52 protein-coding genes and 1 pseudogene (1 of these 53 running past the window's edge) are annotated in these 57,671 nt (G+C 50.3%); 38 read left to right on the forward strand and 15 right to left on the reverse strand.

Going from position 1 to position 57,671, the window contains the following annotated elements; all coding sequences use genetic code 11:
* From E1H14_RS02695 to E1H14_RS02720, 6 genes and pseudogenes are all read left to right on the forward strand, one after another.
* A pseudogene (locus E1H14_RS02695) lies at positions 1 to 377 on the forward strand (4-hydroxy-2-oxovalerate aldolase); the annotation flags it as partial.
* Between the two features lie 2 nt (positions 378 to 379).
* Positions 380 to 1,363, forward strand: coding sequence for an FAD-binding oxidoreductase (locus tag E1H14_RS02700; protein WP_149389928.1), 984 nt, complete (start codon positions 380 to 382; stop codon positions 1,361 to 1,363).
* A gap of 234 nt (positions 1,364 to 1,597) precedes the next feature.
* Positions 1,598 to 2,638, forward strand: coding sequence for a TRAP transporter substrate-binding protein (locus E1H14_RS02705; RefSeq protein ID WP_149389929.1), 1,041 nt, complete (start codon positions 1,598 to 1,600; stop codon positions 2,636 to 2,638).
* Between the two features lie 57 nt (positions 2,639 to 2,695).
* Positions 2,696 to 3,178, forward strand: coding sequence for a TRAP transporter small permease (locus E1H14_RS02710; protein ID WP_149389930.1), 483 nt, complete (start codon positions 2,696 to 2,698; stop codon positions 3,176 to 3,178).
* Between the two features lie 26 nt (positions 3,179 to 3,204).
* Positions 3,205 to 4,491, forward strand: coding sequence for a TRAP transporter large permease (locus tag E1H14_RS02715; RefSeq protein ID WP_149389931.1), 1,287 nt, complete (start codon positions 3,205 to 3,207; stop codon positions 4,489 to 4,491).
* Between the two features lie 188 nt (positions 4,492 to 4,679).
* Positions 4,680 to 5,858: a PQQ-dependent sugar dehydrogenase gene (locus tag E1H14_RS02720; protein WP_149389932.1), complete on the forward strand. Its 1,179-nt coding sequence runs from the start codon at positions 4,680 to 4,682 to the stop codon at positions 5,856 to 5,858.
* A gap of 8 nt (positions 5,859 to 5,866) precedes the next feature.
* On the opposite strand, the gene E1H14_RS02725 is transcribed toward E1H14_RS02720, so the two are convergent.
* Entirely contained in the window at positions 5,867 to 6,421 is a 555-nt protein-coding gene (locus E1H14_RS02725) for a TetR/AcrR family transcriptional regulator (protein WP_200834013.1), read from the reverse strand.
* Between the two features lie 442 nt (positions 6,422 to 6,863).
* Between E1H14_RS02725 and E1H14_RS02730 the strand changes: the two genes are divergently transcribed.
* The 6 genes from E1H14_RS02730 to E1H14_RS02755 all read left to right on the forward strand — a co-directional run bounded on the left by E1H14_RS02730 (position 6,864) and on the right by E1H14_RS02755 (position 13,566).
* Positions 6,864 to 7,913: a porin gene (locus tag E1H14_RS02730; protein WP_160142005.1), complete on the forward strand. Its 1,050-nt coding sequence runs from the start codon at positions 6,864 to 6,866 to the stop codon at positions 7,911 to 7,913.
* Positions 7,914 to 8,327: 414 nt separating this feature from the next.
* Positions 8,328 to 9,449, forward strand: coding sequence for a C4-dicarboxylate TRAP transporter substrate-binding protein (locus tag E1H14_RS02735; RefSeq protein WP_149389935.1), 1,122 nt, complete (start codon positions 8,328 to 8,330; stop codon positions 9,447 to 9,449).
* A 76-nt stretch (positions 9,450 to 9,525) separates the two neighbouring features.
* On the forward strand, positions 9,526 to 10,017 hold the full coding sequence (locus tag E1H14_RS02740; RefSeq protein WP_149389936.1) for a TRAP transporter small permease: 492 nt from the start codon (positions 9,526 to 9,528) through the stop codon (positions 10,015 to 10,017).
* Between the two features lie 25 nt (positions 10,018 to 10,042).
* Complete coding sequence (locus E1H14_RS02745; protein WP_149389937.1) at positions 10,043 to 11,335, forward strand: TRAP transporter large permease; 1,293 nt, start codon at positions 10,043 to 10,045, stop codon at positions 11,333 to 11,335.
* Positions 11,336 to 11,426: 91 nt separating this feature from the next.
* Positions 11,427 to 12,293 (forward strand): alpha/beta fold hydrolase, encoded by an 867-nt coding sequence (locus tag E1H14_RS02750; RefSeq protein ID WP_149389938.1) that lies wholly within the window; start codon positions 11,427 to 11,429, stop codon positions 12,291 to 12,293.
* Positions 12,294 to 12,513: 220 nt separating this feature from the next.
* Positions 12,514 to 13,566: a porin gene (locus E1H14_RS02755; RefSeq protein WP_149389939.1), complete on the forward strand. Its 1,053-nt coding sequence runs from the start codon at positions 12,514 to 12,516 to the stop codon at positions 13,564 to 13,566.
* 133 nt (positions 13,567 to 13,699) lie between these two features.
* Here E1H14_RS02755 and E1H14_RS02760 read toward each other — a convergent pair whose 3' ends face one another.
* Positions 13,700 to 14,518 (reverse strand): DNA-binding transcriptional regulator, encoded by an 819-nt coding sequence (locus E1H14_RS02760; protein WP_149389940.1) that lies wholly within the window; start codon positions 14,516 to 14,518, stop codon positions 13,700 to 13,702.
* A gap of 319 nt (positions 14,519 to 14,837) precedes the next feature.
* Between E1H14_RS02760 and E1H14_RS02765 the strand changes: the two genes are divergently transcribed.
* The 8 genes from E1H14_RS02765 (at position 14,838) to E1H14_RS02800 (ending at position 24,260) form a co-directional block, all read left to right on the forward strand.
* Positions 14,838 to 16,505, forward strand: coding sequence for a bifunctional 3-(3-hydroxy-phenyl)propionate/3-hydroxycinnamic acid hydroxylase (locus E1H14_RS02765; protein ID WP_149389941.1), 1,668 nt, complete (start codon positions 14,838 to 14,840; stop codon positions 16,503 to 16,505).
* Positions 16,506 to 16,508: 3 nt separating this feature from the next.
* Positions 16,509 to 17,456 carry a 3-carboxyethylcatechol 2,3-dioxygenase gene (locus E1H14_RS02770; RefSeq protein ID WP_149389942.1) on the forward strand — a complete coding sequence of 316 codons (948 nt, stop codon included), beginning with the start codon at positions 16,509 to 16,511 and terminating at the stop codon, positions 17,454 to 17,456.
* Positions 17,456 to 18,238 (forward strand): 2-keto-4-pentenoate hydratase, encoded by a 783-nt coding sequence (gene mhpD / locus E1H14_RS02775; RefSeq protein ID WP_149389943.1) that lies wholly within the window; start codon positions 17,456 to 17,458, stop codon positions 18,236 to 18,238. The genes E1H14_RS02770 and mhpD overlap by 1 nt, the downstream gene beginning before the upstream one ends.
* Positions 18,239 to 18,310: 72 nt before the next feature.
* Positions 18,311 to 19,255, forward strand: coding sequence for an acetaldehyde dehydrogenase (acetylating) (locus E1H14_RS02780; RefSeq protein ID WP_149389944.1), 945 nt, complete (start codon positions 18,311 to 18,313; stop codon positions 19,253 to 19,255).
* 2 nt (positions 19,256 to 19,257) lie between these two features.
* On the forward strand, positions 19,258 to 20,277 hold the full coding sequence (gene dmpG, locus E1H14_RS02785; RefSeq protein WP_149389945.1) for a 4-hydroxy-2-oxovalerate aldolase: 1,020 nt from the start codon (positions 19,258 to 19,260) through the stop codon (positions 20,275 to 20,277).
* 201 nt (positions 20,278 to 20,478) lie between these two features.
* The gene (locus E1H14_RS02790; RefSeq protein ID WP_149389946.1) at positions 20,479 to 21,327 is read left to right on the forward strand and encodes an SH3 domain-containing protein; all 849 of its coding nucleotides are present in this window, start codon (positions 20,479 to 20,481) and stop codon (positions 21,325 to 21,327) included.
* Positions 21,328 to 21,341: 14 nt separating this feature from the next.
* Complete coding sequence (locus E1H14_RS02795; protein WP_149389947.1) at positions 21,342 to 23,264, forward strand: hypothetical protein; 1,923 nt, start codon at positions 21,342 to 21,344, stop codon at positions 23,262 to 23,264.
* A gap of 12 nt (positions 23,265 to 23,276) precedes the next feature.
* Positions 23,277 to 24,260: a hypothetical protein gene (locus tag E1H14_RS02800; RefSeq protein WP_149389948.1), complete on the forward strand. Its 984-nt coding sequence runs from the start codon at positions 23,277 to 23,279 to the stop codon at positions 24,258 to 24,260.
* Positions 24,261 to 24,326: 66 nt separating this feature from the next.
* Here the strand turns inward: E1H14_RS02800 and E1H14_RS02805 are convergent, their stop codons facing one another.
* Both E1H14_RS02805 and E1H14_RS02810 read right to left on the reverse strand, forming a co-directional pair.
* Entirely contained in the window at positions 24,327 to 26,915 is a 2,589-nt protein-coding gene (locus tag E1H14_RS02805; RefSeq protein WP_235017370.1) for a putative bifunctional diguanylate cyclase/phosphodiesterase, read from the reverse strand.
* A gap of 206 nt (positions 26,916 to 27,121) precedes the next feature.
* Positions 27,122 to 27,991, reverse strand: coding sequence for an NAD-dependent protein deacetylase (locus E1H14_RS02810; protein ID WP_149389949.1), 870 nt, complete (start codon positions 27,989 to 27,991; stop codon positions 27,122 to 27,124).
* Positions 27,992 to 28,047: 56 nt separating this feature from the next.
* Here E1H14_RS02810 and E1H14_RS02815 point away from each other — a divergent pair, with 56 nt between their 5' ends.
* Positions 28,048 to 28,416 (forward strand): thiol-disulfide oxidoreductase DCC family protein, encoded by a 369-nt coding sequence (locus E1H14_RS02815; RefSeq protein WP_200834014.1) that lies wholly within the window; start codon positions 28,048 to 28,050, stop codon positions 28,414 to 28,416.
* On the opposite strand, the gene E1H14_RS02820 is transcribed toward E1H14_RS02815, so the two are convergent.
* Positions 28,409 to 29,719 (reverse strand): DASH family cryptochrome, encoded by a 1,311-nt coding sequence (locus E1H14_RS02820; protein WP_149389951.1) that lies wholly within the window; start codon positions 29,717 to 29,719, stop codon positions 28,409 to 28,411. The genes E1H14_RS02815 and E1H14_RS02820 overlap by 8 nt on opposite strands.
* A 43-nt stretch (positions 29,720 to 29,762) precedes the next feature.
* On the opposite strand from E1H14_RS02820, the gene E1H14_RS02825 reads away from it, so the two are divergent.
* Together E1H14_RS02825 and E1H14_RS13135 are read left to right on the forward strand one after the other, a co-directional pair.
* A complete protein-coding gene (locus E1H14_RS02825; protein ID WP_160142006.1) occupies positions 29,763 to 31,604 on the forward strand; it encodes a sensor histidine kinase in 1,842 nt (613 codons plus the stop codon).
* On the forward strand, positions 31,605 to 32,231 hold the full coding sequence (locus E1H14_RS13135; protein WP_149389953.1) for a response regulator transcription factor: 627 nt from the start codon (positions 31,605 to 31,607) through the stop codon (positions 32,229 to 32,231).
* A 45-nt stretch (positions 32,232 to 32,276) separates the two neighbouring features.
* On the opposite strand, the gene E1H14_RS02835 is transcribed toward E1H14_RS13135, so the two are convergent.
* Positions 32,277 to 32,903 (reverse strand): peroxiredoxin, encoded by a 627-nt coding sequence (locus E1H14_RS02835; RefSeq protein ID WP_149389954.1) that lies wholly within the window; start codon positions 32,901 to 32,903, stop codon positions 32,277 to 32,279.
* A 298-nt stretch (positions 32,904 to 33,201) separates the two neighbouring features.
* On the opposite strand from E1H14_RS02835, the gene E1H14_RS02840 reads away from it, so the two are divergent.
* Together E1H14_RS02840 and E1H14_RS02845 are read left to right on the forward strand one after the other, a co-directional pair.
* Positions 33,202 to 33,852, forward strand: a complete 651-nt coding sequence (locus E1H14_RS02840) for a c-type cytochrome (RefSeq protein WP_149389955.1) — start codon at positions 33,202 to 33,204, stop codon at positions 33,850 to 33,852.
* A 12-nt stretch (positions 33,853 to 33,864) separates the two neighbouring features.
* On the forward strand, positions 33,865 to 34,848 hold the full coding sequence (locus tag E1H14_RS02845; protein ID WP_149389956.1) for a c-type cytochrome: 984 nt from the start codon (positions 33,865 to 33,867) through the stop codon (positions 34,846 to 34,848).
* Between the two features lie 155 nt (positions 34,849 to 35,003).
* On the opposite strand, the gene E1H14_RS02850 is transcribed toward E1H14_RS02845, so the two are convergent.
* From E1H14_RS02850 to E1H14_RS02860, 3 genes are all read right to left on the reverse strand, one after another.
* The gene (locus tag E1H14_RS02850; RefSeq protein WP_149389957.1) at positions 35,004 to 35,207 is read right to left on the reverse strand and encodes a YgaP family membrane protein; all 204 of its coding nucleotides are present in this window, start codon (positions 35,205 to 35,207) and stop codon (positions 35,004 to 35,006) included.
* Between the two features lie 85 nt (positions 35,208 to 35,292).
* On the reverse strand, positions 35,293 to 35,634 hold the full coding sequence (locus E1H14_RS02855) for a HopJ type III effector protein (RefSeq protein WP_149389958.1): 342 nt from the start codon (positions 35,632 to 35,634) through the stop codon (positions 35,293 to 35,295).
* 23 nt (positions 35,635 to 35,657) lie between these two features.
* Entirely contained in the window at positions 35,658 to 37,055 is a 1,398-nt protein-coding gene (locus E1H14_RS02860) for a PhoH family protein (RefSeq protein ID WP_149389959.1), read from the reverse strand.
* A 184-nt stretch (positions 37,056 to 37,239) separates the two neighbouring features.
* Here E1H14_RS02860 and ppnN point away from each other — a divergent pair, with 184 nt between their 5' ends.
* Positions 37,240 to 38,613: a nucleotide 5'-monophosphate nucleosidase PpnN gene (gene ppnN / locus E1H14_RS02865; RefSeq protein WP_149389960.1), complete on the forward strand. Its 1,374-nt coding sequence runs from the start codon at positions 37,240 to 37,242 to the stop codon at positions 38,611 to 38,613.
* Positions 38,614 to 38,659: 46 nt separating this feature from the next.
* Here the strand turns inward: ppnN and E1H14_RS02870 are convergent, their stop codons facing one another.
* The 6 genes from E1H14_RS02870 to E1H14_RS02895 all read right to left on the reverse strand — a co-directional run bounded on the left by E1H14_RS02870 (position 38,660) and on the right by E1H14_RS02895 (position 45,114).
* Positions 38,660 to 40,345, reverse strand: coding sequence for an AMP-binding protein (locus E1H14_RS02870; RefSeq protein WP_149389961.1), 1,686 nt, complete (start codon positions 40,343 to 40,345; stop codon positions 38,660 to 38,662).
* 17 nt (positions 40,346 to 40,362) lie between these two features.
* The gene (locus tag E1H14_RS02875) at positions 40,363 to 41,157 is read right to left on the reverse strand and encodes a class II glutamine amidotransferase (RefSeq protein ID WP_149389962.1); all 795 of its coding nucleotides are present in this window, start codon (positions 41,155 to 41,157) and stop codon (positions 40,363 to 40,365) included.
* Between the two features lie 34 nt (positions 41,158 to 41,191).
* A complete protein-coding gene (locus E1H14_RS02880) occupies positions 41,192 to 41,659 on the reverse strand; it encodes a bactofilin family protein (RefSeq protein WP_149389963.1) in 468 nt (155 codons plus the stop codon).
* On the reverse strand, positions 41,608 to 42,543 hold the full coding sequence (locus E1H14_RS02885; RefSeq protein WP_149389964.1) for a M23 family metallopeptidase: 936 nt from the start codon (positions 42,541 to 42,543) through the stop codon (positions 41,608 to 41,610). The genes E1H14_RS02880 and E1H14_RS02885 overlap by 52 nt, the downstream gene beginning before the upstream one ends.
* Positions 42,544 to 42,648: 105 nt before the next feature.
* The gene (locus E1H14_RS02890) at positions 42,649 to 44,427 is read right to left on the reverse strand and encodes a DEAD/DEAH box helicase (protein WP_149389965.1); all 1,779 of its coding nucleotides are present in this window, start codon (positions 44,425 to 44,427) and stop codon (positions 42,649 to 42,651) included.
* 225 nt (positions 44,428 to 44,652) lie between these two features.
* Complete coding sequence (locus E1H14_RS02895) at positions 44,653 to 45,114, reverse strand: 3'-5' exonuclease (protein WP_160142007.1); 462 nt, start codon at positions 45,112 to 45,114, stop codon at positions 44,653 to 44,655.
* Between the two features lie 104 nt (positions 45,115 to 45,218).
* On the opposite strand from E1H14_RS02895, the gene E1H14_RS02900 reads away from it, so the two are divergent.
* The 12 genes from E1H14_RS02900 to E1H14_RS02955 all read left to right on the forward strand — a co-directional run.
* Positions 45,219 to 46,262 (forward strand): GGDEF domain-containing protein, encoded by a 1,044-nt coding sequence (locus E1H14_RS02900; protein WP_149389967.1) that lies wholly within the window; start codon positions 45,219 to 45,221, stop codon positions 46,260 to 46,262.
* Positions 46,263 to 46,331: 69 nt separating this feature from the next.
* Positions 46,332 to 46,829 carry an FKBP-type peptidyl-prolyl cis-trans isomerase gene (locus E1H14_RS02905; protein ID WP_149389968.1) on the forward strand — a complete coding sequence of 166 codons (498 nt, stop codon included), beginning with the start codon at positions 46,332 to 46,334 and terminating at the stop codon, positions 46,827 to 46,829.
* A gap of 268 nt (positions 46,830 to 47,097) precedes the next feature.
* On the forward strand, positions 47,098 to 47,463 hold the full coding sequence (locus E1H14_RS02910; RefSeq protein ID WP_149389969.1) for a response regulator: 366 nt from the start codon (positions 47,098 to 47,100) through the stop codon (positions 47,461 to 47,463).
* A 37-nt stretch (positions 47,464 to 47,500) separates the two neighbouring features.
* Positions 47,501 to 49,864, forward strand: a complete 2,364-nt coding sequence (locus E1H14_RS02915; RefSeq protein ID WP_149389970.1) for a chemotaxis protein CheW — start codon at positions 47,501 to 47,503, stop codon at positions 49,862 to 49,864.
* A 10-nt stretch (positions 49,865 to 49,874) separates the two neighbouring features.
* The gene (locus tag E1H14_RS02920; protein ID WP_149389971.1) at positions 49,875 to 50,369 is read left to right on the forward strand and encodes a chemotaxis protein CheW; all 495 of its coding nucleotides are present in this window, start codon (positions 49,875 to 49,877) and stop codon (positions 50,367 to 50,369) included.
* 19 nt (positions 50,370 to 50,388) lie between these two features.
* Positions 50,389 to 52,806 carry a methyl-accepting chemotaxis protein gene (locus tag E1H14_RS13395; protein ID WP_200834015.1) on the forward strand — a complete coding sequence of 806 codons (2,418 nt, stop codon included), beginning with the start codon at positions 50,389 to 50,391 and terminating at the stop codon, positions 52,804 to 52,806.
* A gap of 12 nt (positions 52,807 to 52,818) precedes the next feature.
* The gene (locus E1H14_RS02930) at positions 52,819 to 53,664 is read left to right on the forward strand and encodes a CheR family methyltransferase (RefSeq protein WP_149389972.1); all 846 of its coding nucleotides are present in this window, start codon (positions 52,819 to 52,821) and stop codon (positions 53,662 to 53,664) included.
* A gap of 3 nt (positions 53,665 to 53,667) precedes the next feature.
* Entirely contained in the window at positions 53,668 to 54,282 is a 615-nt protein-coding gene (cheD, locus tag E1H14_RS02935) for a chemoreceptor glutamine deamidase CheD (RefSeq protein WP_149389973.1), read from the forward strand.
* Entirely contained in the window at positions 54,282 to 55,358 is a 1,077-nt protein-coding gene (locus E1H14_RS02940) for a protein-glutamate methylesterase/protein-glutamine glutaminase (RefSeq protein ID WP_149389974.1), read from the forward strand. Before cheD ends, E1H14_RS02940 begins: the two co-directional genes overlap by 1 nt.
* A 16-nt stretch (positions 55,359 to 55,374) precedes the next feature.
* Positions 55,375 to 56,535, forward strand: coding sequence for a methyl-accepting chemotaxis protein (locus E1H14_RS02945; RefSeq protein ID WP_149389975.1), 1,161 nt, complete (start codon positions 55,375 to 55,377; stop codon positions 56,533 to 56,535).
* Positions 56,536 to 56,561: 26 nt separating this feature from the next.
* Positions 56,562 to 56,849 carry an STAS domain-containing protein gene (locus E1H14_RS02950; protein WP_149389976.1) on the forward strand — a complete coding sequence of 96 codons (288 nt, stop codon included), beginning with the start codon at positions 56,562 to 56,564 and terminating at the stop codon, positions 56,847 to 56,849.
* Positions 56,846 to 57,671: the beginning of an ATP-binding SpoIIE family protein phosphatase gene (locus E1H14_RS02955; protein ID WP_149389977.1), read on the forward strand. It continues 920 nt past the right edge of the window; 826 of the gene's 1,746 nt are visible here — the first part of the coding sequence; its start codon is at positions 56,846 to 56,848; the stop codon falls past the right edge of the window. Before E1H14_RS02950 ends, E1H14_RS02955 begins: the two co-directional genes overlap by 4 nt.

Raw genomic sequence — 57,671 nt, forward strand, 5'->3', positions numbered from 1 at the left:
TGCGCATCGACGGCTCGGTCGCGGGCCTGGGCGCCGGGGCGGGCAACACACCGCTGGAAGTGCTGGTCGCGGTCCTGAAGCGGATGGACGCGAACACCGGCATCGATCTTTATCAGATTATGGATGTTGCGGAAGATCTGGTGGTGCCGATGATGGATCAGCCGATCCGAGTCGATCGTGATTCCCTGACCCTGGGGTATGCGGGGGTCTACTCCTCCTTCCTGCTGTTTGCGCAGCGTGCCGAGAAGAAATACGGCATCTCCGCGCGCGACATTCTGGTCGAACTCGGCCGTCGTGGCACGGTGGGCGGACAGGAAGACATGATCGAAGACCTGGCCTTAACCCTGGCGAAAGCGAAACAAGCACAGCAGGCATAAGTATGACTTATAGCGTTCAGATTCAGCCGGTCGGCAAGCAGTTTGAAACTCAGGGTGAGGACAGCCTGCTGGATTCGGCTCTTAAATCCGGGATCATGCTTAAGCATGGTTGTCGGGATGGCAAATGTGGCGATTGCCGCACCACTTTAGTTTCCGGACAGGTGGCCTATCCCGAAGGTCTGGAGTTGTCGGTATCCGATCAAGAAGGCAGTACGGTTCTGACCTGTCAGGCACGTGCGCAATCGGATTTGATTTTAGAGTCTCCAGAAGTGACCGAGTTTGAAGGCATCAGCATTCAAAAGGTGATTGGCCGTGTGATGCAGAAAAGTGTTGCGGCTGAGGACGTGGTGATTCTCACCTGCATGCTGGCTCCGGGCACCGAGTTTAAATACTTGCCGGGTCAATATGTGGATTTGACACTGGCCAATGGCGTGACGCGGAGCTATTCCATGGCGAAGGCGGATGCGCAGGATGGCAACATCGAATTGCATATTCGCTTGGTCAGCAGTGGCCAGGCCACCCCTTTCATTTTTAATGAGTTGCAACCGAAAAACCGAGTCACGCTGGAAGGCCCTTATGGCAGCTTCTATCTGCGTGAATCTGAACGCCCGATCATTCTTTTAGCCAGCGGTACCGGCTTTGCACCCATCAAAGCCTTGATGGAGCAGATGATCGCGACCGCTAACCAACGCTCAGTGCACCTCTTCTGGGGGGGGCGGCGTCAGCCTGATCTTTATCAGAATGCGTTGTGTGAATCCTGGGTGGCCTCCTTGTCATGGTTTAGTTATACGCCTGTGCTGTCTGATGAGGCGTGGAACGGTCGTCAGGGATTTGTGCATCGTGCGGTGATCGAAGATTATCCGGATCTATCTGGGCATCAGGTCTATGCCTGTGGTGCACCGATTGTGATCGAATCGGCTAAGCGCGATTTCGTCAAAGAGTGTGGCTTTGATTTGCAGCACTTCTTTGCGGATGCCTTTGTCTAAGGTTTTTATTTCTTAATAAGATACACATCTGTTTGTTATCAGGTGTGTATCTGTTTGGGAATAAAAAGACAGTCTCTGATGATTCGCAGTTTGGATCACTTTAAACGTAATTAATCCCTGATTTTATGCTTAGACAAAAGACGCATTATGAAGGGGTCTTGATTGTTGTAAAGTACAGAACTGTATGTTAATTTCATTCAACAGTAATAATAATAAACAACCGGAGTCTCGAAGATGATTAAACCGAAAAACAAACTGCTGAAACTGGGTGTGCTGCTGTCAGGTTTAGCCCTGTCCTCTGCAACCTTTGCGGCCAACACTGTTACCCTGCGTTATAACCAGTGGTTCCCTTCACAGCATTGGTCACAAGCAGACGGTCTCTACAAATATTTTGAAGAGATTGAAAAGGTCACCGAAGGGCGTGTCAAAGTACAGCCTTCGGCTAAGCCACTGGCACCGCCTACGCGTAACTATCAGTCTGTGGTGAGTGGTATCGCAGATTTGGCTTGGGGGCCACATGGTTATGCTCCCGGTGCCTTCCCGCTGACCGAAATGGTCGAATTCCCCTTTACCAACGAAGATGCCGGTATCTCATCGGCGGCTTATCAGCGTTTATTTGAAAAGCACCTTGCCGATGCTGGCATGCACAATGATGTGCATACTCTGGCAGTCCATGTGACCTCCGGTGGTAACTTGCATATGCGCCGTGACAAGGTAGAAGCACCTGCCGACCTGCGTGGTAAAAAAATCCGTGTACAGACCAGCGTAGTGGGTGATGCTTTGCGTAGTCTTGGTGCTGTGCCGATTTCAGGTTCCTTGTCTGAACTGCGTGAGTTTTTATCACGTGGCATCATCGATGGCACCACACTTTCCGATGAGTTGCTGACAGGTTTTAAAGTGGATAACTATGTTAACCACATCACCCAGATTCCTGGCGGTATCTTCACGAACAGTACCTTTATCATCGTCAACAAGGCGAAATGGGAAAGCATCAGTGAAGCTGACCGTGAAGCCATCATGGCGATTTCAGGTGAAGCCCTGGCGGTGCGTATGGGTAGCCTCTGGCATCAGAACGATCTGGAAGCACGTGAGCAGTTAAAAGCGAACCTCGGCGATCGTTATATTGTTGCCGGTGATGAGCTGAATGCGGCGATCGATCAGGCATTTGACCCTATCCGTAAAGTTTGGTTGGACAAGGCGGCTGCAGCCGGTCTGGACGGCGAAGAGTTGATCCGCTTCTATGAGGAGCAGATCAAAGAGTTGTCCTCTAACTAAGCGCAATATCTGGGCACTTCGTGATCACGAAGTGCCTTTTTTCTGTTTGAGGTTCCCATGAAAATGTCTTTTCTCAGCTTGTTGGAATATCTCTGTGCCAAGGTTTCACTTCTGGCTTTGATATTCATGGCGCTGATTACATTTATCGACGTCTTTGGACGTGTGGTATTTAACAGTCCTCTTGGTTTTGCGTATGAAGTAGTGGGTATCTGTCTCGCGATTTCGTTTTATGCAGGCCTTTACCATGTGCATAAAAAACGTAAGCACATCCGTATCGATTTGTTGGAAAAGCTGTTTTATGGACGCTTCGGACAGTTTATCTCCTGGTTATCCTATTTGGTGGAAATCGTATTCTTTACTGCACTGGTGATCATGGTGTATCAGCAGGCAGTTGAATCGAAAAACTTCGGTGAGATCTTCATGTTCTTAGGCATTGAAAAATGGAATGTTCTGGCGGTGATGTCGGTTCTCTCGGCTATTGCTTTGGTCAGCTTATTGGTGACCTTCCCAGATTCGCCTAGTCAGCCACAAGATCAATAAGTTAGTTAAAACCGAGGTCATGTTTTATGGTTATGTCCATTGCTTTTGCTGTCTTGCTTATTATGTTGTTTTTACGTATTCCAATTGCAATCGCAACCGGCGTCGTTGGAATCTGTGGTCTTGCCTATTATCAGGGATGGGGGCCGGCCTTCAGCCAGTTAGGAATGATCGGTACTGAAACTGTTCTCTCTTATGAATTTGCGGTGATTCCATTATTTATTTTGATGGGGAATATCATCAGCCGTTCGGGTTTGGCTGAGGAGCTTTATAATGCCACCCACGCTTTAGTCGGGCATTTTAAAGGGGGGTTGGCGATCACCACGATTGGTGCATCCGGGGGGTTTAGTACCTTTTGCGGATCGAGTTTTGCGACAGCGGCGACCATGACGCGTATCGCTTATCCTTCGATGAAAAAATATGGTTATAGTGATGGCCTAGCGACCGGTTCTATTGCCGCTGGAGGTACCCTGGGTATATTGATTCCTCCATCCATTGCTCTGGTGTTTTACGGCATTATCACAGAAACCGATATAGGTAAGCTGTTTGTGGCTGGGGTCATCCCCGGTATTTTAGGCGTGCTTTTTTACATCGCAGCGGTGCTGTATGTAGTGCACGTGAAAAAAGACAGTGCTGCGGGCACAGAAGAGGTGCCATTTCGTGAGAAGCTGTTAGCCCTTCGCCAGCTCTGGGCCTTTTCCCTGCTGATTATCCTGGTGCTGGGGGGGATCTATTTTGGTTTCTTCTCACCGACCGAAGCGGCGGGTGTGGGTTCCGTAGGTGCCATTGCCATCACCATGATTCGTGGGCGCTTCACTTGGAAAAAGTTACGTGATGCAGTGGAAGATTCGGCGGCAACTACCGTTGCTTTGATCGCGATTCTGATCGGCTCTTTGATCTTTGCCAATCTGGTGAATGTGTCCAACCTGCCGTTTCACATTGTGAATTGGATTGAAAGCCTGAACCTCAGCTTGCTGGGTGTGATTCTGGTGATGATCGCCATCTACTTTGTGTTAGGGGCGGTGTTGGAATCCATTTCTATGCTGTTGCTGACGGTGCCGGTCTTTTATCCGATTGTGTCCGGCATGGGCATGGATTTGATCTGGTTCGGCATCATTGTGGTGATTGCAACAGAGATCTCTTTGATCACACCACCGGTTGGCTTAAATGTTTTTGTACTTAAGTCAGTTGTGCCTGATGTGGATTTGAAGGTTATTTTTAAAGGGGTTTTCCCATTTCTGATCGCGGATATTCTGCGTTTAGCCCTGATCATTCTTGTACCCGGTCTCTCTCTGTTCCTGGTCGAGATGATGTAAAGCCAGTTTACCCCAACTGGTTGTGTGACCCAGGCTGACTCAGTGCCGCTGGGTTGGCCTGGTTTTTTGCTCTGAGTTAAGTGAATCAATCAGCTGTTCTTTACCCGCCCAAGTGGCGGGTATTTTTTTGCCTCTTGTTTTGGAACTGCTAGGCTCAAGCAGGGTCGCAGAAAAAAAGGAGAAAAGTCTTGAACTCAATTTTGTCTTGGCGTCTTGGGCTGCGTGCCTTGATCTTATTGGCTTTGTTGCTTTTTGTGGTGTTTTGGTGGGCACCCAAAGGAAAAGCGGAGCTAAGGGTGAGCAGCGAACACTACATGATTGAGCTGGAGATCCTGGCCGATGGGTTACAGCATCCTTGGTCGATGGTGTTTTTGTCTGATGATGAGATGCTCGTGACTGAGCGGACAGGTCAGTTACGTCGCATCCTAAAGGGGCGGCTTTTAGAGGAGCCGGTTGCTGGGGTTCCCGAAGTGGCTGTGGTCGGTCAGGGCGGTTTGTTAGAGGTGTTGGCACATCCTGACTTCGCGGAGAACGCTTGGCTTTATCTCTCATTTGCGGAAGAAACCCAAGAGGGTTTAACCACATCAGTGGTGCGTGGGCGTTATGCATCGGGTGTGTTGAGTGATCTTGAACCTATTTTCTCCGCGCGGCCGGCGTCAGCAGGCGGGCGCCATTTTGCCGGACGTATGGTCTTTGATCATCAGGGTTATCTGTACATTGCGATTGGAGATCGCGGTGAAATGCAGCGCGCTCAAATCGGGCAAGATCATGCCGGTAAAGTGGTGCGTCTGTTCGAAGATGGCCGTATTCCGCCAGATAATCCATTTCTAGGAAATGCCGAGTTTGATGATGCGATTTTTACTTGGGGGCATCGTAATCCTCAGGGCATGTTAGTGCACCCTGAAACCGGAGAGGTCTGGCTAAGTGAGCATGGTCCGCGTGGTGGGGATGAGATCAATCGTCTGCTTGCGGGTGCAAATTATGGCTGGCCAAAAGTGACGCACGGCATTGATTACACGGGCTTGCCGATTAGCCAATTTACCCAGCTGCCTGGGATGCAGCATCCTGAGTGGCACTGGACACCTTCCATCGCACCGAGTGGTTTGATCTTTTATGATCAAGCTGAATTTCCCCTCTGGCAGGGGCAGTTTTTGTCCGGTGCTTTACGTGAGCGTTTGATCTCCCGTTTGAGTGTTAAAGCCTCTGCGGATGAGGAGGGAAGTTTGCAGGAAGAGGAGCGCCTGTTACAGGGGTTTGCACAACGCATTCGGGATCTGCGTCTGGGTAGAGATGGTCATATCTGGTTGCTGACAGATGAAAACCCCGGACAGGTCGTGCGCCTGCGCCGGGTAGAGGCTTTGGAGTGAAGGCGTGCTTAATGAGCGTGAGGACGGAAGCGGCAATCCAGGAGTGGGCAGTTGTCACTGAGGAAATCAGAGAGGCGTTTAGCGCGTGCACTCTGGTTCTCCACTGAGTCATTTGGGTGCAGCAATGAAGTGGCAATCATATAGGAGTAGACCAAATAGGCGAGGTCATTGGCTTGCTCTGCCGGATGAGCCAGATCGACAAAGAGTTGTTCAATAAAGGCAATGCGATAACGATCCACTTCATCAACCGCCGCTCGCGCCATATCATCACGTCTTGCCCAGGCACGCAGTGAGATCTCAATGGAGGCGGCTTCAAAGGATTTATCACCTTTTAAAGGCAGCATCATCAGCTCGACCAGCTGCTCTTTGCTGCTCAAAGATTTTTTCTTTAAGCCTGCAATGACGGCCTCTGTGGCTTTCAGTCGCCACTTGTCCAGGATACCTTTGAGTAAATCCTGACGACTTTCAAAGTGATAGTAGAAGCTGCCGCGTGTGATTTTAAGTTCTTTGGCGAGATTATCCACACGCACCATGTCGATGCCTCCTGTGGAAAGCACCTTCATCGCTGCATTGATCCAATCGTTTCGTGAAAGCCTTTGTGATGCCATAGTGCTGTATCAGTCGTCTTGCTGGTGAATGTTGCAGAGCATCATAACATTGACATGCCTCTAAGTTAACTCTTGCTATAAAAGCTCTTTAGATTCATCTGTGTAGGTTATAAGTGCCTTGATTTAGATTGGATAATAAAGTGCATAGTCAGAGCCTCATCTATTAATGCACCTTTTAATTCAATATTAATGGATTAAAGTATCCCTCCTGATCTAAAACTTTCGTCATAAAAACATACACAAGTGTTTGTAGAATACACTTGTGTATGTTAAATTTTCTTTGCAATTTCATTCTCTTAGCCTAGGGAAAACACCTATTTAAGAGCTGGGAGCGCCTGATCGAGCGTGATCTATCACGCTGTTTCTGTATAACTCTAAAAATATGGAAGCCCATATGATGAAAACAATGAAAAAATCCTGTCTGGTTTTGGCTCTAGCCGCTGCAATGCCAGCCGTCAGCTATGCCGATGCCACGCTTTACGGTTCTTTCCGCCTGGGGATGTTTAACACAGATGGTCAGTCAGCTGCGCTGAATGACTATGCTAGCCGCATTGGTCTGCGTGGAACTGTCGATCTGGGATTGGAAAATACTCAGGGTATCTTCCACTGGGAGCAGGGCTTGAGCTTAAATTCGGGCGCGCTTGGGGGTGGTCGTTATGCCTCGGTGGGTGCTAAGGGCAACTGGGGTACAGTGATGGGCGGTAAGCTTGATCACCCAACCTATGCTTACGTGGGTAATGTGAACGAATTTGCGATGTCTGCTTTGCCAACCGGTTTGGATGTGGGTTATGTGCGCAATGGAAGTATACCAGGTGCTGCTGGCTTCCGTGCTGATCGTCGTATCGGTAACTCATTAGCGTATGTCACCCCAACAATCAGTGGCTTTGAAGCGATGGTTGTCGGTGTGTTTGGCGGTGAAGCTCCAGCGAGCAGTAGTCTGTTGGGCAACTCTGCGCAGAAAGACAAAACGCTGGATGGTTATAACCTAGGCGCTAAATACACAATTCAAGATTTAACTTTGGCTGCGGCTTATGGCGCAGTGAAATCAGACAAGCAATTGACGGGTGAGTTTGATATTGATTCCAATCTTTGGGGTGTTTCCGCTCGTTATAAGTGGGATAACTTCCGCTTTGCAACCAAGTATGAACAGTCTAAAGATAAGGTGGCGAACCTGAAAGATAAGGGTTATGCCATCAATGTCGGTTATGAACTGAACGGCTATGGTGCCTCTTTGGGTTACAGCACGACTAAGCAGGATGAAGCGGATCGCGAAAAAGCGACCTCTATCGAACTGCACCGCCGTATGGGCAATGGTGTTCTAGCGGTTGGTTATGTGGATTACAACTCTGCTGCAATCAACAAAGCTAATAGCTACAAGCAGTTTGGTAACCAACGTGCTATTTATGCAGATGACACGGCTTACCTGACGTACCGTCTGCAGTTCTGATCGCTATCCGACAAGGTGGATTCCCGGCTGCCTTGTCTGCCCTCAAATTCTGAGCTGAAGCCCTGGCTGGCGTGATCCTGAGTATTCCCCTTCTATTCAGGAAGCCAGCGCTGAAGCTGCAAGAATTGATCAAGCCCCGACTCAAGCTCTCTAGGTTTGGGTTGGGGCTTCTTCTTTTGTATTTGGCCTAGATAAACTGTCCTGTGCACTTAGTGCACCTTAGATGTGTTTTTCATTGCGTGCACAAGTGTCTCTTTCTAGACTAATAATTGTTCAGAAAACACTCTGCTACTCAATAATAATCATAAGGCTGGCATGCGTTCTTACTCTGCTGATTTTGTCTAGAAGCTAAATAGACTTAGAGTCATGATTGATGTGCTGAGCTAAAGTGCTAATAACAGGATAAAAACCAAAATGCGTAAAACCTTCTCGAAAGTGGCGATTGCCGCAACGCTCATGGGTGCCGTTTTTTCTCAGTCTGCCCTCGCTCAGCAGCTGCGTTTAGCATCAGGTTTGCCACCGATGCAACCGGCGAATAATCCGCTCTACACTGAATTTCAAAAAATGCTTCCTGAAGTATCTAATGGCCAGTTACGTGGCCAATTAGTCGGTATGGAAGTGGTGAATCTGGCGAATATGCGTACAGCAATTAACAGCGGTTTGGTTCAGGTGGGTTTGTTTCTTCCAGCCTATTTTCCAGCCGATCTGCCGAACTTTAACCTGATCGGGGATCTCTCCTTGATGGGGGGCTCGCCTCATGCCACCGCTGCTGCGGTCACAGAATATATAGCCACCTGTGCCGATTGTCAGGTGGAAATGAAAGCCTTGGGTGTGATCTATACCGGCTCCCATGCCAACCCTTATAACCTGTTAACAACTAAGCCGGTGAATAGCGAAGGTGATCTACGCGGTATGCGTATTCGTGTCGCGACCCCACAGCATGCACGTTGGGTGGAGGCGATGGGTGGAACGCCTGTAAGTATGCCGACCGGTGAAGCGTTTGAGGCGCTATCTCAGGGTATTATCGAAGGCACCGTTACTTCTTTATCGGATCTGGTGTCCTTTAACCTGCAAGATGTCATCAAGCATGCAACGATGATCCCCATGGGAACCTTTCATTCGTTAATTGACCATGCTGTGCGTCGCGACTCTTGGGCTTCTCTCTCTGAAGAAAATCGTGCCGCCTTGATCAAAGCCTCCTCGACTACCAGCATGTTGACTGTAAGCCGTTGGTTGGAAATGGTCGAGCAATCCAAAGAGGTGGCAGCCAAGAAAAACATCACCCTGATCGATCCCGCTGAGTCGATGTTGTCGGCGACGTCACAATTTGTGGCGGAGGATGTGGCGACTGCGGTCAGCATGGCAGAAGGGCGTTTTGGTGTTGCCGATGCCAAAGCTAAAATCGAACGTTTCCAAGCTTTAGTGGCTAAATGGGAGGAGATTGCCGCTTCTGTCGAGCATGATCCCAAGGCCATGCAAGAAGCCTTGCAACGTGAGGTTTGGGATCAGCAGGATCTGTCTCAGTACGGTCTATAATTTATATAGACAGTGATGCCGGTAAGCACTAGGAAGAGTGTTTAACCGGCATTTTTATTTCTTCAGGTCATCCAAAATGTCATTTTTAGCAAAGCTGGTTGAAAAAGTAACCCTGGCCTTAATGCTGGTGGGTGTGCTGGCCGTGGTGGCGATGATGCTGCATATCACCCTGGATGTGATGTTGCGGACCACTCTAAATTACTCTGTGCCAGCGACGGAACGTATTGTGACACGCTATTACATGGTGGCACTGGCGCTCTTACCTTTGGGTTGGGTGGAGTGGTCAAAAAATATGATTACGGTTGAGGCTTTCACTCAGCTCTACGGTAAATATGGTTTCCTCATCCTGAGTCTTCTGACCTCCTTACTCTCTGCCGTGATCTATTATCTGCTGGGCGTGGCAACCTGGGGGCAGGCGATAGAGCAGTTCAATCTTGGTTCTTACATCATGTCGCTGAATTTGGTGATCCCTATTTGGCCCGCCTACTTTTTTGTTCCCGTCGCTTTGTTTGTCGCCATGTTTGTGTGTTTAGCACGCATTCCTTTAATGCTGACGAACCGTTATTAATTCTTTTGCTTAAAGAGGTTGGCAAATGAGTATAGAAACAGGGGTGTATGGGCTGATTGTTCTGCTCATACTCTTGGCGCTGCGCGTGCCAGTTGCCATTTCACTGATTAGTGTGTCTTTGGTCGGGCTGACTTCCATGCTGGGTTGGGATACCGCGATTCATATGTTGGCATCGCGCCCTTATGATTTTCTGGCCCGCTGGACGTTAAGTGCGATCCCGATGTTCCTGTTGATGGGGTTTGTGGCCTATCACTCAGGCCTGACAGCAGGGCTCTTTAATGCCGCGAAGGTGGTGTTTCGCTGGTTACCGGGTGGCCTCGCGATTTCCAGTATTTTTGCCAGTTCGGGTTTTGCGGCCGTCTCTGGCTCGAGTGTGGCCTGTGCCGCTTCAATGGGGCGCATTGCGATCCCGGAAATGGTCAAGGCGGGTTATAAGCCGAGTTTTGCCTGTGGAACCATTGCGGCAGGCGGCACCATTGGCGCGTTGATCCCCCCGAGTATCTTGATGATCGTGTATGGTGTGTTCGCGCAAGTATCCATCACTGAGGTTTTCTTGGGCGGTATCACCATCGGCCTGTTGACCGCCTTGGGTTACAGTTTGACGATTCTGGTGGTGAGTGGATTGCGTCCAGATATCGTGCCACGGCGTTCGGAAGGTGCCTATGACTACTCCATGGCGCAAGCGGTGAAAGAGATTTGGCCGGTCATTGCCCTGGGTGTCATTATTTTTGGCGGGATGTTTTCCGGCGTGTTTACGGCTACGGAAGCCGGAGCGGTAGGCGCGCTGGGTGCGTTGTTGATTGCTTTGATTATCGGCAAATTGAACTTCCAGGTTTTGAAAGATTCGATGGTCGATACCCTGACCACAACCTCTTCCTTGTTGATTATTGGTGTTGGGGCGAGCATGTTCACGGTCTTCCTGAGCATGAGTGGCCTCTCAGGTTATATCCTCAATACCATGACCGGTTGGGATCCAAGTTATCTGCAACTGATGCTAATGATGGTACTGATTTATCTATTCCTGGGTTTGTTTATGGAGCCCTTTGGAGCCATGTTAGTCACCTTGCCAATTTTCTTGCCGATTCTACAGGGTATGGATATTAGCTTGATCTGGTTCGGTGTGTTTCTGGTGAAGTTGCTGGAAATTGGCATGGTGACACCTCCGGTTGGCATGAATATTTTTGTGATTAAGGGCGTAGCTTCACAATATGCTTCCTTGGTGGATATTTTTAAGGGCGTATCCGTTTTCTTAATTGCCGACCTATTCATCGTCGCATTTATGATTTTTGTGCCGGGCGCTGTGTTCTTCTTTATGTGAGCACGAATGATAGGAGGGGGAAGTCTCCTTATATTTTCTAACGCTTGAAAGAGAGGCATCTTTCAGCTTCAGCTTGATAATGGAAAAAAGTATGACAAACACATCTGCATTTGATGAAGTGAGTAGTAGTCGTTTTGCCCAAATACAAGAAGGTGATCTGGCGTTAAAGATACACTATAACGAAGTCGGAACGGGCGACCGAGTGGTGGTTACCCTGCATGGTTCGGGCCCGGGTGCGACCAGCTGGGCCAACTTCAGTAAAAATATTGAGCCGCTGGTGAAGGCCGGCTATCGCGTGATTCTCATGGACAGCCCAGGCTGGGGCAAGAGTGATCCGATCGTCTGTGATGGCTCGCGCTCCCACCTTAATGCTCGTGCACTCAAGGGCCTACTGGATGCTTTGCAGATCGAAAAAGCGAGTTTGATTGGGAATTCGATGGGCGGGCATTCGGCCACCGCTTTTACTTTGATGTACCCAGAGCGGGTAGAAAAATTGATTTTGATGGGCGGTGGGACGGGCGGCGCAAGTCCTTATACTCCGATGCCGACTGAAGGAATCAAGCGTTTGCAGCAGCTCTATCGCGAACCCACCATCGAAAACTTAAAAGCTATGATGGATATTTTTGTTTTCGATACCTCGGATCTGACGGAAGATCTCTTTCAGATGCGTTTAAATAACATGTTGGCACGTCAGGACCATCTGCAGAACTTTGTGAAAAGCTTGCAGTTGAATCCAAAGCAGTTCCCAGATTTTGGCCCGGAATTAACCAAAATCCAGCAGCCAACGCTTATCCTCTGGGGGCGTAATGATCGTTTTGTGCCGATGGATACGGGCTTAAAACTTCTTGCGCATATTCCAAATTCGGAGCTGCACCTGTTTAACCAGTGTGGTCATTGGGTTCAATGGGAGCACGCTTCCCGTTTTAATCATCTGGTTTTGGAATTCTTGGCTAACTAGCCGAGTTAAGGTTTCTGATCAGGCATTTAATAGAGTTAAATGCCTGGTTTCTTTAAAATCCTCAGTTGTTTTTTTGATTTATCTCGCCTTTATTTTGGACTGTTCGCCTGGTGCACGCAGCCCGGTTTTTTTCTTGTTGCGCTTCTGACCTTTTTTAATAATACTCCGGTCATTTTTGACACACTGATTGATTAAAATAATTCAAATAAGGATTCCATCCATGTTTAAAAAATCCTGTCTGGCGCTGGCCTTAGCCACCACGCTGCCTACTGTCAGCTATGCCGATGCCACACTCTATGGTTCTTTCCGCTTGGGGATGTTCAAAACCGACAATAAATCCGCCGTGTTAGATGATTACGCCAGCCGCATAGGGGTGCGCGGCAGCGTTGATCTGGGGTTGGAGAATACTCAAGGAATCTTTCACTGGGAGCAAGGCTTGAGTTTGAATACCGGCGCGCTCTTAAGTGGCGGGCGTTATGCATCGGTCGGCGCGAAGGGGGATTGGGGCACCTTGCTTGGGGGTAAGATCGATCATCCGACTTACGCCTATGTCGGCAGCGCCAATGAGTTCGCCATGTCCGCTTTACCAACAGGCTTGGATGTGGGTTATGTGGCGAATGGGAGTAAGCCGCAAAAAGGGTTTCGTGCCGATCGCCGGATCGGAAACTCTCTTGCCTATGTGACACCGAACCTTCAGGGTTTTGAGGCGATGGTAGCGGGCGTGTTTGGGGGTGAAAACCCCGCGAGCAGCGTGTTGTTGGGCAACTCAGCGCAAAAAGATAAAACCTTAGATGGTTATAACCTAGGGGTGAAATATACCTGGCAAGATCTCACCCTGGCGACGGCCTATGGTGCGGTGAAATCGAAAAAAGATGCTGCAGGCGTGTATCAGGTCGATGCGAACCTCTGGGGGATGGCGGCACGTTATAAGTGGGAGAATTTCCGCTTTGCGGCGAAATATGAGCAATCAAAAGATAAGATCTCAGGGTTAAACGATAAGGGGATCGGTCTGAACGCAGGTTATGAGCTGAACGGTTTCGGAGGTTCGATCGGTTATACCACCACTAAACAGGAAACCAAGGATCGCGAAAAAGCATTGGCTGTTGAGCTGCACCGTCGCATGGGTAAGGGTGTGATCGCTCTGGGGTATGTGGACTATAACTCAGCAGCGGTGGACCCTGCGAATAGCTATGATGGAACCACGGAGCGTGCATTAACGCCTATGTTTGGGGGGAATGATACGGCCTATCTGACCTACCGTTTGCAGTTCTAAACATGTCTCTAGGCTTTGGCTCCCTATCTTCAACCCGGTTTAGATAGAGAGCGATGATGCCTCTGCAAGCGCCGCTGTTTTCCCTTCCAGTGGTGCTTGCAGACTTCCTTGCAGGCGTAGCTTATTTGTTGGCTTAAGTGTTCGTTGTCGTAAAGTGACTCTCGATTTTTTCAACCGTTTCGCGCATTTTGGCCAGATGCTTACGTGCGGCTTCCTCCGGTAGCATGGCTTTGGCGATGTAAACCAAATTCAGTACCCCGACCACCTTCTCTTCACGAAAGATGGGCAGGGCAATCGCGGCAATTTTTTGCTCTTCATCCCATTCTGAATAGTTGCTGCCATAACCGCGTTGGCGGGTTTGCAGGAGGATGCGTGCGACATACTCAGGATCACGTGCCAACTCTCCTTGACGATCTTGACGACTGGCCAGAAGCTCTAAAAGTGCTTGGCGCTCGGCTTCTGGACAGAAGGCTAAATACGCCCGTCCGGCAGCGGTGAACAGAATTGGCAAGCGGCGGCCCACCATGGAACGATGAAAGGATAGGCGACTAAAACGATGCGTGGTTTCGCGCACCACCATGGCATCGACATCCAGCGTGCAAAGATCGGTGGGCCAAACAACTTCTGGCAGCAGGTCGGCTAGGAGTGGAGCGGCGAGGGCTGAGATCCACTGTTCATCACGGAAACCTTCACTCAGCTCACGCACTTTGAGGGTCAGTTGGTAACGATCATCGGATCGACTGCGACGCACATAACCCTCATCCTGCAGGGTTTCCAGTAAGCGCCTGACGGTGGTGCGGTGCAAGCCAGTCAAGCGCGCGAGTTCCGAGCTGCTACAACCACCGTCTTGGCGATTCAGGGTATTTAACAGCAAGAGTCCACGCGTCAAACCTCGAACCGTTTTGTATTCGGTGTCTTTGCTCGTTTCCGTTTCAGGGGATGGCCGATGCATCGTCTTTGATCTCTTCGCAGTCAGTCAAAATCAGACTGGTGCACTTAGTGCACACAAGTGTTCTTTTTGGTTGCTGATATTTTGCATAGCTTTCTATAATCAAGCAATAAAATCGCCAGATAAAAAGTGTGCAGGGTTGAATAAAATTCAGAGATCAAAGCTCTTTATTCAACATTTATTTTGAATCCATAAAATTCAATTTACTTTTTACTGGGCGCGGATTCTATTTTCCAGCCTGATGAAAAGCGTTCTCGCCGACTATTTCTTCAGTTGTGTTTAAACATAATAAATCGACGGTAGTAAAAACATGAGTGCAACGATGTCACAAACTTTATCTGCAAAACCTGACTATACAGCGGATGTCGTGGTATTGGGTGCCGGCCCAGTCGGCTTGACCATTGCGAATTATTTAGGCCAGGTGGGCGTGAGTGTTTTGGTGATTGAGAAACTGGATCAGTTGATTGATTACCCACGCGCCATCGGTATTGACGATGAAGCGTTAAGAACCCTGCAATCGATCGGTTTGATCGATAAAGTTTTACCCCATACCACACCCTATCATTGGATGCGTTTTCTGACCCCCAAGGGCCGCTGTTTTGCATCCATTGAGCCGAAAACAGACGAGTTTGGTTGGTCGCGTCGTAATGCATTTATTCAACCACAAGTTGACCGTGTGTTATTTGAGGGCTTAAAGCGCTTTGATCAGGTCGATGCCCTCTTTTCGCGTGATCTCCATCAGTTTGATCAGGATGCTGAGGGCGTCAATCTGCAGATGCGTACGCTGGATGGTAAAGAGGAGCGTGTGCGTTGCCAGTATTTGATTGCTGCGGATGGGGGCAACAGTTTTGTCCGCCGCACCTTAGGCATCGCATTTGATGGTAAAACGGCACCTAATCAGTGGATCGTAGTCGACATTAAAAATGATCCCTTAGGCACACCGAACATCTATATGTGTTGTGATCCGGTGCGCCCTTATGTCTCCGCGGCTTTGCCTCATGCGATTCGTCGTTTTGAGTTTATGGTTATGCCAGGGGAAACCGAAGAGACCCTGTCACAGCCTGAAAATATGCGCAAGCTTCTGGCCAAGGTACTGCCTAATCCCGATAAGGTCGAGCTGATTCGTCAGCGTGTCTATACCCATAATGCGCGTTTGGCGGCGGAGTTCCGTCGCGGTCGTATCGTTTTGGCGGGTGATGCCGCGCATATTATGCCGGTCTGGCAGGGCCAGGGTTATAACAGTGGTATGCGTGATGCCAGCAACCTGGCTTGGAAAGTCGGCATGGTGGTAAAAGGCTTGGCGGCTGACTCTTTGTTGGATACTTACCAACAGGAGCGTCGTGATCATGCGCGTGCCATGATCGATCTTTCGGTGACCGCAGGCCATGTTTTGGCTCCGCCTAAGCGTTGGATGGGCACATTGCGAGATGGTATCTCTTGGTTGCTGAATTATCTGCCCCCGATCAAACGCTATTTCTTGGAAATGCGCTTCAAACCTATGCCCCAGTATGAGCAGGGGGTTCTCGTGAAACCTGAAATGAAGGTAGAGAAGAACCCGGTGGGGCGTTTGTTTATTCAACCTAAGGTACGTACTGAAGCGGGTGAGGTGTGCTTACTTGATGATGTCATCGGTTCCAACTTTGCCATTATCGCTTGGGGAACCCAACCGACTTGGGGCATGAGTGCGGAACAAGTCGCTTTTTGGAAGCGTTTGGGGACACGTTTTATCCAGGTCGTCCCCTCGGTGCAGATGGCTGTAAGTGTAGAGCTTCCTGAAGATGTGATTCGCGTGGGCGATGAACAGGGGCGTTTGAAAGAGTGGTTTGGCAGCTACCCTGCCTCCGTTGCGGTGATTCGTCCTGACCGTTTTGTGGCCGCGATTACTCTGCCACAAACTTTGGAATCCACCTGCACACGCTTGTCTCAGGTTTTGGCGGCCAAGCCTGCGCCCATACGCTCTACAGGCGAAGCCGTTGTTCAGGGAGTTTAAGCCATGACCACGATGTTGCACTGCATGTCCCACTCACCCTTAGTCGGGCATGTAGACCCTGAGCCTGCGGTTTTGGCTGAGGTGGAACAGATGATCGCTGCCGCACGCGCAGCGGTCGCAGAATTTGATCCCGATTTGGTGGTGTTGTTTGCACCGGATCATTACAACGGTTTCTTTTATGATCTGATGCCCTCTTTTTGCATCGGCACCGAAGCTTATGCTATAGGGGATTTCGGCACTATGGCGGGAGATCTGCAGGTACCGCAGGCGCTGGCCGAGGCGCTGGCCGCTGCTGTTCTGGAGGATGGCGTGGATGCTGCGGTGTCTTATCGGATGCAGTTGGATCACGGTTTTGCACAACCCTTGGAGGAGTTGTTTGGGGGGCTGGATACCAAGCCTGTCATTCCTATTTTTATCAATTCGGTAGCGACACCCTTGCCCAGTTTCCAACGTGCACGCTTATTGGGTGAAGCAGTGGGACGCTTTTTAAAAGGATTAAATCAAAAGGTTTTGATCCTGGGATCGGGGGGGTTGTCACACCAACCGCCTGTGCCTGAATTGGCGACAGCCAATGAACATCTGCAGGATCGCCTGAAGGGATCAGGGCGCCATCTACCCGCAGAAGAGCGTGAGGCGCGGACCCAGCGTGTGATTCAAGCCGCACGGCGTTTTGTTGAGGATCAAACCAGCTTGCACCCTTTGCATCCGCAATGGGATGAGTTTTTCATGACACAGCTGGCTGAAAATCGTCTGCAAGAGTTGGATGGAATGAAAAACGCTGAGTTGTCAGTGCTAGCAGGTAAGTCTACGCATGAAGTCAAGGCTTGGGTAAGTGCCTTTGCCGCCCTATCCGTGATGGGGGAGTTTAAGGTGACAGCGCGTTATTACCGCCCTATTCCAGAATGGATAGCGGGTTTTGGTGCTTTAACGGCTTACACTGAGGAGGCGTAATGAATCAGCTTTTAGAGACCCTGGCCGAGCAGTTACGTCAGGCCGAAGCCACACAGCAACCGATGCCACCGCTACGTGATCAGCTCGGTGACACGGATGCACAAGCCGCTTACCGCATCCAGCAGATCAATGTTGAGCAGGCGCTAAAACAGGGACGCCGCATCGTTGGACGCAAAGTGGGTCTGACGAATCCGCGCGTGCAGCAGCAATTGGGGGTGAGTCAGCCGGATTTCGGGACGCTGTTTGCGGATATGAGCTATGGCGATAATGAGCAGATTCCGTTTGCTCGCGTGATGCAGCCTAAGATCGAAGCGGAAATTGCGCTGATTCTTGACCAGGATTTGCCACATGCGGATACCACCCTTGCCGAGTTGATCCGTGCTACAGGCTGGGTCTTGCCCGCTTTGGAAGTGGTGGGGAGTCGCATTGAAAATTGGAATATTCGTTTTACCGATACCGTCGCCGATAACGCTTCCAGTGGCTGTTATGTGTTAGGTGGCCCAGCACGTCGTCTGGATGGCTTGGATCTGCTGCAGGCCAACATGCGCATGACACGTAATGGCGTTCAGGTGTCTCAAGGCAGTGGAGCAGAGTGTTTAGGACATCCCTGCAATGCTGCGGTCTGGTTGGCGCAAACGCTCAGTCGTTTAGGCACGCCTTTGCGTGCGGGCGATGTCATTTTAACCGGTGCGCTAGGCCCTATGGTGGCGGTGGAACCCGGCGATCATTTCCAAGCTGAGATTGAGGGCTTGGGTTCTGTTTCAGTGAGTTTCTCCCATTAAAACCACTCTCTGCAGGGTGTCGCGCGGCGCGCGGCGCGTTGATTAATACAAACATTCAATTTGGATGGGTTCATGAAAAAACTCAAAGCCGCGATTATCGGCCCAGGCAACATCGGCACAGATCTGATGATTAAGATTCTGCGCCATGGTCAATATATTGAAATGGGTGCCATGGTGGGGATAGATCCCAACTCAGATGGCTTGGCACGTGCCGCCCGTATGGGCGTGGCCACGACTCATGAGGGGATAGAAGGCTTAACCCGCTTACCGATTTTCTCTGAGATCGATGTGGTGTTTGATGCCACCTCAGCCGGTGCACATCTTAAAAATGAAGTTTTCCTGCGCGGTTTGAAGCCGAATTTGCGTATGATCGATCTGACCCCTGCGGCGATTGGGCCTTATTGTATTCCTGTAGTGAACTTGGATCGTCATCTACAGGATACCAACGTGAATATGGTGACCTGTGGTGGCCAGGCCACGATTCCTATGGTGGCCGCGGTATCGCGTGTGGCTAAGGTGCATTATGCCGAGATTATTGCTTCCATCTCCAGCAAGTCGGCTGGGCCGGGGACACGTGCCAATATTGATGAGTTTACCGAAACCACTTCAAAGGCGATTGAGGTTGTGGGCGGTGCTGAAAAGGGTAAGGCGATTATTATTCTGAATCCGGCTGAGCCGCCGCTCATCATGCGCGACACCGTCATGGTTTTGTCGGAAGCTGTAGATGAAGCACGCGTGGAAGCGTCCGTCTTGGAGATGGAAAAAGCGGTACAGAGTTATGTGCCCGGCTACCGTTTAAAGCAGCGCGTGCAGTTTGATCGAATTCCGCAAGATCAGCCGGTGACCATCCCAGGATTAGGCCGTTTCAGCGGTTTAAAAACATCGGTCTTTTTAGAAGTAGAAGGAGCCGCCCATTACTTACCGGCCTACGCGGGTAACCTTGATATTATGACCTCAGCCGCTCTTTCGACCGCTGAGCGTATGGCCGAGTCACTTCTGAGCGCGAAAGGAGTCTGATCATGAGCTTTAATCCTGGGAAAAAACTCTATATTTCCGATGTAACCCTGCGTGATGGTAGCCATGCCGTGCGTCATCAATACACGATTCAACAGGTGCAGGCGATTGCACGTGCGCTCGATCAAGCGCGTGTTGACAGCATTGAAGTGGCACATGGGGATGGTTTGCAAGGTTCCAGTTTCAACTATGGTTTTGGTGCGCATACGGATCTGGAATGGATTGAAGCCGTTGCCGAAGTAGTGGAGCATGCCCAGATCGCGACGCTGTTGTTGCCGGGTATCGGCACTGTCCATGATCTTGAAGCGGCGTATCGTGCCGGTGCTCGAATCGTGAGAGTGGCGACGCACTGTACCGAAGCGGATGTGTCACGTCAGCATATCGAACATGCGCGTAAATTGGGGATGGATACCGTTGGCTTTTTAATGATGAGCCACATGACCACGCCTCAAGGCTTAGCGGAACAAGCGAAGTTGATGGAAAGTTACGGTGCAACCTGTATCTATGTCGTGGATTCCGGTGGCGCGATGGCGATGAACGATATTCGCGATCGCTTCCGCGCCTTAAAAGATGTGTTGAATAGCGAAACCTTGACCGGTATTCATGCGCACCACAATCTGTCTCTGGGGGTCGCTAACTCTATGGTGGCCGTAGAAGAGGGATGTGATCGTATTGATGCCAGCTTGGCGGGTATGGGGGCCGGTGCCGGTAATGCACCTCTTGAAGTCTTTATTGCCGCTGCGGAGCGTCAGGGCTGGGAGCATGGCACGGATCTTTACACGCTGATGGATGCTGCCGATGAGATCGTGCGCCCCTTACAGGATCGTCCGGTGCGAGTGGATCGTGAAACCCTGGCCTTGGGTTATGCGGGTGTTTATTCCAGCTTTTTACGTCATTCCGAAGTGGCGGCTGAAAAATATGGTTTAAAAACCGTGGATATTCTGGTGGAGTTAGGTAAGCGCCGTATGGTTGGAGGCCAGGAAGATATGATCGTGGATGTCGCACTGGATCTGTTGAAGTCGTAAGCTTTCTTGACTTAGGTCATATATAAACAAAGCGAAGCATGGGAAACCTGCTTCGCTTTGTTTTTTTCTAAAGAGATCAATTGTTTTTTTAAAGTGGTCAAGTTAGTTTAGAACGGAATTCTGCCAGGGATAGGGCGGTCATGCCGTCGTGCTGTCCTTTCTTCCCAGGTGTCTCACCCTCGATTAAGAAGGATTTTTAGCATGAAACCTAAAGCGTTAGCGGTTGCACTCCTCAGTGCCTCTTTCACTCTGGCAGGCTGTAACGCCACACAGCAAAACACTCTATTCAGCAAAGAAAATTTAGGTACTGTGATCGGTGCCGGTGCCGGTATTTTGATTGGAAGCCAGGTGGGTGGTGGTGACGGGCGTCGTTTAGCCATGCTCGCCGGTGCCATTGCTGGGGGCATGATTGGTAAACATATCGGTGCCAGCTTGGATGAGCGTGATCGTCGTGCGTTAGAGATGCAGACCCAGGCAGCATTGATGTCGGGCCAAGATGGCCAGACGATATACTGGCAGTCTGAGCACTCAGGAGCGACTGCACAGATCACCCCAGTCGCCACTGAAACGCGTACGCAGGCCGCAAGCATGCAGCGTACGACCCGTGTCCAGAGTGTGCCGAACTTAACCCTGCTGAACGCACCTTATGAAACCACGGCGGGCGTCAATATTCGCAGTGCACCTTCGACCACTTCAGATCGCATCGGGAGTCTCGCGGCGGGCACCAGTTTTACCGCCTTGGGCCGCACGGATAATGATTGGATCGCGGTCGGGCGCCGTGGAGTGAATGTGGGCTATATCTATGCACCCCTGGTGCGACCCGTGGTGGCACAACAAGCCACCGGCACAGATTTGGATACCCTGGTGGTGAGCCGAAATAACGCAGATCAAAGTGGTTTTGATCTGGATAACCTCACCGTCACTACAGATCAGGTTCAGGCGGCCACTCAGTGCCGTACTTTGCAATACGATATTCAGGCGGCGGGCTCTGCCGAGTCAACTCAGGTCAAGGCCTGTCAAGCGGCTGATGGTGCTTGGGAATTGATCTAATACGGAGCCTGATCGTGAAAAAACGTTTACTAACCAGTTTGATTGCAGCTGCGGTTGCGCTGCCAGCGCAGGCGGCTGAGTATCGCTTAGCCTTTTCGCAAAGCGCGCAATTGGAAGTTTTTGTCGAGCATGCAGACGGAGTGGCTTGGTGTGCACCGAGTCTGACCTTGCGTTTTCAGGATAAGGGTGCGGCAGATAAAGCTGTTCTCGAGCAGATGATGCCGCGTATCGGTGCGTTGATCGATCGTGAATGTCCGGCCGCTAAGGAGGCACGTTGGTACAGCATTGCGGCAGAGGGTAACACACTGCAGCAAGGCCAGATCACGCAGGCTGCTGGCTGGCAGCTCACCTCAGCGCCAGCTCAGGTCGCGGCGAGTCCAGCCCCGAGTGCTCCGCTGCCACCAGGGCCTAATGTGGCAGCTGTGGCCGCCCCTGAAGTGACGGCCCCAGTGGTGGCTGTTGAGGCGGATCAGGTCGCTGCGCCCGCACCTGAGGCTGTCGCTGCTGAAACCGTTGCGGCCACCGCTGAGGCGCCTCAAGCGGCAGAAGCTCAAGTTGCAGAGGTTCAGATCACAGAAACCCCCGCTGCAGAAGTCATCGCCGCGCAAGTGGCGGAGGTGATTGCGCCTGAGCCAACCGCTGCGCCACCGATGTTTGCGGTAGCAGATTGGATGCCGAGAAGTTCGGCCGATACACTGGCCGCACAGAGCTTTAGCCTACCCTTAAAAGATCAGCAGGGATGTGTGTTTAACACTAACCTATCCTTTAATGTGACGGCGGAGTTTATTCGTAATCAGTCAAGCGGTATTCACTGTGCTGAGGATGGGTTGGCTCAAGGGCAAGGCCAGTGGCAGATCAGTCGCTCCGATGGAATGAATCTTGGGCGCATCGAGGCAGTCTTTAAGGATGGTCAAGCATTTATCAACATCCGTCCAGACTTCACACTGCAACATATCCTAGCTAACCAGTTTATCTATGTTTATCTAGGCAGTGATTCTGCGCGTCAGGTCCATTATCTCGCGGAAGGGCGTTATCATGGCCCGTCTGCGGCCTGGAACTTTGAACGCCCCAGACTTCTGGCGTTAACGGAAAAAATCGATCTTTTCCGTGATGCTGAGCAGATCCAAGCCGTCATTCAAGTGGGCAACGAAAAGTTGGCACCTCTGGTGGGATCACGCGTCAGCCATATCAGCTTTACGGCTTTAAAAGCCCCACAAGCTTGGTTTGAAGGGAATCATCATAATCAAAACCCCGATCTGCTTTACAGCATCACGCTGAATAAGCCCTACCGCCAAGAGCACTTTGTTTTTAACTTACAGCAGGGTAACAACCATCTGTTTGAGCGTGAACATCGTGAAGCCTTAGCCGCTCAACGCGAGCAAGAGCGTCTAGAACGTGAGCGTTTGCAGCAGGAAGCGCAAGCGCAGCGTGAGCGTCAGTTTGCCGCACAACGTGAAGCGCAACGTCAATCTCAAGCGCTCAACCAGTTCGAGTATCTGAATCGACAAACCGATGCTCAGCGCCTACAGGATTGGGTTCGTGAGGTGGAGTTTGATCTGTTTGGGGGAGATTACCTGCGCTTGATGAAAGGTAGCCAGCTGGAATATCGCCAGATCATCCAAGTGGGACGTAAAGCGCAAGAGGGCGAGTGGTCGGTCGAGGCGCCCTATCCGGCGCTCTTGCAGTCTGCTGAAGAGTTAAAAAGTGGTTGGTATCAATTCACGGGTACTCTGCGTTTAGATGCTAAGCGTCAGGACAAACAAGGGCTACCCTTGTCGGTTTTGACACCGCAGCTGTTGAGTCCTTGCGCGGATAGCCGTTGCTTGGATCAATTTAATGCTTTGCAGATCATGCGTAGCCAGATGGGGGATGCGAATTGGTCACCTGAAGCGGCGCAGGCTGTCATTACACGTTTTGAATCCGGCGACTATGAATAAACGGGGTTGTGCATGAGTAATCTATCGAAAACCACCCTGGCGGCAGGCGTCGGTGTGGGTGTTGTAGTGTTAGTGGGGGGTGGATGGTTTGGCCTTTCGGCTTTTGCCTCGGGTAAAGCCGAGCAGGAGTTAAAAGCAAAACTTGCACAAGCCAATTTGTTGCCCTACGTGACCTGGTCAGCTGTGAACTCCTCGCCCTTGGGTGGAGAGATCAGTATCCGTAACCTGAAGATCAACTATACCGAGCAGGGTTGGCGTGGACCTACTCTCTATCTGATGGATGCGGAGCGTGTGGTGTTAAACGGGTTTAATGCACCGGAAAAGGCTGTACGTGCCGCCGGGATTCAGCTTGAAAAAGTCAGCTTCCCTTCGATGCAGCGTGATCAAAGAGAGCAGAATCAACTGCGCTCTGCCTATCAAGATAGCCCGATTATGATGTTGGCGTACAATACCGGACGTCAGGAGCTTCCGCCTTTTTCGGTGGCGATGCGCTGGCAGTTGAATGAGCAGTTGGCCGGTTTGACTCTGTCTTTGGATCAACCCGAACTCTTGAGTTTGAGTGGCACAACGGCTTTCTCGGGTATGTTTGGACCGCTATTACAGCAGTTACAGAGCGACCCAGAGAATGTTGTGGCTTTGAGCGGAATCTTGGCGCAGATGGCGGCCACCACGGGATTAAGCCAGTTGGATCTGGAACTCAAAGATCAGGGAGCCGTGAACCGTTTGCTGACCCTACAGGCGCGTTATGCTCAAGCGAATGGCCAGCCTAACCAGTCGGCGAATGAGTTGTATGCCTTGATTAAGGGGGAGTGTCAGTCAGATCTTGCGGCAGTCTTTCGTAATCAGGATGCCTGTGATCGTTTAGCCAGTTTTGTGTCCGGTAAACAGAAACAGTTGGCGTTAAAAACCGTGACCAACGGCAGCTTAACCGCGAATGATTTTATGTTTGGTGGTTTGGAGCAGGTGAAGAATCGCTTGCAGCCTGAACTGCGTTAAGCGCTTGCATTTGGTTCACTGAGCAACGCCTCACTTAGACGTTCAATCTAAGTGAGGCGTTTTTTATTATATGGACTCTGGGATGAGTAAGGTTGGGCTGGGTTTGCCAATGTGATAACCCTGACCGTAGTGGATTCCTAACTCTTTTACCGCCTGCATCAAGGCTTCATCTTCGATATATTCTGCAACGATTTTGATATTCAGGCTCTGTGCCAGGGTCACGCTGCTTTTCACAAAGGCCATGTCTTTCTCGTCACTGAGCATGTTACGAATAAATTCACCTTCAATTTTGATCAGATCGATCGGGAAATGCTTAATGTAGTGGAAAGAGGAGTAGCCAGTGCCAAAGTCATCGATCGCAAAGTTAAAGCCTTCGAGCTTGAGATCGAGGACAAATTTTTCCAAGAGCGCCATGTTGCTGACGGTTTCACGCTCTGTCAGCTCAAATACAATACGTTTAGGATCAATCGAATAATCCAGTGCTAAGCGCCGGACTCGCGCTAAAAATTCATTCAGGATCATTGATTTAGGTGAAAGGTTGATAAACAGCATACCCTGGTAGTTTTGCTCTTCCATCTGCTCAAAGGCTTTCTCGATCAGCAGATAGTCCATTTTATGCACAACACCTATGGATTCCGCGACATCGATAAACTCGCCGGCAGAAATGATGCGCTCACCCAGGTCGATACGCATCAGTAGCTCATGGATCAGAACCTCACCTGTCGCCAGATCAATGATGGGTTGGAAATAGGGAAGGATGCGTTGTTCTTCTAGAGCATTCAGTACCAATAGGCTCTTTTCACCCATCTCTTTGAAGATATCGGCAATCTCATTGTCATCCGGGATGGCAATCTGGTTTTTACCGCTGCGTTTAGCCTTGTACATCATGTTGTCGGCCATGACAAAGAGGTCTTTGGGATCTTTGGCATGGCGGGGATAGACGGCAATACCGATAGAGGTGGTGGCACGCACGGTTTGGCCATCAGGGGTTTTGAGGGCTAATTTCTCTAAACGTGTAGCGATACGACGTGATACCGAGAGTGCTTGTTTCTCGCCGGCTTCGGGCAGAATAATGGTGAATTCATCCCCACCGTAGCGGGCCACCATATCGCCTGGACGGACAGCCGTTTCTAAGACCTGAGCAAAGCTCGATAAGAACTGATCCCCAAAGGCATGGCCGTAACGGTCATTGACACTTTTAAAGTTATCCAGATCCAGCATCAGCAAACTGAACTCTTCATGGTGGCGTGTGGCACGACCCACTTCATAGCCTAGGAGCTCACGGAACATACGTTGATTGTGTAAACCGGTCATTGGATCTCGTGTTGCATAGTATTCGAGATCTTTGGTGTATTTGTAGATGGCTTTGACCGAACCTACGAGATTTAACAAGGTGGTCAGGATACTGTCGATGACAATATGGCGGATGGGATCACGTGCCATCTCTGATTGCACGCCAATCCCGACAACCCCCCCAATCTTGGGTGTCTCCAGCAACAAGGATTTAGTTTGCAGCTCAATATCCTCACTGCTCAGGCGCAGCTTCTCATCTTCACTGCAGGCATTCGGACGGGCAATGTGGTGGACGATGCGCAGAATTTTTACATCGTCACGGAAGTGAGGATGGCTGCAGAGTTGGCGGCTGACCACGGCTTCAAATTGCAGGCGTGTGTCCTGACAAATGTCTTGGTACCAGAAGACTTCCAGCTCATAACCTTCATCCTCGACTTGGAAAATCGTGACCAGAGTATGGGCTTTGATAATGGTATTGATCTCGATCAGCAGATCCTTAATAAAGTCGCGCCAATCCTTGACCACATCCGAGGTGATAATAAATTTGCCTAGGAGCCGAATTTCAAATTCCAGAATATCTTTATCGACGGCCACATCTTTTAAGCGCTCAATCAGGATACGCAGTTGGCTGAAGGTCTGGTTGAACTCCTGGAAGTAGAAGTTCATATCATTCACATTCAGCTCTTTGAAATCGGTAACGGTATTCACTGCTTGAATACGCTCACTGAAACCTTCCATGGAGCGTTTGATCCGGCCGGTCGCAAATGCGGAAATGACCGTGGCCAGCGCGATGGTGAGTACAGAGAAAAACAGGAAGAGCACAACATAATCACGCCGGATTTCGCTACTGATGGCTTGTAAATCTTGGCGTAGATCGATGACACCCAGCACATCACCCAGCTCGGCATTGACATGACAGCTCAAACATTCGTAACGAGCTTGCAGAGGGAAGAGGCGACGTACCCCGCCGTGCTCTTCAAGCACGGCACCTTCCCCAGTGACAAAGCTGTTTTCAACCGCGGCATCTAGTTTCTGGTCTTCCACGGTGCCATAGATCTCTTTCACTTTTTCGCCACGAAAGAGTGTGATTTGAAAAGGGGTGTCGGTAAAAGCGTCTTGGGTACTGGCGATAAACTCTTCCAATTCGGGACGTGTCCAGCCTTTACGCATCACTTGAAACATGGTGTCAAAGGTGTAGCTGGCAATCGCTTCCGACGTTTCTTTCGCCTGGCGGCTGAGGATGTTTTCGTAAAGCAGTGACGCCGCAAGGGTGACACCGAGAAAGACGGCGAGGGCCACCGCCATGATGGAAGTGAAGACAAACCCTCTCAGGGTTTGTAGAAAGCGTAGCAAAAGGCTCAAGTCGTTTACTCTTGTTATATTCGACAAATAGCCCTGAAATCTATGAGGAATAGGTCTGAGAGTCAAGAGTGGACGTCCATGGCCTCTAATCACTCGATTTCAGGATCAGAGGCGCGGGAGTGTAGCAGTTACCCAAAACCCAGGCCAGCGCAGGATTTATATTAAAACAATCGAATATTCAATTAGTTATATCAGTCTTTTCTGATTTAAAGAATCGGCAAAGCCGCCAGAGTGCGCGTGAGCGTGGCTTGAATATCGGTATCTAATTTCAGTTGCGCGAGATCATCTGCGCGTGTCACGCCTTGCGTCAGAATAAACAGCGGTTTACCTAAATCCCGTGCATAACGGCAGAATCTTAAGCCGGAATAGACCATCAAGGAGGAACCTATCACGCCGAGGGCATCACTCTCATGCAGGGCTTGTTTAGCGTGTTCCACGCGTTCACGTGGCACATTATCACCAAAGAACACCACATCCGGTTTCAGGATTCCGCCACATTCGGGGCAGTCGGCGATCTGAAAATGGCTAAAATCTTCCTCCCAATCGGCATCTCCATCGGGCTTGGTGCGACCTTGCAGGTTGGGTAGGCTCAGCATTGGATTGAGTTGTAGGCAACGTTGATGCTGCTGATCTCGGCTCAAGCTATAACCACAGGACATACAGCACACTCGATCTGAACGTCCATGCAGATCAATGACCTGACGTGATCCGGCTTTTTGATGCAAACGATCAACATTCTGAGTGACGAGGCAGGTGACATGACCTTTTTGCTCCAGTTGCGCAAGATGGAAATGCGCGGCGTTAGGTTGTGCATCACGTATCACAGACCAGCCCAGTAGGCTTCGTGCCCAATAGCGCTGACGTACAGAGCGTTGTTGCATAAAAGCTTGATGTTGGACTGGCGCAGCATGCTGCCACTGGCCCTTGGCATCGCGATAGGCTGGAATGCCTGAATCGGTACTCATCCCGGCTCCCGTCAGCAGCATGAGTTTAGGGTATTGTTGGATGAAGTGCGTCAGCGCTTGGGCGCTGTCTTCAAGCTGGCTGAAGTGGATGCGAGAGGTGAGCGCAAACATGATCTTATTAAGGCTCCATCACGTAAAGAAATAAGAATTAAATCAGAGATCCGATGATGTCAGAACCCCGATACAAACTCTTTTACGACGGCAGCTGCGGTTTGTGTCAGCGCGAAATTCGACATTTACGCAAACGCTTGGTCGGTCAGGTCGCTTTAATCGATATTAACCAGCCAGGTTTTTATGGCTGGCAAGGGGTTAGTAAAGAGCAGATGATGCAGGAGATCCATCTGTGGAATGGCCAGAGTTTTGTCAAAGGCTTAGAGGCCACTCTGGTGTATTGGCGATTAGCCGGGCTGGGTCTGATCGTTGCCCTGATCCGCCTGCCCGGCGTCTTTTGGATGGCCAATAAGGCTTATCGAGCTTGGGCCGCTTGGCGTTTACAAAAATCTTTGCGCCAAAGCTGCCCGGTTCGATTTAAATAGGCCAGTCTGCTGCATCCACTTGATAGAGCGGGCGCTTCCCCTGATCACCTTGCCAAGTGCGAACGAAATCCCCATTGGGATCGTAAACCTGGGCCTGTTTATTTAGATTAAACTGTCTTTGTCCGCGTGGGTCGGCACCGACTCCCGCTAGATACTGCCAATTCCCCCAGTTACTGGCGGCATCATAATCGAGGAGATGGTGTTCAAACCAAGCCGCTCCCCAACGCCAATCTAGCGCCAACTCATTAACCAGGCAGCTGGCCACCAGTTGGCGGCCACGGTTTGACATATAACCGGTCGCTTTTAACTCTTTCATACAGGCATTGACCAGTGGCCAGGGCGTTGTTCCTTCGCACCAGGATTTAAACGCTTGTGGATAAAAACTGGTTAAGGGACGATGCGTATTTAAACCACGAAAACGAAACAGAGCGACTCCGTGTGCCTGTGCATACCATTGAAAGTATTCGCGCCAAAGGAGTTCAAAATAGATCCAATAGGTGGATTCATTAGCACCTTGGCGCTGTTCGTAGGCGTGTAAACTCTGCAGGATTCGCCTGGGTGATAAACTGCCTTGGGCGAGCGCAAACGAAAACTTGGTTGACAGGGTCCAGCCCTGCAAAGCATTGCGGGTTTCCTTATAACTCGAAGCAGCCTCACTGCTGAAATAGGTGTGAAGGTGTGCCTGTGCTGAGGTTTCGCCACCTTGAAAGAGTAAAGGTCTGGCGGGCTTGAGCGCTAAATCACCGGGATACTGTGTCTGTAATCTGGGTGCTGGCGGGAGCTGCTGAGGGGGCGCGAGCGGGGTGACTGAGTAGGCCTGTTTTTCGACCTGGCGGCGAAACTGTGAGAAGCTTTTCGGATAGGGATCGAGCTTAACCGGCAGAGTGTCTAGGCTAAACAGTGTGCGTGAGTCAGGTTGTTGATAATGCAGATACGGAAAGCGCTTTTGGAGTTGATTCCAGAGTTGTTGCTCATTCCAAGTTGAGTGGCGGCTGCGCAAAACCGAGCCGATGTTTTCCTGAGTAATGAGCTGGGTGAGTTGCTCAAGTGGATCTCCAATCAGAAGGTGTAGCTTCTGTCCAAGTTTGCTTAAGCTTTGGTCAAGATCTTGAATACCCTGGAGTAAAAAAGCTAAGCGTTGCGAGCCCATCGGCGCGAAACCATACCGATTAGGACGCAGCTCAAGTGGATCCAACACATAGACACAAAGTAAGGGTTGTGAGTTTTGGGCTGCGAGATGAAAGAGAGGCTGATCATCGAGACGAAGATCCTGCCCTAACCAGAGAAGTTGTGTGTCAGGCATACTGATCAATACTCATTATATGAATACACTGAGGAAACACTTTTTGTTACGTTGCCAAATCCTGATCCGACTTATCACGCTTCTAAGTCTGTTTTCTGCAGGTATGATGACATCTAGTTCAGCGCAGCCCCTGCAGGAGATCAAACCCATACAAATTGGAATTTTGGATTGGCAACATACTGTTGATTTCCAGAAGCATTGGTTACCGACTTTACATGGTTTGCAGAGTGCACTGCCCCATTATCGGATAGAGCTGCTACCGTTAAATTGGCAAGAGATGGATCTAGCTTTGCAGACACTAGCGCTAGATTTTGTGATTACCAATCCTGGTCACTATGTTGAGTTATCGACTCGCCACGCTCTCGCCCCTCTAGCCAGCTTGCAGCATTTTCACGCAGGCTTGCCTTTGCACCAGGTGAGCAGTGTGTTGCTCACGCGTGCAGACAGAAACGATCTGCAGACACTCTATGATTTGAAAGATCAACGTATCGGCGCTGTCGCTGCCGAGGCTTTTGGGGGTTATCAATTGCTCTTGGATGAGTTGGAACTGGCCGGTATAGAACGTTCAAGTTGGGAAAAGCAGGTAGAGTTTTTGGGTTTTCCGATGCAGGCATTAATCTCAAAGCTTTTGGCAGGCGAGTTGGATGCGGTTGTTGTCCGAAGCTGTTTGCCAGAACTTATGGAAGAGCAGGGCCTGCTTTATCTCAGTGATGTAAAAGTCATTGCTGCAAAATCGGTCGATCATTATGCCTGCATGACCTCTACGCCGATTTATCCTGGCTGGCCCTTTGCTCGCACACTTAGGGCAGATCCTATTGTGACCCGCCAAGTGGCTCGAGCCTTGATGGCCGCTGAGCCGGCTGTATTTGGAGACAGTTACAGTGATTGGTTGCCTCCTGCGAGTTACCAAAGTGTCTATGCCTTGTTTGAACGGTTGCGTTTGGGGCCTTATGCCGCTTTTCCACGTAACCCGATTAGCGCTTGGTTGTATGAGTATCGTTTTTATCTGATCTTCGCTTGTGGCTTAGTATTGTTATCTTTTTTACATCAGATTCGCAGTGAGTATTTAGTACGTCAACGTACGCTGGCGCTCGAGCAAGAAACCCAGGCCCGCTTGCAAGCTCAGCAGGATTTGGCTCTTCGTCAGCGTGAAGTGGAGCATCTATCGCGTGTGACTTTAATGGGCGAATTAACGGCGGGTTTAGCGCATGAACTCAATCAGCCCTTAACGGCGATCCACAATTTTGCGCAAGGATGTTTACGTTATTACGATAAAGAAGATGAAATCTTGTTGAAGCAGCGCCAGGCTCTGAGAGAGACAACGCAGCAAATTGTTCAGCAAGCGGATCATGCCGGTGAGTTGATTCGACAATTGCGACGATTTATGCGTAAAGAAGATGGCGTGACACAATGCGTAAGTTTGTGTCGCTTAGTGGAGGAGGCCTATGCTTTGAGTCAAAGCGCACTCTCGGCTCAGGAGGTTAAGGTGGATTGGGAGCGACCTGATGCGCCAGATAGCCTTCAAGTGAATCTGCACCCCACTCAAGGTCTACAGATCTTACTTAACTTGCTCAGTAATGCCTTGGAGGCTGTGGTCAAACAGCCGATCGAGCAGCGTCAGTTGAGATTTGAAGTCTATCAGCAGGGGCAAGAGGCCGTTTTTATCTGCTCTGATCAAGGTCCAGATTGGCCAATCGAACACGAAGCACAGATGTTTGAACCTTTTTATACTACTAAGTCCCAGGGCATGGGATTGGGTTTATCGCTCAGTCGCAGCCTGGCCGAACGTCAGGGTGGTCGTCTGACTTTAACGCGCTCAAAGGGTTGGACGCATGCCACTTTGTTCTTACCCTTAACCGCTGTCGCGTTTGAGGAGAAGGCTTAAATGAAATCTACCCCCTCTCCAGTGATTTGGGTACTGGATGATGAACCGATCGTACGCCAGTCATTGCGTTGGTTATTAGAATCGATTGATCTGCAAGTCCGAGATTTTGCGCGGGCTCAAACTTTTTTAGAGGCCTTAGAGGACGAGAATCCCGCTTGTGTGTTGTTAGATATTCGTATGCCGGACATGAGCGGATTGGAGGTACAACAACTCTTGCAGACGCGCATGCCTCATCTACCGGTTATTTTTATGACAGGACATGGAGATATCGCCATGGCGGTGCGAGCCATGCGTGCCGGTGCCTGGAACTTCTTTGAAAAACCTTTCCGTGATCAAGAGCTTTTGGAGTCGGTACAAGGCGCTTTACGCTGGCAAGAAGAACAACTCGAACAGAAACAAAATCAACAAAGCTTTTTACGCTGTTTACAGACGCTGACACCTCGCGAGCAGGAGGTCTTTGATGCGCTCATCACGGGCAAAACAACTAAGCAGTGTGCTGCTGAATTAGGGATTAGTACTAAAACAGTGGATGTGCACCGTTTTCATCTGATGCAAAAATTGGGTGTCGATTCTATAGCGACTTTGATCAGGCGTGCTTTGAGCCTAGGTTATTTAAAGGAGCGATGAAACTGGGTGCCGAAGCACCCAGTTGACGACAACCTAAGAGACGATTTACACCTTCGTCAGGCGCAGATAGGGACGCAGTTCATTCCAACCCTGTGGGAAGATGTCTTTTGCGGCTTCGTTGGAAATTGAAGGAGGAATAATCACCTCGTCACCTTTTTTCCAATCCGCTGGAGTAGCGATACGTTTTGCGTCACTCAGCTGCAGAGCATCAATGACACGCAGGATTTCATCAAAGTTACGGCCACAAGACATAGGGTAGGTCATGATCAAACGAATCTTTTTGTTTGGATCAATGATAAAGACACTACGTACAGCAGCGGTTTCACTCTCGCCCGGATGGATCATGTCGTAGAGTTCAGAAATTTTGAAATCTTCATCGGCAACGATTGGGAATTCCAGAGTGGTATTCTGGGTGTCATTTACGTCTGCAATCCACTTCAGATGCTCTTCAACAGAGTCGGTCGACAAACCCAGAGACTTAGTGTTGCGCGCTGCAAATTCAGCGGCCAGCTGTGCTGTACGGCCCATCTCGGTCGTGCAGACCGGTGTAAAGTCGGCAGGGTGGCTGAAGAAGAAGACCCAAGAATCACCGCTCCATTCGTGGAAGTCGATGTCACCCTGAGTGGTTGCAATTTTAAAGTTAGGTGCGGTATCGCCTAAACGTAAAGCCATCTTATTTCTCCTTTGTGGGTAAAGTTTGGAGCTTTGCTCCTGAACCGTGAAGCTATACTACTACCTATCTCAAAAAAGAATAAGCTTATTCTTTTTATCAATATAATAGTCAAATCTAATCTTACATCAGATTTTATTAAATTAACGAGCTCTAATTCTCGTTTGTCGACTTTTATCAGTAACTAAAGAATCCTTTAGACAGACCAAGATTTTGCCAATGGTGGCTATTCCCTCTTTTCGTTAAGGTTATCGCCGCAGCGATCCTGCAGTCGCTAGAAAACAAAAAAGAGGATGCGAGATGAGGAAAAGAGTTCTATCCAGCATGTTGGGGGGGCTGATATCTCTAACAATGTTCACGCCGAGCTGGGCATTTGAGGGGAGCGCGGAGCAAGGCAAGATAGCGGCGGCTGTTTGCATGGCCTGTCATCAAGCAGATGGCAGTGGGATGCATATGCCTGGAGGTGAGTCTTGGCCACGCTTAGCGGGTTTGGATGCAGCCTATTTATATAAGCAGCTGGTTGAGTTTAAAGAGGGACAACGGGTGAATGCTTCCATGGCACCCTTTGCAGCCATGCTGAATGATACGCAGATGCGGGATGTGGCTGTCTATTTCAGCCAGCTGCCCGCGACTCAGGGAAAAGGCGGTGAAGCGGCGGATGCTGATTTGCTGGCGCGAGGCGAGAAGTTGGCCACTCAGGGGGATTGGGATCTGTATATTCCCTCCTGCCAATCTTGTCATGGTCCGGATAATCAAGGCGCAGGAGAACACTTTCCCGGTATTGCCGGGCAGCATGCCGGTTACTTAGCGCGTCAGCTCAAAGATTGGCAAGCGGGTGTGCGCAAGAATGATCCACAAAATTTGATGGTGCCGATTGCTTCTCGTATGAGTGAGCGCGATATTCAAGCGGTATCTGCTTGGTTATCTCTGCAACCAAGTCAGGCTAATTAAAGGAGTTCTGTTATGTTTCCCAAGTACTCGATTTTAGTCCTGGCTCTGAGCACGGTCAGTGTAGTCTCTCAGGCACAAGAAAATCCTTGGCAGGTGACGTTTCCAGAACCTAAGGAGGGACAGTATGTGCATACACCTCCAACGCTGGAGGATCTGGAGGCGTCTAATCTGCATCCTGAATTAAAGCGTGTGATTCGTCGCGGTCATGATCTCTTCGTCAATACACAACAGTTACGTGGCGAGAATGTCTTTAATGATATGAATTGCAGCAGTTGCCATCTTGGGGAAGGGCGCCTGCCTTTTGCAACCCCTATCTGGGCGGCCGCTGTGACGCTGCCGGACTATCGTCCCAAAAATGATCATGTTAATAACCTGGAAGAGCGCATTGCCGGTTGTTTCAGCTACTCAATGAATGGTACGCCCCCTGAATATGGTAGCGACAATATGTTGGCCTTGGCTGCGTATCATAATTGGCTGGCGAAAGGGGTGCCAATTTATCAGCCAGGCAACACGCTCTATGGGCGTGGTTATCCCATCGAGAAACCTGAGCGTGAAGCTTCCTGGGAGAAGGGCGCTGATTTGTATCAGGTTCACTGTAGCCTGTGCCATGCTGAGGATGGCCAGGGGCTGAAGGTGCGAGGTGAGGTGCAATTCCCACCCCTTTGGGGCGATGACTCTTATAACTGGGGCGCGGGGATTTCCCGTGTGTTCACCCTGGCGGGCTTTATCCATCACAACATGCCTTTGGGCCAGCCACGCAGTTTAAGTGTTCAGGACTCCTGGGATCTGGCGGCCTATATTAACCGTCAGGAGCGTCCACAGGATCCTCGTTATACCGGTGATGTGGTTGAGACACGTGAAAAGTACCTGGATACCTTCCATACTCACACACAGTATGGTCTAGAACATCAGGGTCAGTTATTGGGGGATCACGAAAATACTGGAGGTAAAGATTTCCTAAAACCTGAGGTGCTTAAACCGCGCACTTACCGTTAAGTTCGCTCATAACTGAGCGGGTAGTGGGGTTGAGTCGCTGTGGTGTTGAGAAGGGACAGAGGGTCTGTCATCCCGCAGGATTCATCCATAAAAAAGCCCAGAGATTTGCGAAAATGCATCGCAGTCTCTGGGCTTTTTAGGTATTGATCTAGAACTTAATTAAATGCCTGACCAGGCTTCACACCCAATTTTTTCAGGACGATTGCCAGAGGGCAAAAACCCGTGAAAGCGGTCTGCAGCATATTCAGACCAACAAATGCGGTTAAGAATAACCAGTAAGGACTGACAAAGTGTGCCAAAGCCACACTGATTAGAATGAAGCTACCTGCAAACGCGAAAACCCAGCGATCCAAACTCATATCTGTCTCCATGACGTTGCTTTAATTAATAAAGATCTAATATAAGTCGGATATACACTTAAGTCTAGGTCCGTTAACGTGGGTTTCAACATTTAGGCTGCAAGGCTTCGCCTGCAAATTGGATTCCTTCCCAGCCTTGCTGCATAAACTGACGAATATTCTGATGATCCGTCGCGTCTGGATGCTTCAGCACATCGTCAGTGTAATAAGCACCAAAGGCATGCAACGTGGCTTGTGCACTTAACTGATGGCGTTTGGCAAAAGCAAAAATTTTGCAGGAACCATTATTGCTGTTCGCCGCATTTTCCTGGGCACCATTTTTAAAGGCGGTGGGAGTGAAGTCATAGTGGCCATCGATAACGGCCATCACTTGACTAAACTCCACCGGGCCTTGATTCAGTAGACGGATCAGATCCGTTTCAGACATGAGCATCTTTCCTAATCACAAAATTAAAGATTTTCTTCAGCAAACTCAGCCAGACGTGAGCGGAATACACCTTCAAAGTGCACACTCGCCGCCCCTTCAAAATCACGAAAGCGTTCGACAATATAGGTCAGACCTGAAGTCAGTGGGGTCAAATAGTTGGAGTCTATCTGTGCCAAGTTCCCGAGGCAGACCATTTTAGTCCCTTTACCACAACGTGTGATAATGGTTTTCAACTGTTGTGGGGTGAGGTTCTGAGCTTCATCGATCAAAACCACCGCATTCTGGATGCTGCGACCGCGAATGAAATTGAGTGATTTGAATTGGATATTGGCTTTTTCCAGGGCGTATTTCACACTGCTTTGTGGGCGCTCATCCTGTTCATGCATCGCTTCCAGGTTGTCGTTGATTGAGCTTAACCAGGGCGTCATTTTCTCTTCTTCAGTGCCAGGTAAAAAGCCGATGTCTTCGGCGACGGGAGGCGTTGAACGTGTCACAATGATTTTGTTGTAGCGTCCCTCTTCAATCACCATTTCTAATGCACAGGCCAGGGCAATCAGAGTTTTACCCGAACCGGCTGAGCCTAAGAAGATGCTCAGATCTATGTCAGGATCGAGCATAGACTGCATAGCAAAGGCTTGCTGAATATTAATCGGTTGAATGCCCCAGCAGCTCTGATTCATCAAGTGCGAATAGCCTAAATCCAGTAGCGTGACTTCTTGATCTTTAACGGCCACGGTGCGGGCGGCAAAGTCCTTGCTGCTGTCATAGATATATTCGTTGGGATAGGTGTTGGGCAGCAAGCTGACATCGACTTTATGAAAGGTCTGGCCACCGTCTTGATAGGAGTTCACCTTGTCCACCCCTTCCCAGAAAGGGGTGTCCAGGTATTGATAACCTTCAGGCAACAGATCGAGATCTGACACCAGTTGATCCGTACGATAGTCTTCCACACGCTTGAGTCCGGCACCGAGAGCCTTCAAACGCATGTTGATATCTTTGGTGACCAGAACGACTTGACGATGCGGGAAGGTGGCTTGCAGATGTAGCGCGCAGTTGATGATTTTGTTGTCTTTGTTGCGCTCATCCGGCAAAAATCCCGCGCGCGCCGTCAGCTCATGATCGGGGAAGATGCTCAAGCGCCCGAGGCGAATTTCCCGATCAACACCGGGTAGAAGAATGCGTACCCCCTTGGTGATCTGTTCTGAAGAGGTGGCGGTGCTGAGGATCGAATCGATAATGCGGATGGCGTGACGGGCTTCTTGTGCGACGGTTTGTTTGCGATCCTTGATGTCGTCCAGCTCTTCAAGCACCGTCATAGGGATGGCAACATCCTGTTCTTTAAACTCAAACAGGCATTTAGGATCGTGCAATAGAACATTGGTGTCGAGGATGTACAGTCTTGACGCTTTGGATGCGCTCATCGCTCAATTCCTTTGCAGAGGCTTTTCTTTAAACTAAATCAACTCTTCTGATTTGGCAATTTTTATCTGGGGTCGAAATTGCTGAGCCGAAACAGAGGCTTGCTGACAAAATTTTGCACTTGCAAAAGTGTCATCTTTTCGTAGTACACTGAAAATGTTTGGGAAGCCGCAAAGGAGGTCAGAGATGATGACCGAAGTATTTGTAAATGCCAGTGTGACCCCGATTGACAGTCTTGATACCCTGTCTCCCTACGAAGTTGCTCGTTTACAGGATCGCAGCAATAACGGGCTCTATGCACTTTTTCGTCAATGCGCGCTGGCGGTACTCAATACCGGCAGTGAGATGGACAGTACACGCAAAGTACTCGACCGTTACCGTGATTTTGATGTGTCGATCAGTACCAAGTTCAGTGATGTGCAGTTGGATCTGCACAATGCGCCCGCGTCTGCTTTTGTGGATGGTGAGATCATTCAGGGGATACGTGAACACCTGTTCTCTGTGTTACGTGATCTGCTCTATGTCCAAGATGAGTTGGATAACTGCTGTGATGGTTTGGGCGAATCGGAACGCACGACCAATCTTGTGTTTCATATTCTGCGCCATGCCGGTGCGATGCGACCCCATGTTAAACCCGATATGGTGGTTTGCTGGGGAGGCCATTCAATCGACCGGGTTGAATATGAGTACACCAAAAAGGTGGGATATGAGTTAGGGCTTAGAAAACTCAATATCTGCACAGGTTGTGGGCCGGGTGCGATGAAAGGGCCGATGAAAGGCGCGACCATCGCTCATAGTAAACAGCGTATCGCCAAGGGTCGTTATTTGGGGATTACGGAACCTGGGATTATTGCTGCGGAATCTCCCAATCCCATCGTTAATGAACTCTTGATCATGCCGGATATCGAGAAGCGCTTAGAGGCATTTGTGCGTGTTGGGCATGGGATTATTGTTTTTCCAGGCGGTGCCGGTACGGCGGAAGAGATCCTTTATATCCTGGGTATTCTGCTGCGTGAAGAGAATCGAGAGGTGCCCTTCCCACTGATTTTTACGGGACCAGAGGGAAGCGAAGGGTATTTCGAGACGGTCGATCGGTTCATCGGACAAACACTCGGTGCGCGGGCACAGAGCTTGTATCAAGTGATCGTAGGGGATGCACACCAAGTGGCTGCGCAGATGCGTTTAGGCTTGGCAGAGGTGACGGCGCATCGTAAAGCACAGCGCGAGTCCTATCATTTTAACTGGCAATTAAAGATACCTCTGGCGTTGCAGCAGCCTTTCGAACCTACACATGAATTGATGGCTGGATTAAATCTTTCACGCCATCAACCGGATTACGAACTTTCGGCGCAGTTGCGTCGTGCTCTGTCAGGTATTGTGGCAGGCAATGTCAAGGAGCAAGGAATTCGCGCTATCGAGGAGCATGGGCCTTTTGAGCTACGGGGAGATGCCAGCGTGATTGCTGCGCTAGACGAGTTACTCAGTGCGTTTGTTGAGCAGCGGCGTATGAAAATCAATCATGAGGATTATGTCCCCTGTTTTCGTTTAGCCGCCCATTAAATTTGGCATGGGATCTGAGGTTGAACACGGGTTTAAGCGGTCACGCTTAGTCCCGTGTTTGCACGGGGGTTTTCGGAGCTCGGGTGATTTTTTCCAGTGCTTGCTGGCGTAAGGCGCGGCGCAAAACCTTGCCAACTGGTGTGCGTGGTAAGCTGTCACAAAACTCAATGCATTTTGGGATTTTGTAGGCGGTCAGGCGTTCTCGACAGTAATTACGGATCTCTTCGGCACTGACTTGAGCATGGCGGGGAATCACATAGAGCTTAATCTTCTCACCGTGATGTTCATCGGGTAAGCCGATGGCTGCGCACTCCATGACATCTGGCATGGCGTTCACCACATTCTCCAGTTCGGTGGGATAGACTTTGAATCCCGAAACACTGATCACCTCTTTACTGCGATCAATGATTTTTAAGCGACCGCTATCGGTAAAGCAGCCAATATCCCCCGTATCCAGCCAACCATCCTCACCTAAGACTCGGCGTGTTTCTTCGGTTTGTTGCCAGTAACCCAGCATGACTTGTGGGCCTTTGACCCAGATTTCGCCGACAGCACCTTGCGGTAGGTTCTGCCGTTGCTCATCACGGATTTCGACTTGGGTGCGGCTGAGCAGAGGCCCAACACTGCCGAGTTCAGTCTGATCGGGTGGATTGACACTGACGACTGGCGAACACTCCGTTAGCCCATACCCTTCAGCGATATCACAACCTGTGATCAAGGCCCATTGTTCCGCTAAAGCAGGACTGAGGGCCATCCCCCCTGAGATGGTGATACGCAGGTCGGAAAAGTTAAGTTTCTTGAAAAGATCATTTTGCAAGAGCGCATTAAACAGCGGATTGATGCCGGCAAAAAACGTAGGTTTGTAGCGTTGGAAAAGCTTGGCTAAGCCTGGAATGTCGCGAGGATTCGGCACTAGTTCACAACGGCTACCAAAGCTAAACAGCGACAAACTTAGCATAAACGCATAAACATGGTAGATAGGTAGAGGTTGGAGTAAGCGTTCACGGCCAGGCGTGATATAGCTCTCTAATAATTCAGAGATCTGCTGCAAATTGGCCAGGAGGTTGGCGTGCGTCAGCATGGCCGCCTTAGCGGTGCCGGTGGTGCCGCCGGTATATTGTAACAGTGCAAGATCCTGGGTCTGTATGCTCGGGGCCACCCAATGATGTTCCAGAGGTTGTTTGAGAAGTTCACTCAACTGGATAGGATTGAGATGAGCAGGCCAATGAGCGGGTGGATAGGGTTTTTTCCAGCGCAAAATCTGATTCACCAATCCGCCTTTCCAGCCATGCAGGTCACCTAGTTGAGCCAGAATTACAGTGTGAATGTCGGTTTCTGCGATAATTTCACTTAAGGGCTGTGCTAAGGGGGTAAAGGCGACAATTGCTTTAGCGCCTGAGTCCTTGAGTTGGGTCAGCAGCTCATCTGCTGTGTAGAGTGGATTGGTGTTGACCAAAACCAGCCCAGCACGCAGCGCGGCGATCAACACTAGGGGGTATTGCATCAGATTCGGCAGTTGTACCGCGAGTCGATCGCCCGGTTTCAGTGGAGTATTCAATTGTAACCAAGCGGCAAAACGTCGCGTGAGTCGGTCGAGCTGACTGTAGCTGATCTCGGCTCCGAGATGGCCAAAAGCCGGTGCCGAACCATAACGTTGGAAGATCTCCGCAAAGAGCTCATTGAGATGCACAAAGTCTTTTTGCAGTGGGTGTAAGCCATTTATTGTTTTCATAGGCGAACCACTTGATATCAAGAAGAGGCTGGGCTGAGTCGGTGGGCCTGTACCTCACCCTCGAAAAACACCACCATTTCACCCGGCGCAAGCTTGTGCCAGGATTCGTTACAGGTTAATGGCTCAGTGGCAATCACGGTGACTATGTCATTCGGAGTGGTCACAGCGGCAAAGTCTACGGCTAGTTCACAATCACTCAGATGCGCTTGGCCAAAAGGAGAGCGCCGTGTAATCCAGGCCAATTTACTGGAGCAATAACAGTATAAGGACGACGCATCACTGAGTAGCATATTAAACACGCCAAGTTGACGTAAGCGTTCAGCACGGCTATGAATAAACTCCACCAACTGCTGACTATCCTCGGGAGGGGTGGGGAAGTGTTGACGAATTTCACCTAATAGCCAGCAAAAAGCATATTCACTGTCGGTGGTGCCCACCGGCTGATAAGTGCCGAGAGGCCATTCAAATAATCCAGGATCGAGTTGCCCATTATGGGCATAGCACCAGGTGCGTCCCCAAAGTTCACGGCTGAAAGGATGGGTGTTCTCCAAACAGACTTGACCTACATTGGCTTGGCGAATGTGGCTGATCACCACTTTGCTTTTAATCGGATAATCGGCAATCAGACGTGCGATAGGCGAGTCAATGCTGGGATTGGGGTCATGGAAAGCGCGTAAGCCCCGGCCCTCATAAAAAGCGATCCCCCAACCATCTCTATGAGGGCCGGTGCCGCCACCACGTTGCATCAAGCCGGTAAAACTGAAACAGATATCAGTGGGGACGTTGGCACTCATACCAAGCAGTTCACACATGCAGATCAGATCCTTTAGTCAACGGATTAGAGGGTTAGGGCCGCAGAGTGATGCGACTCGGCAGAGAGTCTATCACATCCTCTGCACTGTCGATCTCGGTAAAATTTTGTAAGCGCTTAACCGGCTCTGTCAGCAAAGCGGAAGAGGGTGTTTCGGGTAACAGGCGCTCACCGAGAAAGGTACCCTCGGCATCGATGGTCAATTGTGCGCAGCACACACGTGCTGTGACGTAGCCGCCACGCTCAATGTGCAGATGGTCACACACGACTTCGCCTTCTAAGCGACCACTGACAAAAATATGCCGACCTCGAATCTGACCTGAAATCAAACCCTGTTTGCCGATCGAGATATCTTCATCGGAATGAATATGCCCTTCAAATTGACCATCAACATGCATTTTACCGGTAATCTTTGTGTCTCCACAGAAGCGATTACCTTCGGCGATGATGGTTACTGCTGAGCGCTTTGATTGAGCGGATACATGGCGCTTAAGGATTCCCAAGGTATGTCCTCTACAGCTGTAAACAGACTCTCGAAATTATCCAGCCCCCAGCGGATGAAATGAATCGGATCGATAGGGGAGTATAAATGACGTACTTCATAATGCAGATGGGGGCCGGTTGAACGCCCTGTATTGCCACTATAGCCGATTTTTTGGCCCTTATGCACATACTGCCCGGCTTTGACACTGAGACGGCTTAAGTGGGCAAAGTAGGTTTTAAAGCCAAAGTTGTGTTGCAGGACAATTAAATTACCAAAGCCTGATCCCTGGTCAAATCCGGCTTGCTCGACGATGCCATCTGCAGTTGCGTAAATGGGGGTGCCTGTCGGCGCTGGAAAATCGATGCCGTGATGGGGGCTGCGGCGCTTGGTGACGGGATTTAGGCGTGAGCCAAAACGATCACCCATACGCACGCCTTTGATGGGTAAACCATTTGGAATGGAGTGCAGCAAAAACAAACGTTGAATACTGGCTGCTTTCAGCAGTGCGGAACGTTCTGCGGCTGTGGCCTGGGGAGGTAATTCACCCATAAAACCTAGCAGCGACTCCAATTCACTGAGGTCGGCATCCAAGCGTAGGTTTTCTTCCTCAAGTTGGCTGCGTTCATAAAAGGTTTCAGCAAAATGGTTACTCAGTTCAGTCAGGCGTTCCAGATACAATTGTTGAGTGCCCAGCGCTTCACTGAACTGATCTTCAAGTGCTTGTTTCTGTAACTCTAAACCACTGAGATCTTCACGCGTTTTGACTAAAAGTAGATTGGAAACAAAGAAGCTAAGCGCCGCGAGGATGAGAAATAGAGCGAGCAGGTATCCGGCGACCTGACTGAGAGTGTATTGGCGTGAACCACGAACACTGGTGAGGGTAATAATAAACTTCTGGCGCAAACCGACTACCTAGTTAAAACAAAACTGCCGGTATAGTACCGGCAGTTTTTGCATGATGTCGAGTCAGGAGGTTTGCTTACTCCTCTCGACTAGCCTGCTACGAGCTTAGCGTGGCGCACGCGCAGTGGAGGCATTGCTGCGCTTACCACTGGGTTTGCGTGGACCCTTATCTTTGCTAAAAGAACGGCGCTCACGATCGCCACGACCTTCACGGGCTTCTTCAGTCCAAGGGCGGATATTCAGAGCCTGACCGCAGATGCGTGCGCGTTTCAACGTCTGCAACAAATCCGCTGGAATGCTGGCGGGGAGATCAACCGTACTAAAGGATTCGTTGATATCGATACGACCAATAAACTGACTTTCAACACCGGCTTCATTGGCAATCGCACCGACAATATTGCCAGGCTTCACGCCGTGCTGATGACCAACACCGATCCAATAGCGTTGCATGCCTTCAGAAGGCGCTTCAAAACGTCCGCTACTGCGACGCTTACGATCTGTAGGCGCACTTTCATCGCGTGGACGACGTTCACGCTCACGTGCTACAGGGACTTCGCGCTCATCTAGGAAGAAGGCTTTGTCCTTGTGCATTAACTGCAGGGCGGCGGCAGCAATCTGAACCGGTGTAAGCTCGGTGTTAGCCGCTAAGCCTTCCAGCAAAGGTAAGAACTGCTGACAAGCGTCTGCTTCACTGGCTTTTAACAGTTCTTGCTGCAAACGTTCTACGCGCAGCGCATTGATCTGTTTAGCCGTGGGTAGCTCCAGTGTTTCCAACGGAGAGCGCGTCGTACGCTCGATCTGTTGCAGTAAGCGCTGTTCACGAGGTGCGACAAAAAGAACTGCATCACCATTGCGTCCTGCACGACCGGTACGACCGATACGATGGATGTAGGATTCTGCATCGTAAGGAATATCATAGTTAATGACATGTGTAATGCGCTCAACGTCGAGGCCACGCGCCACAACATCGGTCGCAATGACGATGTCCAGCTCACCACGCTTTAACTTCTCGACAACACGTTCTCGCTGAGCCTGGGCGATATCGCCATGGAGTGCGGCGGCAGGGAAGCCGGCACGTCCGAGCTGTTCGGCTAACTCTTCGGTCGCATTTTTCGTGCGGACAAAGATCAAAGCGCCTTCATGTTCGCGCAGCTCAAGCAGGCGGGTTAAAGCCATGATCTTGGACATACCACGTACCATCCAAACGCGCTGGCGAATGGTGGAGGCAGTCGCCGTTTGGCTCGCAATCTTGATGACAGCGGGATTCGACAGATAGTTCTCGGCGATACGACGGATGGCCGGCGGCATAGTGGCTGAGAAAAGAGCGATCTGGCGCTGAGCTGGCGTGTGCTCAAGAATCCACTCGACATCATCAATAAAGCCCATGCGTAGCATTTCGTCGGCTTCATCGAGAACCAGAGTTTGTAATTGATCTAACACTAGAGTGCCGCGACGGATGTGATCCATCACGCGGCCCGGGGTGCCGATCACGACCTGAGCGCCACGGCGTAAACCACGCAGCTGCTCATCATAGCCTTGGCCGCCATAAATGGAGAGGGTGCGAATACCGGCCAGGTGTTTAGAGTATTTTTCACAGGCGGTTGCGACCTGGAGTGCGAGTTCGCGGGTCGGCGCCAGAATTAAGAGTTGTGGATGGGTTTTGCTCGGATCTAAACGCTGTAATAAAGGCAGCGCAAAAGCAGCGGTTTTACCCGTTCCGGTTTGTGCTTGGCCTAACAGATCACGACCTTCCAGCAGCGGTGGAATAGCGCCGGATTGAATCGGGGAAGGGATTTCGTAACCTACGTCTTGCAGAGCTTCGAGAATAGCAGAGCTGAGGCCCAGATCACCAAAAGTGGCGGGGCTGATATCAGTTGTGGACATGCTGTGATGTTTACCTGAAATGAAGAGAGGTGTTTCGTGAAACGTGCCGCTCAGTTAGCAAAGAGGCTGGCCGCACACATATCAGTTCAGCAGCTTGCCCCAAGAAAGAAGCGCGAAGTATATAGACCCGGACGGCTTTTGTCTAGGTCTGTGCAGGCCCGCGTGATCGCTTAAGCGGGGGCGAACGGAATCCCGCGGAATTCGTATTGCACTGGGCTGTGAAGACTAAACGAATTTCTTCAGCGTTTGGGCGATCATGCGGGCATCGGCTAGAGCACGATGAGGGCGGCCTTGAATGTCGATTAGATGATGAACGCGTTCCTGATCTTCGTTGCTTAAGAATTGATGAAATCCTGTGACTTTAAAGCGCATCGGCAAGCCGGCGGTCATAAATAGGCGCCGCAACCACATAAAATCGAAATCGGGTGCATCCGAGATCACCTGTGTTTTGATGAATTCATTGAGCTGGCGGCAGGCGCTTTGCAGGTCCACCCCTTTTTCTTCCAGTTCGTCGCGGCGAATACCATGAATCTCTTCAGCAATATCATCCCAGTATTGCCAGCTGGCATCGGGTTTGATTAAAAAGCTTAAGGACTGCTCAGGATCTTCGAGTCGGCAAACACCAATTTCAATCGGATAAGAGAGATCAGGGTGCAGACCGGATGCTTCGATATCAATGATCATCATGCAGAATAGAGCCTTTCCAAAAACTTGATTGAATGCGAAGGAAATGATCCGGTATATTAGACCAGATTTTGACCGAAATGACATGGTTCACTTAAGGAGAGACTTTGTCCACCACCCCTCAACTGCTGGATCGCTTGGCATCGCTGACCTCTATTCGCGATATTGAGTTGCTGGAATTCAGCTTGCTGAAAACTCTGCATGAGCTCTTTCGACCCGAACAGCTGATTCTCCTCAAGTTGGATAATGTCGGTAAGCATCGCCACACTTTGCGTTATGGTAGTGATGGTCATCATGAATCAAGCATGACGCGGGCGCAGCGCAGTGAATCTCCTGAGGTCGAGTCGGCCTTGCGTATGTCGCAGCGCTTGGGTGGGGCTTATCATTCTAAGTTGGCCAATGGCAACAATATCTCCGCCTATCCCGTGTTGGATATGCAGTCGATGAATGTCTGTCTGGTGATTGAATCACGTCGTCCGGGTTCGCCGCAGGATGCGCGTTTGATTCAGGGGATGCTGCAAATCTATCGAAATTTCTGCTTGTTGATTGATGATGCTCAGCGTGATCAGTTGACCGGATTGCTCAATCGTAAGACCTTTGATGAAAGTATTCAGCGCGTGATAGGTTTGGTGGGCTTTCATGAGCTGCCCCCTGCTGTTCCGGGGGATCGCCGAAGTTATCCGGAAAAGGATCTTGGGGCGGGCCATTGGTTGGGTATAATCGATATTGATCATTTCAAGCGGATTAATGATAGTTTTGGCCACATCTACGGTGATGAGGTCTTGCTGCTGGTTGCGCAGATGATGCGTGAGTCTTTCCGCGAAAATGATCTATTGTTTCGCTTTGGCGGTGAGGAGTTTGTGGTCATCGCGGAGTGCCCGGATATGGAAGGCGCGCGCATGGCGTTTGAGCGCTTCCGTCAGCGTATAGAAAAACACCATTTTCCTCAGATCGGACGTGTGACGATTAGTTTTGGTGGAGTCCAGGTGCATAAAGATGCTCTGGTGCATAGTCTCCTAGATCAAGCGGACCAGGCTATGTACTATGCCAAAGCGAATGGTCGCAATCGGGTCTGTTTTTATGAAGATCTGGTGGCGAAGGGTGAGATCGTTCCGGTTCAGTATAATACCGGCGATGTAGAGTTTTTTTGATCTCGGTGTAAAGGGGTGGTCTTACCCCTTTGCGCGAGGTCTTTATTTATTATTAAGGTTGAGATAAGCATGTCGGTTGTGGCTTCGGATACAGTAGTGCAGTTTTTTTACACCTTGAAAAATGCTTCAGGTGAGCTGCTTGAGAGCAATCATGGACAAGATCCTATGGCCTATCTGCATGGCCATGACAACATGATCCCGGGTCTGGAAGTGGCAATGGAAGGGCGTCAGGCCGGTGAGCGTTTTGAAGTCACTTTGGCCCCCGAAGAAGCCTATGGTGAGCGTGAGGCGGATCGTGAAATGCGTGTCCCAATTAAGCATCTACAGGGTTTGCCTGCGGGGCACAAGCAGTGGCGTGCGGGCATGATTGCGCTGGTGCATACCGATCAGGGTGCGCGTCATGTCACCGTGACTAAGCCGGGTAAGTTTATGATCACCGTGGATACCAATCATCCTTTAGCCGGTCAGACACTGATGTATGAAATTGAAATCCAATCGGTACGTGCCGCCAGCGATGAAGAGATTGCACATGGTCATGCGCACGGCGTGGGCGGCCATCACCACTAAGTTGTTCTGATTTTCACAGAGCTGAGCGTTCAAGCTCGGCTCTCTATTGTCTTTCTCGTCTATTCTACTTGTTTGAATCCTGTTCCTTTTTGCCCGGAATAACTGAGGATTCGGCTCGGTTATTCATCTCCTCTGTTTTAAATTGTTTTTGATTTAAGTCGTGTCTAGGCTGTAATTTCATATCGGAAGTGTAAAACTTTGCATATAATCCTTTCTTGAGATAAGTCGAAATCTATCGATTTCGTCATCAAATTACACAGGAGATGCTATGGGTAAGTCGATTCTGAGTGTGGATGACTCAGCCTCTATCCGTCAGATGGTGAGCTTTACGCTGAAAGGCGCAGGTTACACAGTGACGGAAGCGGTAGATGGTGCACAGGGACTGGAAAAAGCCAAAACAGCTAAGTTTGATCTGATTCTTACCGATCAAAATATGCCGAATATGGATGGACTGACGCTGATTCGTAATCTGCGAGCTTTGCCTGCTTACCGTTCTGTGCCCATCTTAGTGCTCACCACAGAAGCCGGTGATGCGATGAAGGCTCAGGGTAAAGCCGCAGGCGCAACCGGTTGGTTGGTGAAGCCGTTTGATCCGCAAAAATTGATTGAAGTGGTCAAAAAAGTGATCGGTTAATGACCGCTGACCGGAGACCTGCAGAGGGTTCGACAGGATGAGTATCGATCTGAGTCAGTTTCATCAGGTGTTTATTGATGAAGCCTATGAGCATCTAGCGACCATGGAAAGTCTATTACTTTCTTTGGATCTGGATGCGCCTGATCTGGAAGAGTTGAATGCCATATTTCGTGCTGCCCACTCGATAAAAGGCGGGAGCGGTACCTTTGGCTTCAAAGATATTGCGGATCTGACCCACGCTTTGGAAACCCTGCTCGATAAGTTGCGTCGTCAGGAACTGCAGGTCACGGATGAAATGATTACCGCTTTCTTGCACTGCTGTGATTTGCTGAGTTTGATGCTAGAGGCGCATCAGGATGGCACGCATGTGGATGATCAAGCGGTGCTGGAGAGTAAAGCGCATTTGATGCGCCTGGCAGAAGGCAGTGAATCTGTGCTCCCAGTCACGGTGATGCCTGGCGCGCCGGAGAGCACTTTCACTTCGTCGCCTCACTTGAGTGCAAACCGCTGGCGTATCCATCTGCATCCGCATACGGATCTCTTCAGTGGCGCCGTCAGTGAAGCGGCGCTGTTGAGTGATCTGGCTGCGATGGGAGATCTGGTGCTCATCTCACGTGCCGCGAACAGCCAGCGTGTCTGGGAGTTAACCACCGCACTGAATCTGGAAGCGCTGGAAGAGGTGTTTGCCTTCGTGTGCCAAGCCGATGAAGTCAGCTTCGAGGCTCTTAACGAAACACCACAAGCGGTGACAGATGAAGATGAAGAGGATGCCTATGGCTTCTTTGTCGATGAGGACTCTTTGCCTGCTGCTCAGACTATCCAGGAAGAAGCACTCAGAGAAGAAGCCATCAGTGATGAAGATCCTGGTTTCGGTTTTTTTGTAGACTTAGAAAGCTTACCCGCGCACTCGGAACCAGAAGCCGCAGAGGAAGAGGGTTTCGGCTTTTTTGTTGACCCATCTGAGTTACCGGCGGCGCAGGACGCTGCCAGCCAAGCCGCTTTGGAGGCCGAACAAGGATTTGGCTTTTTTGTCGATGAGTCGGAGTTGCCGGTGCACTCTTCCGACACGGCAGAAATGTTAGGGCGCGCAGCTATAGCGACAAAGAATCCAGTGCCCGTGGCGCCGTCCCAGCCAGACTTAAAAACTCCTGCCCCTGCAAAAAACACAGAAAAAGCGAGCGGTGTTAAATCCGCGAGCAAAGCGGCTGCGGCTGAAACCTCGATTCGTGTAGGGATTGAAAAGGTGGATCAGTTGATCAACCTCGTGGGTGAACTGGTGATTACTCGTTCCATGTTGGCGCAGTCTGCTTCGATCCTCGATCCTGTGACTTATGAAGCGATACACAATGGTTTGGCGAACCTGGAGCGTAACTCCCGCGATCTGCAAGAAGCCGTGATGTCGATCCGTATGCTGCCGATTAACTTTGTTTTTGGGCGTTTCCCTCGTGTCGTGCGGGATCTGTCGCAGAAGATGCAGAAAAAAGTCGCCCTGAAACTAGTGGGTGAGGAAACGGAGTTGGACAAGGGCTTGATTGAGAAGCTGGCCGATCCGCTGACACATTTGCTGCGCAACAGTATTGATCATGGTATCGAGTCGCCCGAAATTCGCAGCCAGCTCGGTAAGCCTGAAGAGGGCACCATTACCCTGAGTGCGAGCCATCAGGGTGGCAGTATTCTGGTCGAGATCAGCGATGATGGAGCAGGGTTAAATCGCGAACGTTTGCTCGAAAAGGCGCGGGAAAAAGGCCTGCCGATCAGTGATAACCCCACAGATAAAGAAGTCTGGCAGTTAATTTTTGCGCCAGGTTTTTCGACCGCCAAAGAGATTACCGATGTTTCCGGTCGAGGTGTTGGCATGGATGTGGTGCAGCGTAATATTGCCGAGATGAAGGGGCAAGTCGAGATCGATTCTGTACCCGGCATGGGGACGCGTATTGGTCTAAGGTTGCCGCTGACCCTCGCTATACTCGACGGTATGTCTTTAAGAGTGGGGGAAGAGATCTTTATCCTACCCTTGACGCGCATCATCGAATCGATCCAGCCGGAAAGCGAGCAGCTCAAATCTGTTTCGGGCCAAGGGCGTGTTGTGCATATTCGCGGTGAATATGTGCCTCTATTGGAACTCTGGAAGCTCTTTACCTTGACCCCTAAATTTACCGATCCAGAGGCTGGGATACTGGTGGTGGTCGAAACCGTGGCTGGCAAAATGGCTTTGTTTGTGGATGAACTCATTGCCCAGCAGCAGGTGGTGATTAAAAGTTTGGAAACACACTATCGTAAAGTAGAAGGTATTTCGGGGGCGACCATCATGGGTGATGGTCGTGTCGCATTGATTATTGATATAGATCGACTGGCACGCATGCATAAAAGTGATGTGGCGCCTGAATCTATGTCTTTCTGAGGTAATCTAGATGGCAGAAATGAGAGATGAGCAGAGCCGTGTGGAAACACGAGAATATCTGACCTTCACTCTAGGTGCAGAAGAGTACGCAATCGATATTCTCAAGGTTCAAGAGATCCGTGGATACGACGCGGTGACACGTATTGCTAACACGCCCGATTACATCAAGGGTGTGATCAATATGCGTGGTGTGATCGTTCCCGTTGTGGATATGCGGTTGAAGTTTCACTTAGGTGAAGCGACCTACGATGCCTTTACTGTGATGATCATTCTCAATTTAGGGCAGCGCATTGTCGGGATGGTGGTGGATGCCGTGTCGGATGTGATTGCATTGAGTGATGACGATATTCGTCCCGCGCCTGACTTTGGAGCCACCTTTGATACGCAGTATCTCATGGGTTTGGCCACTGTGGCTGAGCGTATGGCGATTGTTGTCGATATTGAAAAACTCATGACCAGCAGTGAAATGGGTTTAGTGGATCAACTGAGTCAGACCGCTGTTTAAGGAATAATGGAGCAGACGTATGCGATGGTTTAATAATTTATCCACCAGCATCAAGATTGGTTTGATGAGCCTGGTGATGCTAGCTGCATTGATTTTTATTAGCTGGGAAGCCTACTTAGGGTATACCGGCTGGTCAAAATACGCTCAGTTGATGCGTGACAACCGTGTGCCTTCGATGGTCTCGTTGATGACTATGAATAAGGATCGTATGGCCATTCGTGCGCAAACTATTGATGTCTTAACCCAAACGGACGGGTATCAGCGCAAAGATGGCCTGCGTGCCATCGTTGAGCAGCGCCAGACATCTTGGCGTGCCATTGATGAGAACTGGGAGGCCCTGGCTAAGATTCCACGTGTGACTCAGCGCGGACAGGAAATCTATAATCAGCTAGCAGGTGAATATCGCGCTTGGCGCGAGATTTATGTAGATCTTGATGGTCTGATTGCCGCCATGATCGACACGCAAGATGAATTGCGTTATCAGCGTTTGATGCAGGAGTATCAGCGCACCATCAACCGCATGGTGCCGATCTCTGATGCGATGGGAGCCACTTTTGAAGCATTAGTTACACAAAACACCACGCGTGCGGCGGCGGATGCCAATGAGGCTGTCAGCACCTCACAAGTCGAGCTTAAACAGGTCACTGTAATTTCGATTTTAGCGATCCTGATCGTCTTAGCGCTATCCATGATGGTCTTCCTAAGTATGGTGCGTCCGTTACGTGCGCTGGTTGGCCACTTTGCCGCGATAGGTGAAGGAGATTTGAACCAGAAAATTGAGGAAACACGCAAGGATGAAGTGGGTCTGGCACTGAAAGCCTTGGCGGAAACCCAGCGTAAGTTGAAAGCCGATATCGAAGAAACGCATCGAGTGTCGAACATCAACCTGCGCATTAAAAATGCACTGGACAGTGTATCGGCGAATGTTATGGTGGCGGATGCTAATTTCGACATCATTTATCTGAACCCAGCGGTGCAACAGATGTTCCGCAATGGGGCGAATGAGATACGTCGTGAACTGCCGAACTTTGATCCCGATAATTTGATGGGTCGCAGTATCGATCTATTCCATAAAAATCCAGCACATCAGCGTAGTATGCTGGGGGCGCTGAAAACCAAACACAGTGCAACTATTCAGATCGGTGGGCGTACCTTTGCGCTGGTGGCGAATCCTATCTTCAACGAAGAGGGTGAGCGTCTGGGTTCAGTCGTTGAGTGGAATGACCGCACCGAAGAGGTGATGGTTGAGCGTAGTATTACCAGTCTGGTTGAAAAAGCGGTGGCTGGTGACTTCAGTGCACGTATTGATACCGAACAGCAAAGTGGCTTCTTCAAACGTCTGGGTGAGGGGGTCAATGAGTTGATGCAGGTGACAGATACTGGTTTGAATGAAGTCATGCGGGTTCTCGAGCACCTGTCGAAAGGCGATCTGACCCAGCAGGTGACTGGTGAGTATCAAGGTTCTTTTGGTCAGTTGCAGAGCAGCACCAATCAAACAGTGAGCCAGCTCAAGCAGCTGGTGGCTGAAATCAAAGAGTCAGTGGACGCGATTAATACAGCGGCTCAGGAAATCTCGGCCGGTAATACGGATCTCTCCCAGCGTACCGAAGAGCAGGCTTCAAGTTTGGAAGAAACGGCTTCCAGCCTAGAGGAGTTGACTTCAACTGTTCGTCAGAACGCAGACAATGCTCGTCAGGCGAACCAGCTGGCACAGGGTGCGAGCCAAGTCGCTGAAGCCGGGGGTGATAAAGCGCGCCGGGTTGTGAAAACCATGGAAGCGATCAGTGAAAGCTCGAATAAAATCGCAGATATCACCACACTGATTGATGGTATCGCTTTCCAGACCAATATCCTGGCATTGAATGCGGCGGTAGAGGCAGCGCGTGCCGGTGAACAGGGGCGTGGTTTTGCGGTCGTTGCCGGTGAAGTGCGCTCCTTAGCACAGCGTTCAGCAGCGGCGGCTAAAGAGATTAAAGAGTTAATCGGGCGCTCCGTAGATATTGTGCATGAAGGTTCGGCACTGGTAAAAGAAACGGGCTCTACGATTGAAGAGATTGTCGTTTCGGTGAAGCGTGTCACCGACCTTATGGGCGAAATTTCGGCGGCTTCGGAAGAGCAAAGCCAGGGTATCGAGCAGGTCAACCTGGCGGTGACGCAGATGGATGATGTGACTCAGCAGAACGCTGCTCTGGTTGAAGAAGCCGCAGCAGCAGCTGAGTCTTTGGAAGAGCAGGCCACAGCACTGGCGACATCGGTCGCGGTGTTTAAAGTCGATGAGCAGAGTCTGCATCTGGCACAACCAAGTGCCCCCCGTCTGGCGGCTAAACCCAGCTCAAAGGCACAGCCGAGTGCATCGGCCGCTAAGTCGGCACGTAAACCGGCTCCGCGCATTGCGCCACCGGCACGTCAGGATGACGATGAGTGGGAGGAGTTCTAACGGAGTCCGCTTATGCAGCGCGAATTTGATTTCACGGATGCGGATTTTGAGCGAATTCGCGCGCTCATACGCAAACGGGCGGGGATCTCACTCACCGCCCGCAAGCGTGATCTGGTCTATAGCCGGATAGCGCGACGCTTAAGAGTGTTGGGATTAAGCCGATTTTCCGACTATCTGGATTATCTGCAAAACCATAATCTGGAAGCTCAGGATTTTATTAATGCCTTAACGACTAACCTCACCGCTTTTTTTCGTGAGGAGCATCACTTTGTGCATCTAGCGCAACGTTTTGAGGCGCTGCAGGCGAGTCAGGCGCAAGACAAAGGCCGTATTCAGATCTGGTCAGCGGCCTGCTCTACCGGAGAGGAAGCCTATTCCTTAGCCATGACCGCAGTGGAGAGTTTTGGTAGTTGGACACCTCCCGTGAGTATCTTGGCGACAGATGTGGATACCAATGTGCTGGAGCACGCCAAACGCGGTGTCTACGGTATGGAGCGTATTGAGCGTCTGGATGAAGCGCGGGTTAAAACCTTTTTTCTGAAAGGACGCGGTGCACGTGCTGGCAGCGTTAAGGTGCGTCCAGAGTTACAGGCTTTGATCAGCTTTCGCTCTTTAAACCTGCTGGCGCCACAATGGCCGATGCGTGGAGGGTTTGAAGCGATCTTCTGCCGCAATGTGATGATCTATTTTGATAAACCCACGCAATACCAGATTCTGTCCAAACTGCATCCGCAGCTGAATGAGAGGGGTCTGCTGTATGCTGGGCATTCAGAAAGCTTTAATCACGCAACCGATCTGTTTCGCTCCATCGGCAAAACCATGTTTGCACCGGTGCGTGGCACGGCTAAGGAAAATTAGACTATGTCTGAAAGCGGTGAAGCGGGCGCAAGCAGTCTACCCGATCTCTATTTTGATCCCTATTTTGAGATGGAGGCGGTGAAGTTGCTACCGGGTGAGTACTACGTCACGGCACGCGACATGCTTCTGGTGACGGTATTAGGCAGCTGTGTCTGTGCCTGTATTCGTGACCCACAACAAGGGATCGGTGGCATGACACATTTTATGCTGCCGGACGCTTATCGTGATCAAGAACAGCAGCAGCGTTCAGTCAGATATGGTAGCCACGCGATGGAAGTGCTGATTAATGAGTTGTTAAAAATGGGGGCTGAGCGTAAACGTCTTGAAGCTAAGGTGTTTGGAGCCGGCAATGTGCTTTCGCGTCCAGGTAGTCATGTCATCGGCGAGCGTAACAGCCGCTTCTTGGTGAACTATTTACAACGTGAATCCATCCCGGTTGTGGGACAGGATCTGTTGGATAGTTTTCCACGCAAAGTGTACTTTTTCCCGCACAGTGGTCGGGTCTTGGTAAAGAAATTAAAACGTTTGAATAACACCACAATTTTTGAGCGTGAGGCGGATTATTTTCAGCGCCTGACAGATACTGAAATTACCGGCAATGTGGAGCTTTTTAGCTGATGGCGCAAGCAGATAAAAAAATCAGTGTCCTCGTGGTGGACGACTCAGCGCTGATTCGTAAACTCCTGACCGAAATTATCAACAGCCACTCAGATATGGAGGTAGTGGCCGCAGCGCCCGATCCCTTGGTCGCACGTGAGCTGATTAAGCTTCACAATCCAGATGTGCTGACTTTGGATGTGGAGATGCCACGTATGGATGGCTTGGATTTTCTGGAGCGTTTGATGCGCTTGCGTCCCATGCCGGTATTGATGGTGTCTTCCCTCACCGAGAAGGGTTCCGAGGTCACCTTCAAGGCGTTGGAGCTGGGCGCAGTAGATTTTATTGCTAAACCCAAGGTGGATATTGCCAGCGGTCTGCAAAGCTACTCTGACTTAATTGCTGAGAAGATTCGCATCACCGCCAGTGCCCGTATACGACCTTTAACACCGATCGCGAATAAGCCGATCCGGAAGGTGACGACTCAGCCACATAGGATGCAGTTTTCTTCAACCGAGAAGTTGATTTTTGTAGGCGCCTCTACCGGCGGAACTGAAGCCATCCGCGAGTTTCTGATGGACTTACCTGCGGATATGCCGGCCATCTTGATTACTCAGCATATGCCGGAAAATTTCACTCGGACGTTTGCGGAGCGCTTGGATAAGCTCTGTGCGCTGAAGGTGCAGGAAGCCACGCACAATCAACGTGTCCTGCCAGGTCATGTGTACATTGCTCCGGGCTATGCCCACATGGAAATTGTACGCAGTGGTGCCAATTATATGACCGCCTTAAGTGATGCCCCGCCGGTGAACCGTCATCGACCTGCGGTGGATGTATTGTTTAATTCAGCGGCTAAGGTGGCCGGAGCCAATGCCATCGGTGTGATTATGACGGGGATGGGTAAAGATGGTGCTCTCGGCATGAAAACCATGAAAGCCGCCGGTGCTTGGACCTTGGCACAGGATGAAGCGAGTTGCATCGTTTTTGGGATGCCAAAAGAAGCGATTGCGATGGGAGCCGTGGATGAAGTGCTGCCGCTGAATCGTTTAGCGAGCAGAGTAATAGAGAAGGTCGGTCAGCGGATTAACCGAGTTTAAAGGAAGGAATGGAAAGATGAAGATGATCTCTTGGATTGCTGCAGTGCTGGCGCTGCTTCTTGGAGCGGGCATCGCGCTTTGGCTTCATCCATTACTTGGTGTGTTGGCGGCTGTACTAATTCCATTGCTGGCGACTTGGCAAAGCCATCAGAAGTCTGCCACACCGAAACGGGTTCAGGACACAAAAAGCGGCCTGGTGCAGGAGGTCGTCGAGGTGCGTGAGGATCTGCATGATATTGGGGATTGTATCGAATCCGTAGTCTCCGAGATGGTGCAGGATATGGATGCACTTTTGGGCATGCAAAACGATGCAATGAATACCCTGGCAGCCTCTTTTGCGCAGCTTAAAGAGCAGATAGAACGTCAACAGATGCAGGTGAATACCCTGCTACACGGTGACGATCAGTTGGGTAGCACTCAGGGCGATAAAGAAGCCCGCATGGGAGACTTTGCGGCCAGCACCTTAAAAACACTGAATAATTTTGTCGAAGCAACGGTACAGATGAGTGCGGATTCGATGGAAATGTTGGAACGAGTCTCTCAGTTGTCGGATCAGATGCCACAGTTAATGCGTATCCTTGAAGATATCGACAATATCGCCAAACAAACCAACCTTTTGGCTTTGAATGCGGCGATTGAAGCGGCACGTGCCGGAGAGAGCGGACGGGGGTTTTCCGTGGTTGCCGATGAAGTGCGTGCGCTATCCAGCCGTTCAGCCAGCTTCAGTAAAAATATTCAAGATGGTTTGACCAGTATGAACGGCCAGATCGCCAAGCTGGTGGATGATGTGAGCCGCATTGCTTCTCAGGATATGAGCTTTATTATCGAGGCGAAAAAAGAGGTGCAAGAAGCGATAGACCGCTTGATGCAAAAGTCTGAGCAAGATAAGGCGGTTACCGAAGATATGGAGCAGATCTCACAAGAGCTGATGATGGCGCTCTTTAACGCCATGCGTGCTATGCAGTTCCAGGATATGAGCAGCCAGACCATTATTCATACCACCGATGAGCAGCGCCATCTATTAGTCCTAGCCGAAGCTTTGAAGAATGAGCGCAGTAATCTGGATACGGAAGCCCTCACACGCAGTATTGAGCAATTCCGTCGTGATCGCGAAAGCCGTAAATCTAACCCTGTTTCCGCCAGCTCCATGAGCAGTGGCGATATCGATCTTTTCTAAATTTATATTTTTGGACAATGGGACCTATGTCAGAACAGCAGGCACTTCTAAAACTACCGGAACGCTTTGATTTTAGCTTCCACAAAACTTTTTACAGTTTAAGTCAGGATATTTTCCGTCAAGCACAGAGCAGTGAAATTCTGGTCGATTTTGCTAATGTGCAGTATCTCGACTCTTCCGCCTTGGGCATGATTGTGATGCTACAGAAAAAGGCTGCTGAATCAGGGCGTAAGGTGGTCTTGATCAATGCACGCGGCAATGCGGCCGAAATCCTTGAGATTGCCAACATGGGTAAGCTAGTACAGATTCGATGATCTCAACACTGAAAGTGACAGAACGCAGCGACATCACCCTCTTACTGCTGGAAACCAACCCTGAACTAAATCAATTGTTCAGTCGTTTCCTTGAGCAGCAAGGTTATGTGGTCATTTCAGTGCTTAACTATGCTGCCGCCTTAGAGGTGATCTCATCCGATATCCATATTGATATCGCCTTGTTGGATCATCAGGATGTTCGTCTTAGCGCCTTGGATCTGTTGCCGCATTTAGTACGGGATGATTATCGTTTCCATATCCCGGTGGTGATTATCAGTGCCAGTGAGGATCGTGAACTGCTATCACGCTGCTTACAGATGGGGGTGGATGATTACATTGTTAAGCCGATCAATCCGTTACTCCTCTGCCTCAAGGTCGATGCACTGGTGTCAAAGGTACGTTTGGCGCGGATCATCACCAATCAAAATACTCGCCTGCAAAACCTGATTCACCATGCGCGCATGGAACAGGAGATGGCTTCTCATCTTTTTTATACCCATCTCTATAACGAGCAGGATTCACCCTTGCCGGGCTTGAGTGTGCGTTTGGAGTCAACAGCCGAGTTTAGCGGTGATTTGATTCAAAAAGCTTTATCGCCTTCCGGTAACCTGTTTATTTTGCATGCCGATGCGACCGGGCATGGTTTGTCGGCCACTATTACGCTGATGCCAATGTTGAGTATTTTCCGCGCAATGGTGGATAAGGGTTATCGACTGGGCAATATCATCCGAGAAATTAATCAGAGATTGGAAAGCCTGCTGCCACCGGATCGTTTTGTGGCCGCCAGTCTGATCGAGTTAGACCCACATAAACAGGAAGTGC

This window comes from Nitrincola tapanii (assembly GCF_008368715.1).
Taxonomy (GTDB): Bacteria; Pseudomonadota; Gammaproteobacteria; order Pseudomonadales; family Balneatricaceae; genus Nitrincola; species Nitrincola tapanii.

Excerpts from the sequence above, each read along its gene's own strand:
- E1H14_RS02700 (WP_149389928.1), top strand. The coding sequence starts at position 380 with ATGACTTATAGCGTTCAGATTCAGCCGGTCGGCAAGCAGTTTGAAACT.
- E1H14_RS02705 (WP_149389929.1), top strand. The coding sequence starts at position 1,598 with ATGATTAAACCGAAAAACAAACTGCTGAAACTGGGTGTGCTGCTGTCA.
- E1H14_RS02710 (WP_149389930.1), top strand. The coding sequence starts at position 2,696 with ATGAAAATGTCTTTTCTCAGCTTGTTGGAATATCTCTGTGCCAAGGTT.
- E1H14_RS02715 (WP_149389931.1), top strand. The coding sequence starts at position 3,205 with ATGGTTATGTCCATTGCTTTTGCTGTCTTGCTTATTATGTTGTTTTTA.
- E1H14_RS02725 (WP_200834013.1), bottom strand. The coding sequence starts at position 6,421 with ATGAAGGTGCTTTCCACAGGAGGCATCGACATGGTGCGTGTGGATAAT.
- E1H14_RS02730 (WP_160142005.1), top strand. The coding sequence starts at position 6,864 with ATGAAAACAATGAAAAAATCCTGTCTGGTTTTGGCTCTAGCCGCTGCA.
- E1H14_RS02735 (WP_149389935.1), top strand. The coding sequence starts at position 8,328 with ATGCGTAAAACCTTCTCGAAAGTGGCGATTGCCGCAACGCTCATGGGT.
- E1H14_RS02740 (WP_149389936.1), top strand. The coding sequence starts at position 9,526 with ATGTCATTTTTAGCAAAGCTGGTTGAAAAAGTAACCCTGGCCTTAATG.
- E1H14_RS02745 (WP_149389937.1), top strand. The coding sequence starts at position 10,043 with ATGAGTATAGAAACAGGGGTGTATGGGCTGATTGTTCTGCTCATACTC.
- E1H14_RS02750 (WP_149389938.1), top strand. The coding sequence starts at position 11,427 with ATGACAAACACATCTGCATTTGATGAAGTGAGTAGTAGTCGTTTTGCC.
- E1H14_RS02755 (WP_149389939.1), top strand. The coding sequence starts at position 12,514 with ATGTTTAAAAAATCCTGTCTGGCGCTGGCCTTAGCCACCACGCTGCCT.
- E1H14_RS02760 (WP_149389940.1), bottom strand. The coding sequence starts at position 14,518 with ATGCATCGGCCATCCCCTGAAACGGAAACGAGCAAAGACACCGAATAC.
- E1H14_RS02765 (WP_149389941.1), top strand. The coding sequence starts at position 14,838 with ATGTCACAAACTTTATCTGCAAAACCTGACTATACAGCGGATGTCGTG.
- E1H14_RS02770 (WP_149389942.1), top strand. The coding sequence starts at position 16,509 with ATGACCACGATGTTGCACTGCATGTCCCACTCACCCTTAGTCGGGCAT.
- mhpD (WP_149389943.1), top strand. The coding sequence starts at position 17,456 with ATGAATCAGCTTTTAGAGACCCTGGCCGAGCAGTTACGTCAGGCCGAA.
- E1H14_RS02780 (WP_149389944.1), top strand. The coding sequence starts at position 18,311 with ATGAAAAAACTCAAAGCCGCGATTATCGGCCCAGGCAACATCGGCACA.
- dmpG (WP_149389945.1), top strand. The coding sequence starts at position 19,258 with ATGAGCTTTAATCCTGGGAAAAAACTCTATATTTCCGATGTAACCCTG.
- E1H14_RS02790 (WP_149389946.1), top strand. The coding sequence starts at position 20,479 with ATGAAACCTAAAGCGTTAGCGGTTGCACTCCTCAGTGCCTCTTTCACT.
- E1H14_RS02800 (WP_149389948.1), top strand. The coding sequence starts at position 23,277 with ATGAGTAATCTATCGAAAACCACCCTGGCGGCAGGCGTCGGTGTGGGT.
- E1H14_RS02810 (WP_149389949.1), bottom strand. The coding sequence starts at position 27,991 with ATGTTTGCGCTCACCTCTCGCATCCACTTCAGCCAGCTTGAAGACAGC.
- E1H14_RS02815 (WP_200834014.1), top strand. The coding sequence starts at position 28,048 with ATGTCAGAACCCCGATACAAACTCTTTTACGACGGCAGCTGCGGTTTG.
- E1H14_RS02820 (WP_149389951.1), bottom strand. The coding sequence starts at position 29,719 with ATGCCTGACACACAACTTCTCTGGTTAGGGCAGGATCTTCGTCTCGAT.
- E1H14_RS13135 (WP_149389953.1), top strand. The coding sequence starts at position 31,605 with ATGAAATCTACCCCCTCTCCAGTGATTTGGGTACTGGATGATGAACCG.
- E1H14_RS02835 (WP_149389954.1), bottom strand. The coding sequence starts at position 32,903 with ATGGCTTTACGTTTAGGCGATACCGCACCTAACTTTAAAATTGCAACC.
- E1H14_RS02840 (WP_149389955.1), top strand. The coding sequence starts at position 33,202 with ATGAGGAAAAGAGTTCTATCCAGCATGTTGGGGGGGCTGATATCTCTA.
- E1H14_RS02845 (WP_149389956.1), top strand. The coding sequence starts at position 33,865 with ATGTTTCCCAAGTACTCGATTTTAGTCCTGGCTCTGAGCACGGTCAGT.
- E1H14_RS02850 (WP_149389957.1), bottom strand. The coding sequence starts at position 35,207 with ATGAGTTTGGATCGCTGGGTTTTCGCGTTTGCAGGTAGCTTCATTCTA.
- E1H14_RS02855 (WP_149389958.1), bottom strand. The coding sequence starts at position 35,634 with ATGTCTGAAACGGATCTGATCCGTCTACTGAATCAAGGCCCGGTGGAG.
- E1H14_RS02860 (WP_149389959.1), bottom strand. The coding sequence starts at position 37,055 with ATGAGCGCATCCAAAGCGTCAAGACTGTACATCCTCGACACCAATGTT.
- ppnN (WP_149389960.1), top strand. The coding sequence starts at position 37,240 with ATGATGACCGAAGTATTTGTAAATGCCAGTGTGACCCCGATTGACAGT.
- E1H14_RS02870 (WP_149389961.1), bottom strand. The coding sequence starts at position 40,345 with ATGAAAACAATAAATGGCTTACACCCACTGCAAAAAGACTTTGTGCAT.
- E1H14_RS02875 (WP_149389962.1), bottom strand. The coding sequence starts at position 41,157 with ATGTGTGAACTGCTTGGTATGAGTGCCAACGTCCCCACTGATATCTGT.
- E1H14_RS02890 (WP_149389965.1), bottom strand. The coding sequence starts at position 44,427 with ATGTCCACAACTGATATCAGCCCCGCCACTTTTGGTGATCTGGGCCTC.
- E1H14_RS02895 (WP_160142007.1), bottom strand. The coding sequence starts at position 45,114 with ATGATGATCATTGATATCGAAGCATCCGGTCTGCACCCTGATCTCTCT.
- E1H14_RS02905 (WP_149389968.1), top strand. The coding sequence starts at position 46,332 with ATGTCGGTTGTGGCTTCGGATACAGTAGTGCAGTTTTTTTACACCTTG.
- E1H14_RS02910 (WP_149389969.1), top strand. The coding sequence starts at position 47,098 with ATGGGTAAGTCGATTCTGAGTGTGGATGACTCAGCCTCTATCCGTCAG.
- E1H14_RS02915 (WP_149389970.1), top strand. The coding sequence starts at position 47,501 with ATGAGTATCGATCTGAGTCAGTTTCATCAGGTGTTTATTGATGAAGCC.
- E1H14_RS02920 (WP_149389971.1), top strand. The coding sequence starts at position 49,875 with ATGGCAGAAATGAGAGATGAGCAGAGCCGTGTGGAAACACGAGAATAT.
- E1H14_RS13395 (WP_200834015.1), top strand. The coding sequence starts at position 50,389 with ATGCGATGGTTTAATAATTTATCCACCAGCATCAAGATTGGTTTGATG.
- E1H14_RS02930 (WP_149389972.1), top strand. The coding sequence starts at position 52,819 with ATGCAGCGCGAATTTGATTTCACGGATGCGGATTTTGAGCGAATTCGC.
- cheD (WP_149389973.1), top strand. The coding sequence starts at position 53,668 with ATGTCTGAAAGCGGTGAAGCGGGCGCAAGCAGTCTACCCGATCTCTAT.
- E1H14_RS02940 (WP_149389974.1), top strand. The coding sequence starts at position 54,282 with ATGGCGCAAGCAGATAAAAAAATCAGTGTCCTCGTGGTGGACGACTCA.
- E1H14_RS02945 (WP_149389975.1), top strand. The coding sequence starts at position 55,375 with ATGAAGATGATCTCTTGGATTGCTGCAGTGCTGGCGCTGCTTCTTGGA.
- E1H14_RS02950 (WP_149389976.1), top strand. The coding sequence starts at position 56,562 with ATGTCAGAACAGCAGGCACTTCTAAAACTACCGGAACGCTTTGATTTT.